Annotated in this window: 47 protein-coding genes, 1 tRNA gene and 2 pseudogenes (1 of these 50 running past the window's edge); 24 read left to right on the plus strand and 26 right to left on the minus strand. The window is 67.2% G+C overall.

All coding sequences use genetic code 11. The features are described 5' to 3' along the window. On the plus strand, nucleotides 1-440 hold the 3' portion of the coding sequence (gene ygfZ, locus MAA8898_RS13115) for a CAF17-like 4Fe-4S cluster assembly/insertion protein YgfZ (protein WP_094021464.1). 298 nt of this gene lie to the left of the window's left edge; 440 of the gene's 738 nt are visible here — the last part of the coding sequence; its start codon lies off the left edge, out of view; its stop codon occupies nucleotides 438-440. A gap of 39 nt (nucleotides 441-479) precedes the next feature. On the opposite strand, the gene MAA8898_RS13120 is transcribed toward ygfZ, so the two are convergent. Both MAA8898_RS13120 and efp read right to left on the minus strand, forming a co-directional pair. Then, nucleotides 480-956 (minus strand): GNAT family N-acetyltransferase, encoded by a 477-nt coding sequence (locus MAA8898_RS13120; RefSeq protein ID WP_094021465.1) that lies wholly within the window; start codon nucleotides 954-956, stop codon nucleotides 480-482. 93 nt (nucleotides 957-1,049) lie between these two features. Then, nucleotides 1,050-1,613: an elongation factor P gene (gene efp, locus MAA8898_RS13125; RefSeq protein ID WP_094021466.1), complete on the minus strand. Its 564-nt coding sequence runs from the start codon at nucleotides 1,611-1,613 to the stop codon at nucleotides 1,050-1,052. A gap of 216 nt (nucleotides 1,614-1,829) precedes the next feature. Here efp and MAA8898_RS13130 point away from each other — a divergent pair, with 216 nt between their 5' ends. Beyond that, nucleotides 1,830-2,150 (plus strand): DUF6280 family protein, encoded by a 321-nt coding sequence (locus MAA8898_RS13130; RefSeq protein WP_094021467.1) that lies wholly within the window; start codon nucleotides 1,830-1,832, stop codon nucleotides 2,148-2,150. 161 nt (nucleotides 2,151-2,311) lie between these two features. Here MAA8898_RS13130 and MAA8898_RS13135 read toward each other — a convergent pair whose 3' ends face one another. The 6 genes from MAA8898_RS13135 to MAA8898_RS13160 form a co-directional block, all read right to left on the minus strand. After that, nucleotides 2,312-3,496 (minus strand): hypothetical protein, encoded by a 1,185-nt coding sequence (locus MAA8898_RS13135; RefSeq protein ID WP_176445152.1) that lies wholly within the window; start codon nucleotides 3,494-3,496, stop codon nucleotides 2,312-2,314. Nucleotides 3,497-3,695: 199 nt separating this feature from the next. After that, nucleotides 3,696-5,078: a TolC family outer membrane protein gene (locus MAA8898_RS13140; protein WP_094021529.1), complete on the minus strand. Its 1,383-nt coding sequence runs from the start codon at nucleotides 5,076-5,078 to the stop codon at nucleotides 3,696-3,698. Between the two features lie 101 nt (nucleotides 5,079-5,179). After that, nucleotides 5,180-5,833, minus strand: a complete 654-nt coding sequence (locus MAA8898_RS13145) for a protein-L-isoaspartate O-methyltransferase family protein (RefSeq protein WP_094021469.1) — start codon at nucleotides 5,831-5,833, stop codon at nucleotides 5,180-5,182. Nucleotides 5,834-5,990: 157 nt separating this feature from the next. Beyond that, nucleotides 5,991-7,043 carry an AI-2E family transporter gene (locus tag MAA8898_RS13150; RefSeq protein WP_176445153.1) on the minus strand — a complete coding sequence of 351 codons (1,053 nt, stop codon included), beginning with the start codon at nucleotides 7,041-7,043 and terminating at the stop codon, nucleotides 5,991-5,993. A 4-nt stretch (nucleotides 7,044-7,047) separates the two neighbouring features. Continuing rightward, nucleotides 7,048-7,377, minus strand: coding sequence for a phage holin family protein (locus MAA8898_RS13155; protein WP_094021471.1), 330 nt, complete (start codon nucleotides 7,375-7,377; stop codon nucleotides 7,048-7,050). A 3-nt stretch (nucleotides 7,378-7,380) separates the two neighbouring features. Beyond that, complete coding sequence (locus tag MAA8898_RS13160) at nucleotides 7,381-7,725, minus strand: ElaB/YgaM/YqjD family protein (protein ID WP_094021472.1); 345 nt, start codon at nucleotides 7,723-7,725, stop codon at nucleotides 7,381-7,383. Nucleotides 7,726-7,948: 223 nt separating this feature from the next. Between MAA8898_RS13160 and MAA8898_RS13165 the strand changes: the two genes are divergently transcribed. From MAA8898_RS13165 to MAA8898_RS13190, 6 genes are all read left to right on the plus strand, one after another. Further along, on the plus strand, nucleotides 7,949-9,205 hold the full coding sequence (locus tag MAA8898_RS13165) for a PQQ-dependent sugar dehydrogenase (protein ID WP_094021473.1): 1,257 nt from the start codon (nucleotides 7,949-7,951) through the stop codon (nucleotides 9,203-9,205). Further along, nucleotides 9,205-9,780, plus strand: a complete 576-nt coding sequence (locus tag MAA8898_RS13170; protein ID WP_094021474.1) for a c-type cytochrome — start codon at nucleotides 9,205-9,207, stop codon at nucleotides 9,778-9,780. Before MAA8898_RS13165 ends, MAA8898_RS13170 begins: the two co-directional genes overlap by 1 nt. Nucleotides 9,781-9,911: 131 nt before the next feature. After that, nucleotides 9,912-11,009: a TRAP transporter substrate-binding protein DctP gene (gene dctP / locus MAA8898_RS13175; RefSeq protein ID WP_094021475.1), complete on the plus strand. Its 1,098-nt coding sequence runs from the start codon at nucleotides 9,912-9,914 to the stop codon at nucleotides 11,007-11,009. 101 nt (nucleotides 11,010-11,110) lie between these two features. After that, the gene (locus MAA8898_RS13180) at nucleotides 11,111-12,430 is read left to right on the plus strand and encodes a TRAP transporter small permease subunit (RefSeq protein ID WP_094021476.1); all 1,320 of its coding nucleotides are present in this window, start codon (nucleotides 11,111-11,113) and stop codon (nucleotides 12,428-12,430) included. Nucleotide 12,431: 1 nt separating this feature from the next. After that, complete coding sequence (locus MAA8898_RS13185) at nucleotides 12,432-13,787, plus strand: TRAP transporter large permease (protein ID WP_094021477.1); 1,356 nt, start codon at nucleotides 12,432-12,434, stop codon at nucleotides 13,785-13,787. A gap of 104 nt (nucleotides 13,788-13,891) precedes the next feature. Then, a tRNA-Cys gene (locus MAA8898_RS13190) sits at nucleotides 13,892-13,965 on the plus strand. A 13-nt stretch (nucleotides 13,966-13,978) separates the two neighbouring features. Here the strand turns inward: MAA8898_RS13190 and MAA8898_RS27405 are convergent. From MAA8898_RS27405 to MAA8898_RS13220, 5 genes are all read right to left on the minus strand, one after another. Continuing rightward, the gene (locus tag MAA8898_RS27405; RefSeq protein ID WP_442403414.1) at nucleotides 13,979-14,467 is read right to left on the minus strand and encodes a GlgC family sugar phosphate nucleotidyltransferase; all 489 of its coding nucleotides are present in this window, start codon (nucleotides 14,465-14,467) and stop codon (nucleotides 13,979-13,981) included. A gap of 655 nt (nucleotides 14,468-15,122) precedes the next feature. Then, nucleotides 15,123-15,809 carry an ATP-binding cassette domain-containing protein gene (locus tag MAA8898_RS13205; protein WP_094021479.1) on the minus strand — a complete coding sequence of 229 codons (687 nt, stop codon included), beginning with the start codon at nucleotides 15,807-15,809 and terminating at the stop codon, nucleotides 15,123-15,125. 9 nt (nucleotides 15,810-15,818) lie between these two features. Continuing rightward, the gene (locus MAA8898_RS13210; RefSeq protein ID WP_094021480.1) at nucleotides 15,819-16,991 is read right to left on the minus strand and encodes an FtsX-like permease family protein; all 1,173 of its coding nucleotides are present in this window, start codon (nucleotides 16,989-16,991) and stop codon (nucleotides 15,819-15,821) included. Beyond that, the gene (locus MAA8898_RS13215; RefSeq protein WP_094021481.1) at nucleotides 16,988-18,220 is read right to left on the minus strand and encodes an HlyD family efflux transporter periplasmic adaptor subunit; all 1,233 of its coding nucleotides are present in this window, start codon (nucleotides 18,218-18,220) and stop codon (nucleotides 16,988-16,990) included. Before MAA8898_RS13215 ends, MAA8898_RS13210 begins: the two co-directional genes overlap by 4 nt. Nucleotides 18,221-18,538: 318 nt before the next feature. Beyond that, nucleotides 18,539-20,137 (minus strand): ATP-binding protein, encoded by a 1,599-nt coding sequence (locus tag MAA8898_RS13220; protein ID WP_094021482.1) that lies wholly within the window; start codon nucleotides 20,135-20,137, stop codon nucleotides 18,539-18,541. Nucleotides 20,138-20,476: 339 nt separating this feature from the next. On the opposite strand from MAA8898_RS13220, the gene MAA8898_RS13225 reads away from it, so the two are divergent. Next, nucleotides 20,477-20,875, plus strand: coding sequence for a response regulator (locus MAA8898_RS13225; protein ID WP_176445154.1), 399 nt, complete (start codon nucleotides 20,477-20,479; stop codon nucleotides 20,873-20,875). Between the two features lie 132 nt (nucleotides 20,876-21,007). Beyond that, nucleotides 21,008-22,396: a bifunctional enoyl-CoA hydratase/phosphate acetyltransferase gene (locus tag MAA8898_RS13230; RefSeq protein WP_094021484.1), complete on the plus strand. Its 1,389-nt coding sequence runs from the start codon at nucleotides 21,008-21,010 to the stop codon at nucleotides 22,394-22,396. A gap of 18 nt (nucleotides 22,397-22,414) precedes the next feature. Here the strand turns inward: MAA8898_RS13230 and MAA8898_RS13235 are convergent, their stop codons facing one another. Next, entirely contained in the window at nucleotides 22,415-23,788 is a 1,374-nt protein-coding gene (locus MAA8898_RS13235; protein ID WP_094021485.1) for an aspartate aminotransferase family protein, read from the minus strand. A 550-nt stretch (nucleotides 23,789-24,338) separates the two neighbouring features. Between MAA8898_RS13235 and MAA8898_RS13240 the strand changes: the two genes are divergently transcribed. Then, the gene (locus MAA8898_RS13240; protein ID WP_094021486.1) at nucleotides 24,339-24,878 is read left to right on the plus strand and encodes a VPLPA-CTERM sorting domain-containing protein; all 540 of its coding nucleotides are present in this window, start codon (nucleotides 24,339-24,341) and stop codon (nucleotides 24,876-24,878) included. A gap of 222 nt (nucleotides 24,879-25,100) precedes the next feature. On the opposite strand, the gene MAA8898_RS13245 is transcribed toward MAA8898_RS13240, so the two are convergent. Together MAA8898_RS13245 and eutB are read right to left on the minus strand one after the other, a co-directional pair. Next, nucleotides 25,101-26,087 carry a cyclodeaminase gene (locus MAA8898_RS13245; RefSeq protein WP_094021487.1) on the minus strand — a complete coding sequence of 329 codons (987 nt, stop codon included), beginning with the start codon at nucleotides 26,085-26,087 and terminating at the stop codon, nucleotides 25,101-25,103. Continuing rightward, nucleotides 26,077-27,081 carry a hydroxyectoine utilization dehydratase EutB gene (eutB, locus tag MAA8898_RS13250; RefSeq protein WP_094021488.1) on the minus strand — a complete coding sequence of 335 codons (1,005 nt, stop codon included), beginning with the start codon at nucleotides 27,079-27,081 and terminating at the stop codon, nucleotides 26,077-26,079. Before eutB ends, MAA8898_RS13245 begins: the two co-directional genes overlap by 11 nt. Before the next feature lie 165 nt (nucleotides 27,082-27,246). Between eutB and MAA8898_RS13255 the strand changes: the two genes are divergently transcribed. The 3 genes from MAA8898_RS13255 to MAA8898_RS13265 all read left to right on the plus strand — a co-directional run bounded on the left by MAA8898_RS13255 (nucleotide 27,247) and on the right by MAA8898_RS13265 (nucleotide 30,009). Then, nucleotides 27,247-28,431 (plus strand): M24 family metallopeptidase, encoded by a 1,185-nt coding sequence (locus MAA8898_RS13255; RefSeq protein WP_094021489.1) that lies wholly within the window; start codon nucleotides 27,247-27,249, stop codon nucleotides 28,429-28,431. Between the two features lies 1 nt (nucleotide 28,432). Then, nucleotides 28,433-29,587, plus strand: coding sequence for an acetylornithine deacetylase (gene argE, locus MAA8898_RS13260; protein WP_176445155.1), 1,155 nt, complete (start codon nucleotides 28,433-28,435; stop codon nucleotides 29,585-29,587). 221 nt (nucleotides 29,588-29,808) lie between these two features. Next, entirely contained in the window at nucleotides 29,809-30,009 is a 201-nt protein-coding gene (locus tag MAA8898_RS13265; RefSeq protein ID WP_141194851.1) for a hypothetical protein, read from the plus strand. Here the strand turns inward: MAA8898_RS13265 and MAA8898_RS13270 are convergent. Then, nucleotides 30,006-31,511 carry a winged helix-turn-helix domain-containing protein gene (locus MAA8898_RS13270; RefSeq protein WP_176445156.1) on the minus strand — a complete coding sequence of 502 codons (1,506 nt, stop codon included), beginning with the start codon at nucleotides 31,509-31,511 and terminating at the stop codon, nucleotides 30,006-30,008. The genes MAA8898_RS13265 and MAA8898_RS13270 overlap by 4 nt on opposite strands. A gap of 174 nt (nucleotides 31,512-31,685) precedes the next feature. On the opposite strand from MAA8898_RS13270, the gene MAA8898_RS13275 reads away from it, so the two are divergent. Beyond that, nucleotides 31,686-32,717 carry an L-idonate 5-dehydrogenase gene (locus MAA8898_RS13275; protein WP_094021492.1) on the plus strand — a complete coding sequence of 344 codons (1,032 nt, stop codon included), beginning with the start codon at nucleotides 31,686-31,688 and terminating at the stop codon, nucleotides 32,715-32,717. Between the two features lie 81 nt (nucleotides 32,718-32,798). Here the strand turns inward: MAA8898_RS13275 and MAA8898_RS13280 are convergent, their stop codons facing one another. Genes MAA8898_RS13280 through MAA8898_RS13295 form a run of 4 tightly spaced genes read right to left on the minus strand, consistent with a single transcriptional unit; the run spans nucleotide 32,799 to nucleotide 36,718 of the window. Continuing rightward, nucleotides 32,799-33,536: an SDR family oxidoreductase gene (locus tag MAA8898_RS13280; protein WP_094021493.1), complete on the minus strand. Its 738-nt coding sequence runs from the start codon at nucleotides 33,534-33,536 to the stop codon at nucleotides 32,799-32,801. Beyond that, on the minus strand, nucleotides 33,533-34,855 hold the full coding sequence (locus MAA8898_RS13285; protein ID WP_094021494.1) for an FAD-binding oxidoreductase: 1,323 nt from the start codon (nucleotides 34,853-34,855) through the stop codon (nucleotides 33,533-33,535). Before MAA8898_RS13285 ends, MAA8898_RS13280 begins: the two co-directional genes overlap by 4 nt. Continuing rightward, nucleotides 34,852-35,274 carry a GtrA family protein gene (locus MAA8898_RS13290; RefSeq protein ID WP_094021495.1) on the minus strand — a complete coding sequence of 141 codons (423 nt, stop codon included), beginning with the start codon at nucleotides 35,272-35,274 and terminating at the stop codon, nucleotides 34,852-34,854. Before MAA8898_RS13290 ends, MAA8898_RS13285 begins: the two co-directional genes overlap by 4 nt. 1 nt (nucleotide 35,275) lies before the next feature. Further along, nucleotides 35,276-36,718, minus strand: a complete 1,443-nt coding sequence (locus tag MAA8898_RS13295) for a UbiA family prenyltransferase (RefSeq protein WP_094021496.1) — start codon at nucleotides 36,716-36,718, stop codon at nucleotides 35,276-35,278. 307 nt (nucleotides 36,719-37,025) lie between these two features. Here MAA8898_RS13295 and MAA8898_RS13300 point away from each other — a divergent pair, with 307 nt between their 5' ends. The 3 genes from MAA8898_RS13300 to MAA8898_RS13310 are packed head-to-tail and all read left to right on the plus strand — an operon-like array spanning nucleotide 37,026 to nucleotide 40,890. Next, complete coding sequence (locus MAA8898_RS13300) at nucleotides 37,026-38,339, plus strand: Rieske 2Fe-2S domain-containing protein (RefSeq protein ID WP_094021497.1); 1,314 nt, start codon at nucleotides 37,026-37,028, stop codon at nucleotides 38,337-38,339. Continuing rightward, nucleotides 38,321-39,766: a glutamine synthetase family protein gene (locus MAA8898_RS13305; protein WP_245853407.1), complete on the plus strand. Its 1,446-nt coding sequence runs from the start codon at nucleotides 38,321-38,323 to the stop codon at nucleotides 39,764-39,766. The genes MAA8898_RS13300 and MAA8898_RS13305 overlap by 19 nt, the downstream gene beginning before the upstream one ends. A gap of 26 nt (nucleotides 39,767-39,792) precedes the next feature. Beyond that, complete coding sequence (locus tag MAA8898_RS13310; RefSeq protein WP_094021498.1) at nucleotides 39,793-40,890, plus strand: isocitrate/isopropylmalate dehydrogenase family protein; 1,098 nt, start codon at nucleotides 39,793-39,795, stop codon at nucleotides 40,888-40,890. A gap of 6 nt (nucleotides 40,891-40,896) precedes the next feature. On the opposite strand, the gene MAA8898_RS13315 is transcribed toward MAA8898_RS13310, so the two are convergent. Further along, nucleotides 40,897-41,589, minus strand: a complete 693-nt coding sequence (locus tag MAA8898_RS13315; protein ID WP_094021499.1) for a response regulator — start codon at nucleotides 41,587-41,589, stop codon at nucleotides 40,897-40,899. 192 nt (nucleotides 41,590-41,781) lie between these two features. Between MAA8898_RS13315 and MAA8898_RS13320 the strand changes: the two genes are divergently transcribed. After that, a complete protein-coding gene (locus MAA8898_RS13320) occupies nucleotides 41,782-42,477 on the plus strand; it encodes a sensor histidine kinase (protein ID WP_094021500.1) in 696 nt (231 codons plus the stop codon). A gap of 21 nt (nucleotides 42,478-42,498) precedes the next feature. Here the strand turns inward: MAA8898_RS13320 and MAA8898_RS13325 are convergent, their stop codons facing one another. The 3 genes and pseudogenes from MAA8898_RS13325 to MAA8898_RS13335 form a co-directional block, all read right to left on the minus strand. After that, nucleotides 42,499-42,897: a response regulator gene (locus MAA8898_RS13325; protein ID WP_245853408.1), complete on the minus strand. Its 399-nt coding sequence runs from the start codon at nucleotides 42,895-42,897 to the stop codon at nucleotides 42,499-42,501. Further along, nucleotides 42,894-45,317 (minus strand): ATP-binding protein, encoded by a 2,424-nt coding sequence (locus MAA8898_RS13330; protein WP_176445157.1) that lies wholly within the window; start codon nucleotides 45,315-45,317, stop codon nucleotides 42,894-42,896. Before MAA8898_RS13330 ends, MAA8898_RS13325 begins: the two co-directional genes overlap by 4 nt. A 290-nt stretch (nucleotides 45,318-45,607) precedes the next feature. After that, nucleotides 45,608-45,736, minus strand: a pseudogene (locus tag MAA8898_RS13335) (integrase core domain-containing protein); the annotation flags it as partial. A gap of 529 nt (nucleotides 45,737-46,265) precedes the next feature. Between MAA8898_RS13335 and MAA8898_RS13340 the strand changes: the two are divergent. The 5 genes from MAA8898_RS13340 (at nucleotide 46,266) to MAA8898_RS13360 (ending at nucleotide 50,553) form a co-directional block, all read left to right on the plus strand. Further along, on the plus strand, nucleotides 46,266-46,469 hold the full coding sequence (locus tag MAA8898_RS13340; protein WP_094021502.1) for a hypothetical protein: 204 nt from the start codon (nucleotides 46,266-46,268) through the stop codon (nucleotides 46,467-46,469). 250 nt (nucleotides 46,470-46,719) lie between these two features. Further along, nucleotides 46,720-47,586 carry an FAD binding domain-containing protein gene (locus tag MAA8898_RS13345; RefSeq protein ID WP_094021503.1) on the plus strand — a complete coding sequence of 289 codons (867 nt, stop codon included), beginning with the start codon at nucleotides 46,720-46,722 and terminating at the stop codon, nucleotides 47,584-47,586. Then, entirely contained in the window at nucleotides 47,583-48,065 is a 483-nt protein-coding gene (locus MAA8898_RS13350) for a (2Fe-2S)-binding protein (RefSeq protein WP_094021504.1), read from the plus strand. The genes MAA8898_RS13345 and MAA8898_RS13350 overlap by 4 nt, the downstream gene beginning before the upstream one ends. Further along, a complete protein-coding gene (locus MAA8898_RS13355; RefSeq protein ID WP_094021505.1) occupies nucleotides 48,065-50,305 on the plus strand; it encodes a xanthine dehydrogenase family protein molybdopterin-binding subunit in 2,241 nt (746 codons plus the stop codon). The genes MAA8898_RS13350 and MAA8898_RS13355 overlap by 1 nt, the downstream gene beginning before the upstream one ends. Beyond that, entirely contained in the window at nucleotides 50,302-50,553 is a 252-nt protein-coding gene (locus MAA8898_RS13360) for a MoaD/ThiS family protein (RefSeq protein WP_094021506.1), read from the plus strand. Before MAA8898_RS13355 ends, MAA8898_RS13360 begins: the two co-directional genes overlap by 4 nt. A 76-nt stretch (nucleotides 50,554-50,629) precedes the next feature. On the opposite strand, the pseudogene MAA8898_RS26750 reads toward MAA8898_RS13360, so the two are convergent. Next, nucleotides 50,630-50,776, minus strand: a pseudogene (locus MAA8898_RS26750) (IS630-like element ISSpo6 family transposase); the annotation flags it as partial.

Below are 50,776 nucleotides of genomic sequence, written 5' to 3' on the forward strand. Positions count from 1 at the left end.
CGATGCCCGAGGGCGCATTTGCCGATCCGCGTCATCCTTCGCTGGGCTGGCGCGGCTACGCCGGCCAGCCGGGCCAGGATGCGGACTGGGACGCGCTGCGTGTGGCGGCCTGCGTGCCTGAGGCGGGGGTCGAACTGACGCCCGACACTTTCATCCTCGAAGCCGGGTTCGAACGGCTGCACGGCGTCGATTTCCGCAAGGGCTGTTATGTCGGCCAGGAAGTGACCGCGCGGATGAAGCACAAGACCGAGCTGCGCAAGGGCCTGGCCGTGGTCGAGGTCGATGGCACGGCCCCCGTCGGCACCGAGATCATGGCCGGGGACAAGCCCGCCGGGACGCTCTACACCCAGTCGGGTGGTCGCGGCATCGCCTACCTGCGCTTTGACCGCGCCGGGGACGAGATGACGGCCGGGGACGCGCGGGTGCGCTGGGCCGGCTGAGCGGACCGGGCGCGCTGTTTCGGCACACCCGGTCCGGGGTCATGCAAGCACATCCAGCGGCTTTTCGAACACCTGCAAGGACAGCTGCGCCCCTGCCCCGCGCATCAGGGCGGCACTCGCCCCGTTGAAGGCGTGGACGCGGCTGATCCAGCCGGTGCAGCCTTCGGCGCGGATGTCCTGCTCGAACCGGGCCATCAGCCTTGCGCCCAACCCGCGCCGCCGCCAGATCGGCTGGACGTAGATGTGATCCAGCAGCGCCTTGCGGGCGGCGAGTTCCAGCGCCGTCGCGGGACGATCCACAGGCCGCCACATCAGGTAGCCCCGCGGCACGCCCTCGGTGCGATAGATCAGCAGCTGCGCGCCGTCGGCCATGGCTCCGGCGAGGATGTCACCCAGGTCTGACCGCCTGCCCGCGGTGTGAAACCGCTCGGGCAGATGGGTCGCGTGCAGCGCGTTGAGCGCATAGAGCATGTCGGCCAGAGCGGGCAGGTCGGTGTCGCGGGCGGTGTCGATCATGAAAAAGCCTCCTGGCGGGTGGGCCGGAGGCTTTGGTTTCATGGTGTCTGTCACCCCCGGCAGGTTCGGGGGATGTGCGCGCGGGCCCCGAGGTCAGGCGCGCTCGGAATACTCGAGGGTTTCGGTGTTGACGATGATCATCTCGTCCTGCCCCACGAAGGGCGGCACCGTGATGCGCACGCCGTTGTCCAGCACGGCAGGCTTGAAGCTGTTGGCGGCGGTCTGGCCGCGCACCACCGGCTCGGTCGAGACGATCTTGCAGGTCACCTTGGCCGGGAGGCGGGCGCTCAGCGCTTCGGCGTCGTGGAATTCCACCGCGATGGTCATGCCGTCCTGCAGGAAGGGGCGGCGTTCGCCGAGGATCTCGGCGTCCAGCTGGACCTGTTCGTAGGTCTCGGCGTCCATGAAGATCAGCTGGCCAGCGTCTTCGTAGAGGAACTGCATGTCCTTGGTCTCGAGCCGCACGGCCTCGACCTTGTCGGCCGAGCGGAAACGCTCGTTCAGTTTGGAGCCGCTGCGCAGGTTCTTCATCTCGACCTGGGCAAAGGCGCCGCCCTTGCCGGGTTTCACATGGTCGACCTTGACCGCCACCCAGAGGTGGCCGTCATGCTCCAGCACATTGCCGGGGCGGATTTCGTTGCCGTTGATCTTGGGCATGAGTCAGAACCATGGCGAAAGGTTGATGATTGTTCGACCGCCCCTATATCTGGCGCACAGGTGCGTGGCAAGACAACGTATCTCGTGCTGCACCCGCAGAAAGCCATGCGTTTTTTGCATAACTGCTATGCAGCAATGGGGTATCCGAATCGAAGCGAATGCGCCATAACCCCCGGTACGCCGAAAAACACAAGAGCAATAATCAAAGGTCGAGACATGAAGGATTTCGTTGACAGCACCGCTTTCAACGCCGAACAGGGCAACCGCGCGCGCAAGCTTTTTGCGGCGGTGGTGCTGGCTGCCCTCGACGATGCGATCGCAGACGACAAGAAGTATGGCAACGGCCCCGAGCAGATCGCCCGTTGGGCGCGGTCGCGCGACGGTCGCGAAGTGCTGTCCTGCGCCGGGATTGACCCGAACGAACGTGTGGTGGCCGGACTTATGGACTTTGTTTCCAAGGGTGTGCGGACCTCTGTTGCGCTGTCGCGCGAAGAGAGCGAGCGCCGCAACGCGGCCCAGCAAGCCGAAGCCGCCTGACACCAGACCGACCGACTTCATCCAGCGCGCCCCTTCGCGGGGCGCGTTTTTTCGTCTGACCCGGCGTTGTTTGCGTCTTGTCACCTGCGCTGTCAGAAACGGCAAGGCGCCGCCCCCGACGGATCAGGCGCCTGCGCATGCCCGTGCCGGCAGTGTGGTTGTCAGTCGAAGTCCTGGCTCATCAGCACGCGATGAATCTCGCGGCGGACCAGCTTGCGGACGTTGCGCGTGATGCGCTCACCCAGCACACCCTGCAATTCTTCGCGGATGATCTCTGCGACCATGGCATGCAGCGCTTCTTCGCTCAGTTCGGTCGCGCCGGATGCTGCTGCCGGCGGCAGGTCGTCCCGGTCCAACACGGCAGGCCTGGGGTCTGCCGCGGCGGGTGCATGGTCTTCCCACTCCAGCGTGGAGTGTCCCGTACGGCCCATGTGACGCACGAAGGCGGGTTTCTCTGATGGGGTGTCGGGTTCGGCCAGATCGTCGGCTGCTGCGTCGTCCGGGCCTTCGCTCACCGTATCGGCCACTTCGGGCGGGAACGTGGTGCGGGCCGCCTCGGCCACGGCTGAGACGTCGATCTCGGGAAGCTCTGCCGCTGGCAGGTGTTCGAGTTCCGCATCGTCGTCCGGTGCGTCTTTGGGTTCGGGCTGCAACGTCGACAAATCGGCGGCACGGCTGTCCCCTGCGTCCTCGGCCTCTGGCACGTCCTCCGCCTGCTCGTCCTCTTGCGCATCGGGCACGGGGGTCCAGCGGTGCGACTGGCGATGCAACATCTGTTCCAGCGTGGCGATCTTGCGCTCAAGCGCGGAGTCGTGGTCCGGTTCGGACGGCTCGACCATCGTTTCGGGTTCGCCTTCTTCGGCCCAGCCGTCAAAAACCGACTCAAGCCGCGGCGCATCCACTACGTGATCAAGATCGTCGTCCTCGGAGGCCTCGGCGGCCTCGGTCAGCTCGGCGCACAGCGCTTCGAGCTGTTCAGCCGCGGCCTCGTCCTGCTGTTCCGGCTCCAAGTCTTCGGGACCGGACAGGTCATCCCCCTCGGGCTGGTCATCGTCCAGCGAGAGATCGGCATCCTGGTCCGGATCGGACAGGATTTCCTCTGGCTCCGCCCGAGCCGCATCATGCAGCAGAAACGCCGCAGGTAGCGCAACTGCCGCATCCTCCTGCGCGAACGCCTGTTCCTCCTGAACGACCGCCGGTTCCAACTGCGCGACCGGAGGTTCCTCCTGCCCGGGCAAGAGCGTTGGCGCCGTCAGTATCATCGGGGGTTCCGCCGGGTCCGCGGCTTGGGGTGGCTCGGGCTCCGGAACGCGCAGCGCCGGGGACAACACCAGCCGCTCGGCCAAGGGCGCAAGTGCGGGCGCAGGTGCGGGTGCGGACACGGGGCGACGCGGGCGGGCATCTTCGGACACCAGCCGGCGGATCGAGGACAGCACGTCCTCTATTTGTACATTGGTCACGCGATCTGACATTGTTCCTGCCACTCTTGCCTCGGGCCAGAGTGTACCCGCAAAGCCGCGCCCCGCACAACAGATGCAGAAAAAACTACTCTTTTCCGAGGGCCTTCAGGACACGGTCCAGTTCGGCCCCCTGCTTGCTGCGCTTCATCGGCGCGCCCTTGACCAGGTTGTAATAGGCAGAGGGATCAAATTGCGGCACATCAAGGTGCAGCGCCTCGGCGGTCAGCAGGCCCAGCGACGCCAGCACCTGGTAGGCGGCGATGGATTCGTTGACCTGCGCGCTGACGAGGCTGGCGCGCGCGTCGAGCAGTTCCTGTTCCGCGTCCAGCACGTCCAGCGTGGTGCGGGCACCCAGCTTGGCCTCTTCGCGCACCCCCTGGAAGGCGACGGTCGCGGCGCGCACCTGCTCTTCGAAGGAGGTGCGGTTGGCCTGCGCGACGCGCAGGGCGGCATAGGCCTCGCCCACGTTCAACTCGATCCCCGCAAGCGCGGTGTGCAGCCGGCCCCGGGCGGCGTCACGGCTGGCGATGGACTGACGCACCGCCGAGTCGAGCGCCCCGCCGGAATAGATCGGCCCGCTGGCGCCCAGCGTGATGGCCCCCCCGCGCGAATACTCGCGGTTGTCGAGACTGCGGTCCACGCCGTAGGAGCCTTGCAGCGTCACGGTCGGCTTTTTCGCGCCCTCGGCGATCTGGATGGCAATCTCGGTCGCCGTCACCGCATGCTGCGCGGCGATCAGTTCGGGGTGGCGGCGCAGCGCCTGCGCCTTTGCCTCGGCCACGCTGGAGGGGATCTTGGGCAGCGCGCGCGGGTTGATCAGGTTGCGCGGCTTTTCCCCGACGGCGGCCAGGTATTCCTCGCCCGCGACCAGCAGGTCGCCCTGGGCTGCGGCCAGCGCGGCACGGGCCTGCGCCAGGCGCGCCTCGGCCAGGGCCACGTCGGTGCGCGTCACCTCGCCCACCTCGAACCGGTCGCGCGCCGCGCGCACCTCCTGGTTGATGACCCGGACGTTGTTTTCACGCAGCGACACGGTCTGCGTGTAGCGGCGGATGTTCATGAAGGCGGCGACGGCGCGGAACAGCACCTGCTGTTCGATCGCCACCAGCTCGGCGCGGGTGGCCAGCACCTGCTCCTTGGCCGCCTCGATGGCCAGCTTGTTGCGGCCGCCGCGGTACAGCACGATCTCGGCGATCAGGTCGATGCTGGCGGTCTGGGAGTAGAAGCCGCTTTCGCTGAAGGTGCGCACACCGGTCAGGACGTTGGTCTGGAACTGGCCCGCCACGCCATACTGCCGGCGGACATCCGCCGTCCATCGCAGCACCGGGCGCAGCTGGGCGATGGCCTGCGCCACGTCCTCGTCCGCGGCGCGCAACGTGGCGCGGTTCTGCTCGATCAAGCCGCTGTTCATGTAGGCGGCGGTCAGCGCCTCGGCCAGCGTCTCGGCCCAGGTCGGGACGGCCATCGACATCACGAGAGCGACCGACGCGGCCCCCAAAGCGCATTTCTCACGAATCCTGCCGAGCACGAGTTTCCCCCGTTCCTTTCTCGACTGCCGCCGCGGCCCGAATTTCAGAGCGCGAATTCAGCCTCTTTTTCAAAGCCAGAGATCACCGGCGCCGTTCCGTTGAACGCGGACCGCCAGGTGATCCTGCCATCCAGTTTATGACCTATGCGCACCGTGCCAAGAGCCTTCTCCATGAAGATCACGGCGATGCGACCGCCTTCCTTCAGTTGCGCCTCCAGCGTCTCGGGCAGAACCTCGACCCCGCCCTCGATGATGATGGCATCGTAGGGGCCATGCTCGGCCGCGCCCGCGGTCAGCGGGCCGGTGTGCTGCATGACGTTGTCGGCGTGGTGTTCGGACAGCAGCGCCTGCGCTTCGGCGACCATTGCCTCGTCTTCCTCGACCGAGACCACCGCTTCGGCGATGCGGGCGATCACGGCCGACGAATAGCCCAGGCCCGCGCCGACATCGAGCACGAGGTCGTTGTTGGTCAGGTTCAGGGCGTCCAGCATCTTGGCGAACAGGCGTGGGTCCAGCAGGACACGCCCGCCCCCCAATTCGACATCGCCGCTGACATAAGCCGCCTCGATGCGGTCACGCGGCACGAAGGCCTCGCGCGGGATGGTCAACATGGCGTCGATGATCGGGAATTCGGTCACGTCCGACGGGCGGACCTGGGTATCGACCATCATGCGGCGGCGGGTGGCAAAGTCTGTCATGTACTAAACTCTTCCGTTCAGAACCTTGCACAGGGTTGTGCCACAACCTCTCCCCATCGGCAATGTCTGCCGCGTCTTTTCCGGCGGGCCGATTGGTCGCAACCGCGGGACGTTGCCTCGCTGCACCAGCCGCCCGGCTGCCGTGCCGGAGGATGTCTCAGGCCGCGGGGGCGCGGGCGGCCAATTCGGCGTCACCGGTGGCGAGGCGTTGATCGTTCAGCGAAACCACGAACAGCAGCACGGGAATGGCGACGACGCCCCCCACCGGCCCCCACAGCCACAGCCAGAACACGATGGAGAGAAAGACGAACAGCGGGTTCAGCCGCATCTGGCGGCCGACCAGCGAAGGGGTGACGAACTGCGCCTCCATCCCGTTCAGAAAGAGAAAGATCGCCGCAGGCACCACCACCATGACGCCGTCAAAGTTGATCAGCCCTGCCAGCAGCAGAGACACGGCGACCAGCGCGGGCCCGATGTAGAGTGCAAAGTTCAGCAGCGCCGCCGCAAAGCCCCAGACGATGGCAAGCGGCAGGCCCAGTGCCGACAGCGCCAGCGTCAGCGCGACGCCGAGCCCGAGATTGATCAGCGTGATCGTGCCGAAATAGCGCGCAACCTGCCGTTCGGCGCCGTCGATCCGGGCCCGGAGCGGCGCGCCGCCCACCGCGGCGCAGAGCGAGGCATAGAGGGTCTGGCGACTGGTCAGCGCGAAATACAGCGTGCCGAGGAAGACCAGCACCTGGCCGAGGATGACCGGTGCAAACAGCGCGGCGTCGAACGCGGTGGGCATGGCCACGCCGCGCTCGCCATCCTCGCCCGCGGTGCCTCCGGCCGCCCCAAGCAGTTCCTCGTTGATTTCCTTGAGTCCTTGCAGCGCCGAGCGCAGTTCCCACAGCAGCGACCTGAGTTCCCAGCGGATTGTCGGCACCTCGTCCCAGACCCGCCAGACCAGCGGTTCCGCCATGAGCAGCAGCGCCCCGCCGCCCAGCAGGAAGGTCAGCAGGATCAACATGGCGGCGGCGCTGCCGGGCAAACCGGCGCGGCACAACCGGTCCTGCACCGGCCCCAGCACCACCGCAACCACGAAGGCCAGCAGCAGCGGCGCGGCGATGGGCCGCGCGACCCAGAGCGCGGTGAGAGTCGCCAGCACCGCGAGGACGGTCGCCGAGACGCGCAATGATCGGGCAAGTTTGACGGTTTCGGGAATCGCCATGATGTCAGTCCGCGCGCTTGCGCGCGCTGCGCGCCGCGTCGAGCCCGACGAGAAAGGCCTCGGCCAGGACGAGGTGACTGATCGCCTGGCGTGACGGCGCGGGTGGAGGCGCATCATGCCGCTTGCGCACAAGCAGCAGCACCACTCCGCCCAACAGCAGGTAGATGCCGCCCAGGGTCTGGGCGGCAAAGAGCGGGCCCTGCCACGACGCCAGCGCGAGCCAGGCGGCCTGGGTCAGGAAACCCAGCCCGATCGCCACGAGCACCCCGCCCATCAGCCCGGCGACGCCCCGGCGCAGCGCCGCCCGGGCCCGCGTTTCGATCATGGCAAGCATGCCTTACCTCCGCGACAGAAGCAGGCCGGCCAGAAAGCCGACACCCGAGGCGATCAGCAGCGCCGTTCCAGGCTGTTCGCGCACCTCCGCCTGGGCGCGGGCGGTCAGCGCTTCGAGCCGCTCCTGAGCCTGGTTGCCGGCCGCTTCGGTCTGGTCGCGCAGATGGGTCACCTTTTCGCGCACTTTCTGCGCCGCGGCGTCCTTCCGCTTGGCCCCCATGTCCGCGATGAGTTCGGTCAGGGCCGAGATATCCTTGCGGATCGTCTCGATCTGCTTGCCCAGCGCCTCGGTTTCGCTCTGGATGCTGGTCTCGGTGGCTGGGGTCTTGGTCCCGGTCTGGCTGGCCATGGTTTCCTCCTTGGCAGTGTGTCTGTCTCCCTCACCCAACTCCGCCGACGCGATCCGGTTCCCCGGACCGGCCGTATCATTGCTGGCGCGGCGTCCGGCGGGGACAATCAAGGGTTGCAATCAATACAGACAATCGGCTGTGTTGCATTGCGTCGCAGCGCCCTTAACGTCGCGTCAGGCGGGTGAGGGGAGAGACCCGCCACAACCCTGGGGAGGAACATTCATGAAACGTATTCTGACCAGTGCCGCGGCGCTTGCGATCTCGGCCGGAATGGCCGCGGCGCAGGGCGCAGACGTGCCGGACAACCTTGAAAAGCTGGGACAGTTCAAGACCACAGGCACAACCGAATTCACCTTCATCGAACAGGGCGGCGCCTATGCCGAGGGCATCAAGCGCACGCTGGAGAAGATCAAGCTACCGGACGGTTTCAAGATCGAGCTTTACGCCGTGGTGCCGGACGCCCGCCACATGGCGGTGGGCCCGCAGGGCATCGTGACCTTTGTCGGCACCCGCAAGGACAAGGTCTGGTCGGTCACCGACCGCAACAAGGACCGCATCGCCGACGAGGTAAAGGATTTCGCGCCGTCGCTGCAATTCGCGATCCCGAACGGCCCCTGCTTCTCGAAGGACGGCTTCCTCTATATCGCCGAGCAGAACCGCGTGCTGCTGTTCCCGGCGGCCGAGTTCTTTTACGAAAGCCCGGACGTGGCGGCCTTCAACCTGGTGGCGCAGGGCGACCTGATCCCGGTGGACGAAGAGAGCTACAACCACACCGCGCGGGTCTGCAAGATCGGGCCGGACAACAAGATCTACATCTCGCTGGGCCAGCCGTTCAACGTGGCGCCGCAGGAAAAGCTGGACCTCTACAGCGAATGGGGCATCGGCGGCATCATCCGCATGAACCTGGATGGCACCGGGCGCGAAGTCTACACCTACGGCGTGCGCAACTCGGTCGGGCACGATTTTCACCCCGTCACCGGCGAGCTGTGGTGGACCGACAACCAGGTCGACGGCATGGGGGATGACATCCCGCCGGGCGAGCTGAACCACCAGACGGCGATGGGCCAGCACTTTGGCCACCCGTGGTACGGTGGCGGCGACGTGCGCACCAACGAATACGCCGGCCAGGACGTGCCGGTCGAGGTGGTGATGCCCGCGGTCGAAACCATCGCCCACGCGGCGGACCTGGGCATGACCTTCTACACCGGCAACATGTTCCCGGAGAAATACAAGAACGCCATCTTCTCGGCCCAGCACGGGTCGTGGAACCGGACCGAGCCGGTCGGCGCGCGCGTCATGGTGACCTACATCGCCGAGGACGGCACCGCCACGATGGAGCCCTTTGCCGAGGGCTGGATCGACGAGAACGGCGAATACCTGGGCCGTCCGGTCGACGTGGCGCAGCTGCGGGATGGGTCGATCCTGGTGTCGGACGACCTCGCCGGCGCGGTCTACCGCATTAGCTACGAAGGCATGTGATGCGGCTTGCCCTTGTCATCGCTCTCGGCGGGCTCACGCTCGCCGGGGGCACCCTTGCGCAGGAGGCGGGTGATCCCGAAGCCGGGCGCAAGGTCGCCAACATGTGCCGCACCTGCCACGGGCTGGACGGCTATGCCAAGATCCCGATCGCGCCGCACATCGGCGGCGAGCAGGCCGGCTACATCGTGCACCAGCTGACCGCATTCCGGTCCGGCGAACGCCAGCACGAGATGATGAGCGTGGTGGCCGGCGGCCTGAGCGACACGCAGATCGCCGACGTCGCGGCCTGGTATGCCTCGCACACGGCGGTGGCCACGCTGAACGCCGACCCGGCGGGCGCGCCGGAGGGCTGTGTCGACTGCCACGGCGCCGACGGCATCGCGGTGTTCCCGGACGCGCCCAACCTCGCGGGTGAAACCAACATCTACATCGTCACCCAGCTGAAGGCGTTCCGCACCGGCAAGCGCACCCATGAGATCATGAGCGACATCGCCTCCGGGCTGACCGATGACGAGATGCGCGCCGCGGGCGACTGGTACGCCGCCGTCATGCTGGATATCCGAAAGGACAATTGATACAAACGCGAATTCCGGAATATGTTTCCGCCGATGCTTTACCAAGTATCGCACTGTGCTAGTTTCGGTCATGCTCAGGAAATGAGCGAAGGATCCCGCGGAGCGAACCGCGGGCAAACTGGGAGGACTACATGTCAAAGATCATCACGCGCCGGCGCGCGATGGGCCGCATTGCGGGCTTCGGCGCCGCCGGCCTCGCCGCACCGCACATCGCGACCGCCGCCTCGCACGGCACCACCTGGAAGATCCAGACCAGCTGGCCCGGCGGCGCCGGCCTGCAAATCTTCAAGGACTGGTGCGCCACCATCGCCGAGAAGACCGGCGGCGAACTGGCGTTCCAGCCCTTCGGCGCAAACGACGTCGTCGGTGACTTCCAGCTCTACGACGCGGTCAAGAACGGCGTCCTGGACGCGGTGAACCCCTTCACCATCTACGCGCAGGGCATCATCCCGGCGGCGACATTCCTGACGTCCTACCCGCTGGGCCTGCGCAACCCGCATGAATTCGACGTGTTCTACTATGGCCTTGGCGGGCTCGAGATCGCGCGCGAACTCTATGCGGCGCAGGGCATGCACTTTGTCGGCCCCGTGCACCACGGCCCGAACATCATCCACTCCAAGGTTCCGATCCGCTCGATCGACGACTTCCGCGGCCGCAAGATGCGCCTGCCGGGCGGCATGGTCGCCGAAGTCTTTACCGAGATCGGCGCCGAAACCACCGTTCTGCCCGGCTCGGAGATTTTCCCGGCGCTGGAAAAGGGCACCATCGACGTGGCCGACTACGTGGGCCCGGCGGTCAACTACTCGCTCGGCTTCAGCCAGGTGACCAAGTACATCTCGATGGGCCCTCCCGGCTTCATGTCGGTATACCAGCCGGTCGACATCATGGACATCACCGTGGGCAAGCCCGCCTGGGATGCGCTGTCGCCGCAGATGCAGCAGTTCGTCGAGATGGAGACGCATGTCTATTCGGACATGCACCACGCCGCGATCCAGAAAGCCGACCAGGAAGCCTGGGCCAAGTTCGAGGCCGACGGCACCGAGGTCACCCGCCTCACCCAGGACGACGTGGAGATCCTGACCGAGGTCGCCGTGCCGATCTGGTTCAAATACGCCAACCGCGACAAGAACGCGGCCCGGGTGTTCAAGATCCAGCTAGATTACATGATGTCCGGCTCGCTCGGCTACGTCGATCCGTCGCTGATCGAAGGCCTGGAACTCGATCTCTGATCCGGCACGCGCCTTGTGCGTGACACGAGGGCCCGCGCGGACGTGCGGGCCCTTCCTGATGCCGTGAGGCACACCAACTAGCAGAACAGGAAGACGGGGGCATGCCGAGTCTGGACTTCACCCTGCCGCACTGGGCCTACTGGGTCGGGCTGATCGCGTTTCCGCTGATCGCCATGACCCTGGCCAAGCGGCCCCGCCCCAAGGTCAATCGCTATTCGAACGGCCTTGGCTATTTCATTCTGGTCACCGGGGGGATGCTGGGCCTGCACCGGTTCTACGTCAAGAACCTGCTGGGCCTGGCCTTCATCCCGGTGTTCCTGGTCATCCTCTACGCCAATGCGCAGGGCCAGGACGCCCGCAGCGTGGTATCGGACGCCGCCAACGTGGTGCGCACCGCCGAACGGACGCTGGAACGCGAACGCGAGCGGGTGCAGACCGCCGAGGCGGACCTCCCTGCCCTGCGCGAGGCGCTGGCCGCGGCCGAGGACGAGTCCTTTGCCAAGCGGCGGGCCGAGCGCGACGTGGAGCGCGCCGAAGAGCGGCTGGCCAACGGCCGGGCGCTGATCGAAAAGGCCGAGACGGAACTGTCGACCGCGCTGCCCGCCGCCGAGGCCGCCCGCACCGAACTGGCGCGATGGAGCACGATCGCGCGCTACGCCTTCTACCTGCTGCTGGCCGCCATGGCGGTGGACGCCGTCCTGATGCCGGGCATGATCCGCAAGGCCAACGACAATCTGCCCGACCACGTCGAGGAGACCGAGGCCGAGCGCGCGCTGCGCGAACTGGAAGAGGCCGAGCGCAAGGAAGACGCCGACTATGTCTCCAGGGGCTGGACCGGCTGGCTGGACCGGATTTCGCTCTACTCGGGGGAATTCGTCGCCTACTGGGCGGTGATCGCGGTCTTTGTCTACTATTTCGAGGTGGTCAGCCGCTATGTCTTTGGCTCGCCCACCAACTGGGCGCACGAGGCGATGTACCTGATGTTCGGGATGCAGTACCTGATCGCCGGGGCCTACGCGATGCTGACCGAAAGCCACGTGCGGGTCGACATCTTCTATGCGCCGCTGACCCGCCGCAAGAAAGGCTGGACGGATCTATTCACCTCGATCTTCTTCTTCATCTTCGCCTTCACCCTGCTGTTCACCTCCTACAAGTTCGCGCTGGACGCCAACGCCGTCGCCACCGGCAACAGCCTGGTGTCGGAGTGGGCACGCGGCAACATCGGCTTCTTCGAGATGCTGGGCAGCTGGAACATGGGGCAATGGACCGATCCGAACACCCGCTGGGGCGAAATCAGCTTCAACGAATGGGAGGTCCCGCTGTGGCCGATGAAATGGGTCATGGTGATCGGCGGTCTGACCCTGGTCTTGCAGGGAATATCTAAACTCGCGCAGGACATCCGCGCGATCCGGGAGGGTTGAGATGGGTCTCGAAATCGGTATCGAGTGGCTCACACTCATCATGTTCGGCTCGCTGCTGGCGCTGCTCATGGCAGGTCTGCCACTGGCCTTCGTCACCGGCGGCCTGGCCTGCGTGTTCCTCTTCGTGCTCGGCGACGAGCGCGCGCTGAACATCGTGCCCGGGCGGATCTTTCCGCTGATGACCAACTACCAGCTCTCGGCGATCCCGCTGTTCATCTTCATGGCGGCGATGCTGGAAAGGGCCGGCATCATCAACGAGATGTTCGACGTCATCTACAAGGTGCTGGGCGGGTTGCGCGGCGGCCTTGCGGCGGCGACGATCCTGGCCTCCACGGTCCTCGCGGCCATGGTGGGCGTGATCGGCGCGGCGGTGGTGACGATGGGCATCATCGCCCTGCCCGCCATGCTGAAACGCGGCTATGACCCCAAGATCGCCATGGGTTCGATCATGGCCGGCGGCACGCTGGGCATCCTGATCCCGCCGTCGATCCTGGCCATCATCTACGCCGTTGTGGCGGAACAGTCGGTGGGCGAGCTGTTCATCGGCGCGGTCATCCCCGGCCTGATGCTGTCGGGCATGTACATCCTCTACGTGGTCATGCGGTCGGTCATCAACCCGCAGCTCGGCCCGCCGATCCCGATGGAAGAGCGGATCGACACCGCCGCCAAGATCCGCCTGATGGGCAACATGTCGGCGCCGATCGCGCTGATCGTGATCGTGCTGGGCGTGATCTTCACCGGAGTCGCGACCCCGGTCGAGGCCGCGGGCATCGGCACATTCGGCGCCTTCATCGTGGCCGCCATCCACCGCAAGCTGGACTGGCAAACGGTGCGCGAGGCCTCGCTGACGACGCTAAAGGCCAGCGCCATGGTGATCTGGATCATGTTCGGCGCGACGATCTTTGTCGGGCTCTACGTGCTGGAGGGCGGTCAGCAGTTCGTTCAGGACGCCCTGGCCGCCACCGGCTTTGGCCCCTGGGGCATCCTGATCCTGATGCAGGTGGTGCTGGTAATCCTGGGCATGTTCCTCGACTGGGTCGGTATCCTGCTGCTCTGCGTGCCGATCTTTGTGCCGATCATCAAGGCGCTGGGGGCGCAGGCCTTCGGGCTCGACAGCCCGGACGACCTGGTGCTGTGGTTCGGGGTGCTCTACCTCGTGAACATGCAGATGAGCTTTCTGTCGCCGCCCTTTGGTTACGCGCTGTTCTACCTGCGCGGCGTCGCCCCCGCCGAGATCCCGATGACGGACATCTTCAAGTCCGCCCTGCCCTTCCTTGCGCTGCAAGTGGTGGGGCTGCTGCTGTGCATGTTCTTCCCGGAGATCATCACCTGGCTGCCAAGACTGGTCTACGGTTGACCCATCGAAGGGCCGGGGCGAAAGCTCCGGCCCTTTGCCATTCAGGGCAGCGGTTTTGGCTTGCACCGGCCTTTGCCGGCGATTAATACAGCAAAACCACGGTCGGCGAGTTGGCGGAGTGGTGACGCAGCGGATTGCAAATCCGTGCACATGAGTTCGATTCTCATACTCGCCTCCACATCCCTTCACAGTCAGGCCGCAGTTGTTCGTCGATGGATGCCACGCATCCGATCATCCGTCGTGAACCTCCGCTTTTCGTCTGGCATCAGTGTCTCTCCCTGAGCCCTGAGACCGACCAAAGGTGAGGGCGCGACAGGCGATCGCCGACATCCGCCCTCCGACTGAAACCGGTCGAGGCCGTCAGGACCAGGTGCGTGATGTCGGCGTTGGTGCGCGTCTGTCCAGCGGTCCACCATCGCCGGCATGATCCGGGTCACTCCGCCGCTTGTCACGCGAAACCACCTGGCGTCCTGCTCATGGTCTTCGCCGACAACCAGCCCTTCCGGGATGCGCACCCCGCTGTTGATGATCGCGCGGGTGATCCTTGTAGAGCACTGGGCAGAAACATGGGGCATCACCAGCGACTCCCCCGGCGCGCAGCAGGAATGCGTGCGCACGAAGGACGACACCAGCGAGTTGCGGATATACGCACCCAAAATGGTGCGCCTGTTTGGTCCCACGGTTTGATGGCGTGATCCTTTCGCAGGAATGGAAGGAAGCCCTATGGGACAAGCCCGTCATGGCAGCGCCCCGCATTGTTGCCCGGCAGGCGATTTGCATGGCAAATCCGCCGAAGGCGCGCGCACGCCGTCAGAGCGGCAATACAGCGATCTCAGGCTTCGCTCCTTGTCACGCAGCACAACGTCACCCCCAATCCTGCCCACCATCGCATCACCTCCAGGAACCGCTCCAGAGTATGAGACGGATTACAGGTCCGGGTGATTAGGTGTTCCATCCCGGATGATCACATGGACCCTCGCCGGTCTGCCCTGTTCATGGCAGGGTCGGTCCAGCGCGAGGTTCGGGAACTGTCGCGCCTTCCGCGGAAACGTCCCGCGCCGGGTGCGCGGCCCTGCGCGTAACGGGCAAGGCATCCGCCCCGGTATGCCGAGCTACACGACGGGGTGGTCAGTCGCGCCTGACAGTGGCAATTGCTGGCCCCCCCGGCCAACGCGGACGTATCGCGGCGCAGGGCACAAACGCGCCGGAGGCTCTTGCAGGCCAGCCGCAAGACGACCGCCTTGACCGCGAAGCAGGCGGCCGCTGGATGCACCTGCTCATCGCGCGCAAAGGCGCAAATTCGAAAACCGCCGGGAAGGCGCGACAACCAGCGCCTCAGGCGATGGACACGATCCGCCCATCCTCCAGCGTCAGGATCCGGTCCGCGCGGTCGAGGATCCGGTTGTCATGCGTCACCAGCAGGGTCGATGTGCCTCGCGCGGACCCCAGCCGCTTGAGCAGGTCGACGACATCGGCGGCGCTGTCCTTGTCCAGCGCCGCCGTCGGTTCGTCCGCAAGGACCAGCGACGGGTTACCAACCAGCGCGCGTGCCACCGCCACCCGCTGTTTCTGCCCGCCCGACAGGTTGGCCGGCAGGTAGTCCACCCGGTCGGACAGGCCGACAAGGTCCAGCGCGCGGATTGCGGCGCGCGTCGCCAGGTCGTCCGGCACGCCGGGGCGGACCTGTACCCCCATCAGGACGTTTTGCCTGGCCGTCAGGCTTTCATGCAGGTTGTGCGACTGAAAGATGAAGCCCAGCCGCTGGCGCAGCGTTGTCAGCTCTGCATCCGTCGCGCCGTGCAACTCGCGCCCCATCAGCGTGACGGACCCGTCCTGCACGCGCCGCAGGCAGCCGAACAGGGTCAGCAAGGTGGTCTTGCCGGACCCGGACGGCCCCATCAGCACCGTCAGGCTGGCGCGCGGCAGGGTCAGGTTGATGTCGAAAAGGGCCTGCTTGCGCGCCTCTCCGGTGCCGAACCAGTGGTTCAGGCCGCGCGCCGCGACGATCGGATCACTGTCCACGGCGCCCTCTCAGAACAGGTCGGCGGGGTCGGCCGCCGCCAGCCGCCGGGTGGCGATGACCCCCGACAGGACCGAGAACACGATTGTTCCCAGGAACACCATGACCGCCATGCCCGGCGTCATGGCCAATGGCAGGGTCGTGGCCTTGCCCATCAGCGTCAGGATCGCGGTGCCCACCGCGACCCCCGGCAGGAACCCCAGGACGCCCAGCACCAGCGCCTCTTCGACGACGACGCCGAGGAAAAAGCCGGGGCCATAGCCCATGGCCTTGAAGGTGGCGTATTCGCGCAGGTGGTCGGCCACGTCCGCCGACAGCACCTGGTAGACGATCACCAGCCCGACCAGCACACCGATCAGCACGCCAAAGCCGAAGATGATCCCGGTGGGCCGCTTGGTCTGCTGGTAGCGCAGGTCTTCCTGCCCGGCGTCGGCGTAGCTTCGGATGCGCAGCGTCGGGTCCGAGATCAGGCCGCGCAGGCGCTGCGCGACCACCGCCACATCGGCACCGGGGCGCAGGCGCAGCAGGATGTGATCGGGCGCGCCCGAACTGCGCGCGGCGAACATCGACAGGAAGGTCTGGTCGGACACGAGCATGTAGCCGTCGCCGCCAAAGCCCCCGCCGCCGGAAAAGGTGTCCAGCGCGGTCAGCGTCCGGCCCTGTGTCTCGAACGACAGCGGCGTGTGGGGACGGATCGCGGCGGCCTCATCGCGCGACAGGCCGCGGGCCAGTCGGTCGATGATGGCCACGTCCTGGACCTGCAACAGCACGGCATCGGTGGCAATGTCGGGGGACAGAAAGTTGGGTTGGCCGGGATCGACGCCGAAGGTCGTGAAACTGATGTCCTTGCCGCCCCGGTCCCAGGGCGCGTTGCCGACGAACAGGCCCATGCCGGACACCACGTCCGGATCGGCAAAGGCCTGCAACATCCACTGCCGCGCGACATTGCCGCCTTCGGCCAGGGCGTTGGCATCGGAGGCCGAGATCATGATGTCAGCCCGGAAAAAGGTGTATGGCTGCAGGGTCGCGGTGGCCATCGAGTTCATGATGCCCAGTTGGACAAAGACCAGCACATTGGCAAAGGCGACCCCGGCCAGCGCCGCGAAGAAGCGGCCGCGCTTGTGCGTCAGTTGCAGCCAGCCAATCGGAAGACGGCCGAATATCCGTTGGAGGATGCGGCTCATTGCGCGACCCGGGCCACGGCGCCGGTGTCGACCCGGGCCACCGCCTCGAGCCCGACAAACCGCGCGGCAAGCCGTGACGAATCGGCATCCAGCGACACCAGAACCCGGATCACCCGGGCGTCGGAATTGGCCGCCGCATCGTCCGAGATCAGGCCCTGCCGCCCGACGGTCAGGCCGATGCTGGCCACGGTTCCGCGCAGGGTCCGTCCCAGTGCTGGCGCCGCCAGTTCGACCGGCTGGCCAATCGCCACGGCGCTGATGCGATCCTGCCAGATCTCGACCTCGGCCATCATCACGTCGATGTCGCCCATCTCCATGATGCCTTCGCCCGGCGGGCGCTGCCCCGGCGTGGCGTGGATGTCCAGGATCGTCCCGTCGATCGGGGCGCGGACCTCGGCCCGGGCCAGGTCCATCCGCGCGCGGGACAGCTCGGCCTCGGCGGCGGCGACGTTGCGGGTGGCGACGACGATGTCGGGCTGGTCGTCCAGCGCATCGGATGCGAACCGCGCCAGCGTCGCCTCGGCCCGCTGCACCGCCAGCGCGGCTTCTTCGGCCGCCGTGCGCGCCGCATCCCGCGTGGCGTCGGTGGCGACGCCGCGCTCTGCCAGCCCTTCGGTCCGGGCCAGGGTGAGTTCCGCCTCGCGCCCGGCCGCGCGGGCCTGGTCCAGGGTGGCCTGCGCCTCGGCCCGGCTGGCGGCGATCGCACTGCGGGTCTGGGCCAGCGTGGCCGCGCGCACCGCCAGGTTGGCCTCGGCGGTCAGCACCGCGCCTTCCAGCGCCTGGCGGTTGTCCAGCAGCGCCAGCGGGGTGCCGCGCGTCACGCGATCCCCGATCGTGACGAGGATCTCGGCCACCCGGGCATCGCCCGCGCCGTAGGGCGCGGCCACGATGGCGATGTCGCCGCGCGGCATCAGCCGCGCCAGCCCCACCACGTCTGTCGGCAACAGCGTCTCGGCCATCTCTTCGGGCAGTTCGATCTCGGGCGGCAGGGCGATCGGGCTTCGGGCGCCGCCGCCGGGCTGCAACCCGGTCAGGGCGTAGAACTTTTGCAGCGCAGGCGGCTGGTAGTACATGCCGATCACCCCGCCGGAAAACAGGAAGACCGGGATCAGAAGGACCAGCAGGAACCGCGCGCGGAACCCGCCGCGCCGCCGCGTCGCCGCAGGCCCGCCCGTCTCCGCTGTCCGACCCAGGTCAAGCGGCAGATCGGGGGTGTCTTTGGCGGTCATCGTCGGCGTCCTTCAGAGGGCTGACGCCAGGCACAGGCATCAGTCGCGGTCTTTCCGTACAACGCTGCATCGCGAACGTCCCGGCGTCTGATCGTCGCTGCCCGCACGGCACGTCCGCTCGTACCCGCGCAGCGTGGCTTTCCTGCGCTCTCCTGCCGCCAATATCCCGACCGCGGCCAGGATGACCAATCCCGGCGCCACCGGCGAGGCGGTGACGAGCGACGCGAACCCGGCGGCAAAGCCGGCCCTCCTGCACCATGACGCGCAGGGACTTGGTGGCGGCCGGCCAACCGGCCTGCCGCCGTCGGCGTGTCAGGCTCACCGGGCGCGGTTGTCGAAGACCTGGAAATACAGCTTGAAGACCGTCCCGCTGCCAAGCCTCGAGTCGACGCGCACGCCACCGCCGGACTGCTTCATGAAGCCCTGTACCATGGACAACCCCAGCCCGGTGCCCGACCCCACCGGCTTGGTCGTGAAGAACGGGTCAAAGACCTTGGACATCAGTTCCTTGGGAATCCCCTGCCCGGTATCCCGGACCTCCAACACGACATATCGTCCGGCCGCGACCTCGTCGCCAAAGCCTCCGGTGATCGCCGCGTTGACCAGGACGTTCATGGTCTTGATCGCCAGCGTGCCACCGCGTGGCATGGCGTCCTTTGCGTTCAGGATGAGGTTCAGCAGCGCGTTCTGGGTCAGGCTCCGGTCCGCTTCCACCGGCCAGAGGCCCGGCGACAGGTCCAGTTCGAACACGATGTCCTCGGGGATGACCCGCGACGCCCAGGCCTGGGTTTCCCGGACCAGCGCATTGACGTCCAGCATCACCGGTTCCAGCCGCGACTGGCGCGAGAAGCTGAGCATCTGGTTGGTCAGTTCCGCCCCTTGCCGCGAGGCCTTGAGCGCGGCCTCGGAATAGTGCTGGACGCGCGCGGGATCGTGCGTTTCCCGGATCAATTCAAGGTTCCCCTGGATGACCGACAGAAGATTGTTGAAATCATGTGCGACCCCGCCGGTCAGGTTGCCGATCGCCTCCATCTTTTGCGCCTGGTTGAGCTTGAGCTGAAGGTCGATGGTTTCCCGCAAGGCCGCCTGGCGGTCCAGCAGCAGCCGGACAAGCACGCCGGAGAAGACGGTCAGGACCAGGCCCAGGACAGCGATGATCTCATCGACGAGGTCGTCCGCGTCGCGCACCCGTGCCCCTGTCGGCGACACCTGCACCTGCCAGACGCGGCCTCCGATCTCTATTTCATGACTCGTCGCATAGTCTTCGATGATGCCGCCGCGGCCGATGGAGAATAGCTCCTGATCCTTGTCCAGCACCCGGATGCTGTAGGTGTGCGACGGGATGTCGCCAAGCGCGCTGACCATCAGCGGTTCGACCCGGAAGACGATGTTCAGGAACCCCGTGCGCCGGCCTTCCCACGACAGGGGAAAATACCCGACAAACCCCTTGCCGCCCTGGGCCAGCTCGATCGGAGGCGTCACCCAGAGCGTTGCGGCCGCATCGGCCTGCGCCAGGGCTTCCGCCGGCATGGGCAGTTCCTTGACGTTCAGGCCCAGCGCGGCGGAATTGCCCCGCTCGGGCGTCACGACCCGGATGACACCAGTGCTGTCCACCCAGTTCAGTGCCTGCAGATCGTCGAAAAGTTCAAGGAACAGATGCGTTTCGTCGCGAAATTCCTCGGGTGACAAGGTCTCGTGGCGGCTGAAATGGTAGCCCAGCAGCTGGACGGTTTGCAGGCGCGCCATCAGGTGCGTTTCGAGTCGCGCCGCAAAGATCGCGCTGACGACCTGCGTTTCCTCCCGCAGTTCGGTGGCCTGTGTCTGCCGTTCGGAGAAATAGAGAAAAGACGACACCAGAAAGGCAAGTCCCGCCACGGCGAGGGGAACAACGACTCGTCTTCTGAGGGCAATCTTCATGTCCAGGCCCTTTCGGGCAGTTGGTTCGGGTTGGCCGGCGGATGATGTCCCATAGCGGACGGCAGTCAACACGTTGGGCCCTGTTCGGTCGGACCATGGCTTGGCGAAATGGCGACAAGCGGCGCTGTTCCGCCCGGGCTCGATGTCATCACACGACGCAATCGTCGTGTGCCATTGCCACGCGCGTTTCGCAAGCCCAGCGGAAATCCACCTAACGCAGGGTCATATCCGTCTGGATCGCCAAAACGTCACGTCGTGACTCCAATTCGGTAGCATTAGTTCGTACAGTGGAAGGCAAAGACTGTCCCAATGAGCAATGCAGACCACAAGGCGCGAAACATGAAATTGCTGGTCATCGCCGACGACAACCTGCCACTTGTCGAAGTTCTGGAACAGGTCGCCCTGGATGCCGGCTGGTCCGTCGTGACCTGCAGCGATGGCAAGGAGCTTGTCGACGTTCTGAACGAACTCACCGAGAGCGCCTTTGTCCTGGTGGATATCAACATGCCGGAGCTGGACGGCGTGGAAGTCGCGCAATGCCTTGGGCAGTTCGCCCAGTTGCCGGAGATCCGGCTGCGCTTCATGACCGGCGGTGCGGACAGCCTGGCCGTTGCCGCCAGGATGATCGCCAAGGCGCGCGACCGGGAGCCGGGGCAGACCCTGTACAAGCCGATCAGCATCGAAAGGTTCCGTCAGGTGCTGGCCGAGGAAGAGCGGCATCTGGAAAGCATGGCCTGAGCCTCGCAAGACCCAAGTCACCGACGCTGACACGCCCCGGCGGCGTGTTGCGACGGCGTTCACCCGCCGAACGAGAGCGTCCGGCGCCCGACCCTTTCCGCTCGAACCAGAACGAGCCAGGATTTCCCGCGCATGAAGATTTCGAACAAGACATTCGATGAATTGAGACCGGGCGACACCGCCTCCTTGCGGCGCCTGTGCACCCAGGACGACCTGCTGGCCTTCGCCAACGTCTCGGGCAACCACAACCCGATGCATGTCTACAATGCCGACGGCGACGGCGATGGCCATCCCGAAGCAGTGGTGCCCGGAATATTCATCGGCGCGCTGGTCTCGGCCGTGCTGGGCAACCTGCTGCCAGGCGCGGGCACGCTGTACCGCGCTCAGAGCCTGGTGTTCCACAACCTGGCCCATGCCGGGGACGAGCTGGAAAGCCGCGTCACCGTGACCGGCAAGACCGAGGCCGAGGGCATCGTCACCCTCGCCACCGAGGTGACCCGCCCCTCGGACGGCGCGCTGATCCAGTCCGGCGTGGCCGAAGTAAAGGCCCCGCGCCGCAAGGTCAGCTACAACAGCCACGACCTGCCCGGCCTCATCGTGCAGCGACACCGCCACTTCGAAAAGCTGCTGGACCGGGCCGAATCCCTGCCGCCTCTGGTCACCGCCGTGGTCGCGCCGGAAGAGCCCAATTCGCTGGGCGGCGCGCTGCTGGCGCGCGACCGGACGCTGATCACGCCGATCCTGATCGGCGACCCGGAAAAGATCGCCCTCACCGCCGCCGGGCTGGACCGCGACCTGACCGGCATCGAGATCATCGCCGAGCCGGACCACGAGGCCGCCGCCCGCCGCGCCGTGGCGCTGGTGACCGAGGGCCGCGCCGGGGCGTTGATGAAGGGACACCTGCACACGGATCAGCTGCTGCGCGCGGCGCTGGACAAGACATCCGGCCTGCGCACCGGACGCCGGTTCACCCATGTCTTCGTGATGGACGTGCCGGGGCTGAACCACCCCCTGCTGGTCACCGACGCGGCAATCAACATCGCCCCGGATCTCAAAACCAAGGTCGACATCGTGCAGAACGCCATCGACCTGGCGATCAGCATCGGCATCGTTGAGCCCAAGGTCGGCGTTCTTTCGGCGGTGGAAACGGTGAACCCGGACATTCCGTCCTCGGTCGATGCGGCGCTCCTGTCCAAGATGGCCGAGCATCACCAGATCACCGGCGGGCTGGTCGACGGGCCTTTGGCGATGGACAACGCGGTGGACCTGGCCGCAGCGCGGAACAAGCGCCTGATCTCACCGGTCGCCGGCCGGGCCGAGGTGCTGGTGGTGCCCAACATCGACGCCGGCAACATGCTGGCCAAGCAGCTGACCTACCTCAGCCACGCCGAGGCGGCCGGGCTGGTGCTGGGCGCGCGGGTGCCGATCATCCTCAACAGCCGGGCCGACGACGACATGGCGCGGCTGGCCTCTTGCGCGGTGGCGGCGCTGCACCATGCACGGATCACCGGGGCGCGCTGAGGCGCCCCGGCGCTGCATTCAGGCGCCAAGCACCTCGGTGACGGCCTCGGCGGTCATGGCGGCGATCTCCTCGGCCTCGGGTTTGGTCAGGCAGAACGGCGGCGCAAATCCCAGGATGTCGCCCTGCGGCATGGCCCGCGCGATGACCCCGCGCGACAGCAGCGCCGCCGACACGCGTGGCCCGACCTTTTCGGAGGCGTCGAAGAATCGCCGGCCCCCGCGGTCGGCGACGAATTCGACCGCCGCCAGCATGCCTTCGCCCCGGATCTCGCCCACCTTCGGATGGTCGCCCAGCGCGGCCTTCAGCGCCTGCTGGAGATAGGCGCCCACCTCGGCGGCATTGCCGATGAGGTTCAGTTCGTCCAGCAGCCGCAGGTTGGCCACCCCGGCGGCCGCCCCGATGGGATGCGCCGAATAGGTCCAGCCGTGGCCAATCGGGCCGTTCTCGTCGGTGCCCTGCTCCAGAACCTTCCACATCCGGTCACCCACGATGGAGCCCGACAGCGGCGCATAGGCCGAGGTCAGCCCCTTGGCGATGGTGATCAGGTCCGGCGTCATTCCGTAGTGATCCGACCCGAACATGCTGCCCAGCCGGCCAAAGCCGGTCACCACCTCGTCGGCGATCAGCAGGATGTCATGCTTGCGCAGCACCTGCTGGATCGCGTCCCAGTAGCCCGGCGGCGGCGGCACGATGCCGCCCGTGCCCAGCACCGGCTCGCCGATGAAGGCGGCGATGGTGTCGGCGCCCTCGCGCGCGATCAGCGCCTCAAGCTCGGCCGCACAATGCGCGGTGAACTGCTCGGGCGTCTGGGCCAGATCGGCGCGGCGGTAGTAGTACGGCGCCTTGGTGTGGACCACCTGGCTCAGCGGCAGGTCGAACTTCTTGTGAAACAGCTCCAGCCCGGTGAGCGAGCCTGTCACCAGCCCAGAACCGTGGTAGCCGAGCCAGCGCGAGATGATCTTCTTCTTTTCCGGGCGGCCGAGGATGTTGTTGTAGTACCAGACCAGCTTGACGTTGGTCTCGTTCGCGTCGGACCCGGACAGGCCGAAGTAGACCTTGGACATGCCCTTGGGCGCGCGGTCCAGGATCATCTTGGCCAGCGTGATGCTGGCCTCGGTGCCGTGGCCGACATAGGCGTGGTAATAGGCCAGCTCGCGCGCCTGCGCGGCGATGGCCTCGGCGATCTCCTGCCGGCCGTAGCCGACGTTGACGCAGTAGAGCCCGGCGAAGGCGTCCAGCAGGCGGCGGCCGTCGCGGTCCTCGATGTGGCAGCCCTTGCCGGTGGTGATCACGCGCGTCGGCGTCTCGCCCCGGGCGTGCTGCGCCAGGTGGGTGGAGGGGTGAAAGAAGGTCTGGCGGTCCCATTCCGCCAACTGGTCGTTGGTCAGCATATCCTGGCTCCTGTGTCGCGGCGGCGCGCCGCTGGTCTGGTCTGGAGGGAGCCCCGGGTCGCACGCGGACCGGGCGCCGGGGGCTCCTCGGACCCCGGCAGCAGCGCGCAATGCCTTTATTGCAGGGGATGAGTCCCCCTAGCCGATTTCGCGGGGCTTTTCCAGCGGGGAGAACAGGAACAGGGCGTGTCGGTTCTCTGGGTCTGTGCCCGGACCGCGTTGGCCCGGACAAAGCCCAGGACGGCGTCTGCGACGCTCCGACCAGGGACCAACGAACAGCCATTACCCTCAGGTCCCAGCCCCCTTGGACAGCGCTCAGGCGGGTCATTGGATGTGTCTGGATCATTCCAATTTCGATGCCGCAGGCGGCCAACGCATTGTTGTTTCACTACAATTCAGCACCCACGACAATGCCGGACCTCATGCAGGTTGTTTTGTCACCGTGATCGCATTAACCTGATAACACGATTTTTACGCTCGCGGTGTCGAGTGGCCACAGAATTCAGGCACCGATTTTGGGAGATTGAGCTTTATTCGGAAGGGAACGACAATGATCGCGTTAGCCAGACTCACCGCACTTTCAATAGCGGTTGCCGCAGGCATCCTGTCGGCGCCGGCGCATGCCGCCTCAATCAATTGGGGGGCCGAAGGCGGCTCGAACGAGTTTGCCAGCGACGCGGTCCTTTTCTCCGGGTTTCAAGCGGACACGCTGGTGAGCATCACCAGCCAAGGGTACTATTTCACCAATAATGGGGCCCTCAACCCGGTCACTTTCAAACTCGAGGTTCTCCTCGACGGCATCTGGACTGCCATCTTCACGGACGTGACCACCGGGACCAGCTACATGAATGTGATCCCTTCGCAATCCTTCGCCTACGGAACGGTAACGGGGTTGCGCGCAACCGGTACAGGTCAGGTGCCGGGCGACCCCACAATGCGGAATTGGGCACTGGGGTCAGCGTTCACGCCGACGATCTTCCATTTCGACGCCTTGCAGCCGCCGTCTGCCGTGCCGGTCCCGGCTGGCTTGCCGCTCTTGCTGGCCGGTCTCGGAGCCCTCGGATTTGCAAGTCGCCGTCGACGCACTTGAACCAATCCCCCATGACAACTCCCTGAGTTTTCGAGGGGGGAGTTGGTGTTATTGTCCGTTGGGCACGGGCCAACCAGGCCCGGACTGGAAAACTGCCGCGGTTTGAACAGATGGGGCCAGGGGTCCTTAGCTGCTCGAACAAATGCCAAAAAGCAGTCGGGCTAACCCGCACAGAACAACAGCGCGCCTCTCGAACTTCCCCTGAGCCGCATCTCTACACCCTCACGTCCGGATCACTGTCCCCTGGCCCGCCAGCACCGCCAGCGCATGCGCCGCGATGGCGGTGTCCTGCGCGCCGGTGCCCGTCAGGTCGGCGATCGTGATGTCGCGCGGATCGCGCCGCCCCGGATGCGCCCCGGTCACCACCTGGCCCAGTTCCACCGGCGGCGCGCCGGTCCAGTCCCCGCTGGCCAGCGCCGAGCGCAGCTCGCCCCGCAGCGCGACCTGCGCCGCGCTGTCGGCAACGTAAAGGTCGGCGCGGCGCAGGCAGGCGGGGGCCAGTTCCACCTTGTCCGGCGCGTCCGACCCCATGGCCGTGATGTGCAATTCCGGGTGCAGCCAGTCCGCCTCGATCAGCGGGGCAAAGGACGGCGTCGTCGTCACCACCAGCTGCGAGCGCCGCACCACTTCGCGGACCGAGGTGCAGACCTCCACCTCGATCTCCAGGTCCCGTGCGAGGTCGGCGGCGCAGAGCGCGGCCTTGTGTGGATTGCGCCCCCAGACCAGCACCCGCCCGAACGGCCGCACCAGCCGCGCCGCCCGAATCTGCAACCGCGCCTGAAGGCCCGTGCCGATCACCCCGGCCGTCGTGACCTCGGCCGGGGCCAGGTGCCGCACGGCCACCGCCCCGGCCGCTGCCGTGCGCAGGTCCGTCAGATAGCCGTTGTCCAGGAAGACCGCCCGCACCGCGCCGTCGCTGGCCGACAGCGCCGTGACCATGCCGCCCAGGCTGGGCAGACCCTTGGCTGCATTGTCGAAAAACCCTGTGCTGACCTTCAGCGCAAAGATGTCGAAACCGGCGATATAGGCGGTCTTGGCGTCGACCTCGGCGTTCAGCTGCGGCAGTTCCATCGACATGATCGGCGGCATGATCACCCGCCCCTCGGCCAGCGCGGCAAAGGCGGCCTCGACCACCTCGACGGCGCCCATGTCCAGTGGCAGCGCCGCGCGCAACTCGGTTTCGGTCAGGACGGTGATCTCACGGCGCATAGGCGCTCCCCTTGATGGTCAGGTCTCCCAGCGTCACGTCCTGCCCGGAGATGATCGCCGCGTGTTGACCCATGTCGATGTTGCGGCCGGTCAGGATCGTCGCGGTCGGGCCGCGCGGCGTGACCTTGCCCGCCTCCAGCGCCGCGACGCTCACCGCGCAGCCGCCTTCGCAGACGATGCGATCCTCGTAGTAGATGCTCTGCATGGCGTGATAGATCTCGTCCTCGGTGACCAGCACCACCTCGTCAAGGTAATCGCGGCACAGGGCAAAGCTGTGGCGGTTGTCCAGCCCGATTCCGCCGCCCAAGCTGTCGGCAAGGCTGGGCACCTCGGTCACCTCGACCGGGTGGCCGGCCTGCAACGAGGCAAACATCGCCGCCCCCCGGTCCATGCTGATGCCGATCACCCGGACCCTCGGGTTGATCGTCTTGACGGCCAAGCCGACGCCCCCGGCCAGCCCGCCGCCCGACAGGGGCACCAGGATCGTGTCGAGGTCCGGCCGCGCCGCCATCAACTCGACCCCGATGGTCCCCTGCCCGGCGATCACCGCCGGATCGTCGAAGGGCGGCACCTCGGTCAGCCCCTCGTCGCGGACCAGCCGCGCGACCTCCAGCTGCGCCTCGTCCTGGCTTTTGCCGATGATGCGCACCTCGGCGCCCAGCGCGCAGACGCCGGCCACCTTGGCCTCGGGGGTCAGGTGCGACATGCAGATCACCGCGCGCAGGCCCCGCGCCCGCGCCGCGTAGGCCACGCCGCGCCCGTGGTTGCCGGTGGAACAGCAAGTCACGCCCGCCACGCCCCCGGTCAGGCCGAACACCGCGTTGACCGCGCCGCGCAGCTTGAACGCGCCGATCGGCTGGGCGATCTCCAGCTTCAGCAGCAACTCGTGGCCAAGGCGCGCCGACAGCGCCGAGGGCACCAGCGGCGTGCCGTCCGCGATGCCTGCGATGCGCTTTTGCGCGGCAAACACGCGGTCCAGAGTGAACTCGGTCATGGCACGCTCTGCCCTCGTCGTTTTCGGCCCTGCCCCTGCCGGTCCCTGCCCAGCACAATGCCCCCGCAGCGCCTAGGACTTCAACACTCCCCCGGCGGTTTTTGCTTGCGATTTTCCCTTTGCCGCACGCAATGTCCGGGCAACTCCACGTAAAGGCGCACCGGCATGCCCGCACCCAACCTCCCGTTTTCCCTGCCCGAATACGCGCGTCGGCAGGCGCTGGTCGAAGCGCGCATGGCAGCGCTGGGTCTCGACGCGCTGTTTGTCGAGGATCCGTCGAACATGGCCTGGCTGACCGGCTACGACGGCTGGTCGTTCTACGTCCACCAGGGCGTGCTGGTGATCCCCGGTGAGGCGCCGATCTGGTGGGGCCGCCGCATGGACGGCTTTGGCGCGCTGCGCACCGTCTGGATGGAACCGGACCGAATCCTTGGCTACGCCGACGATTTCGTGCAGGCCACCGACCGCCACCCGATGCAGGACCTGGCCTCGCACATCCGCGCGCGCGGGCTGGCCAAGGCCCGCATCGGCGTCGAGATGGAAAACTACTACTACTCGGCCAAGGCGCATATGACGCTGGTCGCCGAACTGCCCGAGGCGACGCTGGTCGATGCCACCGCGCTGGTCAACTGGCAGCGCACGGTGAAATCCGATGAGGAGATCACCTTCATCCGCCGCGCCGCGCGCATCTCGGAAAAGATGGTCGACGGCATCCTGGAACGGGTCGAGCCGGGCCTGCCCAAGAACGACCTGGTGGCCGAGATCTACGCCGACGCGATCCGCGGCGCCGATGGCCACTGGGGCGACTATGCCGCCATCGTTCCGCTGCTGCCTTCGGGCCCCGACGCCTCGGCCGCGCATCTGACCTGGGACGGCCGCCCCTTCGCCAAGGGCGAGGCGACCTTCTTCGAACTCGCCGGCTGCTACCGCCGCTACCACGCGCCGTTCTGCCGGACGGTGTTCCTGGGCAAGCCGCCGCAGGCGCTGCTGGACGCGGAAAAGGCGCTGGTCGAGGGGCTGGAGATGGGACTGGAGGCCGCGCGTCCCGGCAACACCGCCGGCGACATCGCCCGCGCGCTCTATGCCGCGCTGGCCAAGGGCGGGATCGAACGCTCGGGCCGCTGCGGCTATCCCATCGGCCTCAGCTATCCGCCCGACTGGGGCGAACGCACGGTGTCGATCCGCACCTCGGACGAAACCGTGCTGCAACCCGGCATGACCTTCCATTTCATGCCCGGCCTGTGGATGACAGACTGGGGGCTCGAGATCACCGAATCCATCCTGATCCGCGAGGATGGGCCGGCGGAATGCCTCTGCAACCGCCCGCGCAAACTGTTCGTGAAGGACTGACATGGACATGCTGCACCGCACCGAGGGGCTGCTGGCCGATCTCATCGGCTTTCCCACCGTCTCGGCGGACAGCAACCTGGACCTGATCGGCTGGGCGGCCAATTTGCTCAAGGGGTTGGGCGCGCGCTGCGACATCACGCTGGACGAGACCGGGGGCAAGGCCAACCTCTTTGCCAGCTTCGGCCCCGAGGGCGACGGCGGGCTGGTCCTGTCGGGCCATTCCGACGTGGTCCCCGTGGCCGACCAGGAGTGGTCCAGCGATCCCTTCGTGATGGACGACCGCGAGGGGCGGCTTTACGGACGCGGCGCCTGCGACATGAAAGGGTTCATCGCCTGCGTGCTGGCGCTGGCGCCGCAGATGGCCGAGTGGCGCCTGAGCCGCCCGCTGCACATCGCCCTGACCTACGACGAAGAGACCGGCTGTTTCGGCGCCCGCGCGCTGGTCGAGGACCTGCGCGCGCGCGACCTGCGCCCGGCCATGGCGATCCTTGGCGAACCGACGATGATGCGCGTCATCAACGGCCACAAGGGCTGTTACGAGTACACCACCCATATTACCGGCTGCGCGGGCCATGGCTCGACCCCGGACATGGGGGTGAACGCCGCCGTCTGCGCCAGCCGCTACGCGACAAGGCTGATGGAGCTGGAGGCCGAACTGCGCGGCCGCGCGCCTGATGGCAGCCCCTTCACCCCGCCCTGGACCACGTTGAACATCGGCCGCATCCAGTCGGGCCATGCGCACAACGTGATCCCCGACCACGCCGAGATCGACTGGGAAATGCGCCCCGTTCAGCGCGCCGACGCCGATCACCTGCTGGCCGAGATCGACCGTTTCGCCGAAACGCTGATGCGGCCGATGCGCGCCATCCACCCCGAGGCCACGATCCGCCGCGAGGTCATCGCCGAAACGCAGGGCCTGCACCCGGTCAAGGACAGCCGGATCGCCGAGGTGGTCTCGGCCCTGACCGGGGCCAACGGGCTGGACGTGGTCAGCTTTGGCACCGAGGCGGGGCTGTTCCAGTCGCTGGGGATGGACTGCGTGGTTTGCGGGCCAGGCTCGATCGAGCAGGCGCACAAGCCCGACGAATACGTCAGCCGCGACCAGCTGGCCGCCTGCCTGACCATGCTGCGGGGCCTGGAACGCCACCTGGCCTGAGCGCCTTCGCCCGGACCGGGCGCCGAAAAGGCCTTTTCAAAGGCCTTTCAACGCGCTTGCAAGCGCGTTCAAGCGGCTTGCAAGCCGCTTTTCCCCGCCCCTTCCCGGCGTTTTCCCGAATTTCGGAGCGGCTTAACAAGCCTTAATGTCTGCTTCAGGACCGGACCGCCCGTGGCGTGACAGGATCGACCCATCAGATCATTCACATGAAAGCGACCCCGATGACTTTCCTCCAGACCCGTACCGAAACCGCCGCCCCTCTCGCCACACCCCTGCACGCCCTGCCCGCGCTCCTGCGCGCCGCGGCCGCCCGCCTGCTCCAGCGCCGCCCGCCCAAGTCGCCCGAAGACCTGCTGGCTGCACAAACCCGCCGCGCCGAGGCCCGCGCCGCCGTGGACCGGCTGATGCAACACTCGCACTAGGGCGGAAAGCCGTTGCCCTCCAGCGCTGCGATGATCGCGTTGGCGTAGGTCTTGTTGTTCTGCGGCCGGGTCCGGCGAAAGATCGACACGGTCATGTCCGGCACCTTGCGGCGGAAGGCCTCTGCCATGCGCGCCGAGTCTTCCTTGCGGCCCAGCGCCCAGTAGGCCCCCATCAGGCCTAAGTGGATCGTGGCGAACTCGGGGAACTCGGTCAGCGCCTGTTCGAACTGCGCCGCAGCGCCTTCGATATCTCCCAACTGGAACAGCGCGTTGGCGATCCCCGAGGTTATGACCCCGATCTGCGGATGCAGCGGACTGATCCGCCGGGCGCGGCGCAGCTCGGCAATCGCCGCCTCGTTTTCGCTCTGGTAGTTGTAGATCCAGCCCAGCAGCATCGCCACGGTTGCCGAGTTGGGGTTCAGCACCTTCGCCCGTTGCAGCGCGGTCAGGCCGCGCCGCGTCTCGCGGCCGACATAGGCGATGTGGTGCCCGGCATAGGCCAGCGCGAGCGGATCGTCCGGGTTTGCATCCAGCACCTCGCGCGCCAGCGGCAGCGCCGCCGCCGCCTGTTCAAAGGTCCACCAGCGTGTCGCCACGGCCCCGGTGTGCGCGTAGCAGACCAGCGCCTTGGCCATCAGGTACTCGGGGTCCAGCGCGAGGGCCTGCTTCAGCAGGTCCAGCCCCTCCATCACGCTGTGCAGCGTGTTCTGCCGGTAGACCAGCGGGGCGGCGCGCAGGCACAGGTCATATGCGGCCAGGCTCTCGGTCGGCTTGGCACGCGCCCGCGCCGCCTCGGCCCAGATCAACTTTGGCTCCAGCGCGGCGGCGACCCGCTCGGCCACCTTGTCCTGCAGGTCAAAGATCTCGCTGGCCAGCCCGTCGAACCGGTCACGCCAGAGGGTATGCCCGCTCTCGGCCTCCACCAGCTGGGTAAAGATGCGCATCTGGTCGCCGGCCTGCTGGATGCTGCCCTCAAGGACATACCGCACGCCCAGTTCCCGCCCGACCTCGGCCAGGTCGACGGAGCGGCCCTTGTAGGTGAAACTCGAAGTGCTGGAGACCACGAAGAACGACGCCACCCGCGACAGCGCGGTGATGACCTCGTTGACGATGCCGTCCACGAGGTAATCCCGCTCGGCCGATCCGGTCAGGTTGGCGAAGGGCAGCACCGCCAGCGAGGGGATGTCCGGCACCGGCAGCGCGGGCTGGGCCACCTCCTCCGGCGCGTCGGTCGCCTCGGCGACATAGCGATAGCCGATCCCCGGCACAGTCTTGATCAGCGACGGGCCCAGCGCCTTGCGCAACCCGGCAATCTGCACGGTGAGGTTGCTTTCCTCCACCATCAGCCCGGCCCAGACCTTGTCCAGCAGTTCCGCCTTGGACACCACGCGGTCGGTGTTGTCGACCAGATGGGCCAACACGTCGAAGGCCCGCGCGCCCAGCGCGATCTCCTGCCCGTCGCGCGACACCGTCCGGCGGTCGTGGGAAATTTCCAATGTCACTGTCGCCCTCTGCCGGTCCCGCCGGTGCGAGTATGAGCCAGGCCCGGTGCGGGCCACAAGACGGCATTGCCCTTGCGGCGCGCAAACCCGCAGGCAGGGCGCGCAGCAAGGACAGCTGCCGCCCCTCGACAATCCCCGTGCCCGCCCGCATCATGCCCGGCGGGAGGACCACACATGAAATCCATCGTGGCGCACGGCGCGCATGACCTCAGAATCGAGGAGCGCGAGATGCCCTCCCCCGGCGCGGGCGAGGTGCTGGTGCGCATCGAGACCGGCGGTGTCTGCGGCTCGGACCTGCATTATTACCACAACGGCGGCTTCGGCACCGTGCGGCTGCGCGAACCGATGATCCTGGGCCACGAGGTCTCGGGCCGGATCGCGGCGCTGGGCGCGGGCGTCACCGGCCTGAGCGAAGGCCAGCGCGTCGCGGTCTCGCCTTCGCGCCCCTGCCGGGCCTGCCGGTTCTGCCACGCGGGCGCGCCGAACCAGTGCCTGAACATGCGCTTTTACGGATCGGCCATGCCCTTTCCGCATATCCAGGGCGCGTTCCGCGAATTCCTGGTGGCCGATCCCGCGCAATGCGCCCCCGCCGACGACCTGAGTGCCGGCGAGGCCGCCATGGCCGAACCGCTGGCGGTGGTGCTGCACGCCGCCGCGCGGGCGGGCAACCTGCTGGGCAAGCGGGTGCTGGTGACCGGCTGCGGCCCGATCGGCATCCTGGCGGTGCTGGTCGCCCGCACGGCGGGCGCAGCCGAGATCGTGGCGACGGACCTGACCGCCTTTACCCTGGACATGGCGGCGCGGGTCGGCGCGGATCACACGGTCAACGTCGCCGAGACGCCGGACGGCCTGACGCCCTGGACGACGGACAAGGGCCGGTTCGACGTGCTGTTCGAATGCTCGGGCGCCGCGCCCGCGCTGGCGGCGGCGGTGCCCGCGATGCGGCCCGGCGGGGTGGTCCTGCAACTGGGCCTGGGTGGCGACATGACCCTGCCGGTGCAGGCGATGACCGCCAAGGAACTGGAGTTGCGCGGCTCCTTCCGCTTTCACGAGGAGTTCTTTACCGCGGTCGAGATGATGCGGCGCGGGCGGATCGACGTGAAACCGCTGATCACCCAGACCGTGCCGCTGGACGAGGCCGAGGACGCCTTTCGCCTCGCGTCCGACCGGACCCGCGCGATCAAGGCGCAGATCCGGTTTTCCTGAGCCGCTTCCACAGCTTGTACGGGTGGGCTGAGGTCCCGGGTAAAGCCCGGGACGCTGGCCGCCCGGCGGGTCTGTCGCGCCTTACAGCTTCATCTTCTTGAACACCGGCTCGGGGATGTTGCGGATGATCGCCATGATCAGCCACCAGACGCGGCGCACGTAGATCACGTTGCGCCTCTTCTGCACCGCGCGCAGCACCGCCGCCCCCACCTCCTGCGGCTCGGCGGTCAGCGGTCCGGGCAGGTCCAACCCTTCGGTCATGGCGGTGTTGACAAAGCCGGGCAGCACCGTGACCACGTGCACCCCCTGTTTCGCCAACCGGTTGCGCAGGCCGGACAGGAAGGCGGTGAACCCGGCCTTGGCCGAGCCGTAGACGTAGTTCGTGGCCCTGCCCCGCTCACCGGCGACCGAGCTGATGCCGACCAGCACGCCCGATCCACGCGCCTCGAACCGGTTTGCCAGCAGCGCAAGGATGCTGGCAGGACCTTCAAAGTTCGACCGCATGACCTGCGCGGCGCGCGTCAAGTCTTGCGCGTTCTCGTCCTGGTCGCCCATCAGGCCCACGGCGCAGACGGCGATGCCGGGCAGTTCGGGCAGAGTGTCGACGAAGCTCTCGTGCGCCGAAAGGTCCAGCGCATCGAAGTCATGCAGGGTCACCTCCACCCCGTGGCGCAGGGCGATGTCGGATCGCACCGTGTCCAGGCGCGCCGGATCGCGTGCGGCCAGCTGGATCGGGTGGCCTTCGGCGGCAAAGGCATGGGCGATGGCCTGCCCCATGTCCGAGCCGGCACCAAGGATGAGAACGGCGGGTTTGCTCACAGCGACAGCCTTTCGGATTGGGCAGAGGCGAAATGCCCGGACAGGTTGCGGTCCTTGCGCATCTCGGTGAAGGCGCGGACACGGGGATCGGCGGCGCGCAGGGTGTCGGCGCTCATGCGGCTGTCCTTGGCCAGGTAGAACCGCCCGTCATGGTTCAGCGTGATGCGGTCCAGCCGGTCGAGCAGCGCCAGCGTGCCGGACTTCATCGGGAAGTCGAGCGCCAGTGTGTACCCTTCCATCGGAAAGGACATCGCGCTGTCCTGCGGGCCAAAGCGTTTCAGCACGGCCAGGAACGACGCGTTGCCCGAGTCCGAGATCGCCTCGAGCAGCGCGGTCAGCCCGTCGCGCGAGGTCTCCAGTGGCAGCACGCACTGGAACTGCGCAAAGCCGCGCCGCCCGTAGATGCGGTTCCACTTCAGCACCGCGTCGAGCGGGTAGAAATAGGTGTCCCAGTCGACCAGCTGCGTGCCGGTCTTGCGCGCACCCAGGGTGTAATAGAGCTTGTTGAAGGCCCGGACGGTCAGGCTGTTGAGCGCGAAGCCGGGGAAATCCAGCGGCACGGCCAGCTTGGGCTTGTGGCCTGCGTCCAGGGGATGCCTGGCGCGCTTTGCGTCCAGTTCTGCCACCGTGGCGTGTTCGCCCAGCATCACCAGCGACCGCCCCAGGTGCGCGCCGCGCCCCAGGCAGTCGATCCAGGCGACCGAGTAGGTCACCTGCTGGTTCTCCTCGAACAGCCGCATGGCGGTGTCGAGGTCGGGCGCGGGGTGGGTGGTCTGCTGGATCCAGGCGCTCTCGACCGGGCGCAGGCGGATGGCGCAGCGCAGGATGATGCCCGTCAGCCCCATCCCACCCAGCGTGTAGCGGAACAGGTCGGCGTTGTCCTCGCGTGAACAGCGCAGGACCGCGCCGTCCGGCCCCATCACGTCGATCCAGTCAACGCAGGTGCCAAAACTGCCGTCCTTGTGGTGGTTCTTGCCGTGCACGTCGGCGGCAATGGCGCCACCCAGCGTGATCAGCCGCGTGCCCGGCGTGATCATCGGGAACCATCCGCGCGGCAAAAAGGCGTCGATGACATCCCCCAGCAGGACCCCGGCCTCGGCCACCAGCTGGCCGGTTGTCTCGTCGAAGGCCAGCATGTGGTTGAAATGGCGCATGTGCAGGGTGGCGCGCGGGCTGACCGCGCTGTCGCCGTAGGACCGCCCGTTGCCGCGGGCGATCAGCGCGCCCTGACCGAGGGCGGCGCGCAGGTCGTCCTCGGTGCGCGGCGCGCGCAGGTCGGTTTCGATGACGGGAAAACGGCCCCAGCCCGACAGTTTCATGCTGCTCTCTCCAGCCGCGCGTCGGTAAAGACGAACCGGCGATCCAGGTTGTACTTGACCACGTAGCCGATCCCCAGCCCGATCACCGCGCCCAGCTCGCGCATGGCGTCAGTGTGCCAAATCAGCCAGAAGCCCGTCTCGAACCCCCAGAAGATCGCCGTCGTGACAAGCCCCATGGCGGTGTAGAGCGTGAACTTGCGCCCGTGCGCACGCGCCCCGGTTTCGGTGTCGTAAAAGATCCAGCGCTTGTCGAGCAGGTATTTCACCACCAGCCCGACCAGCGTGCCCGCCGCCACCGCCAGGGCGAACTGCCCGCCGCCGTCCCCCGCCAGCAGGACCAGACGCTGCGCGCCAAGGTTGGCCAGCGTGGCAATCACGGCGAAGGCGCCGTAGCGCAGGATCAGCGTCTTGCGGGTCACGTCAGAGCGCCCCGACGACCGCAAAACCCAGGCACAGCAGCAGGCAGACCTGGCTGAGCCGGTCCCGCGCCGCGTAGACGACGGGATCGTCGTGCATCCACCCGCGATGGGTGATCATCACCGTGCGGGTGATCCAGAACAGCAGCACCGCGCCGATGCCCCACAGCATCGTCGGCGTGTGATACAGATCGACCACCGCAGGCGAGTTCACATAGAGCACAAGCACGAGGACCGACACGTAGCCCGCGCTGATGGCGATCATGGTGACGATCGGCAGGTCGGCCACGTTGTAGCCGCGCCCGCGCGCCTTGAGCGTGCCCCGGTCGGCCGCATCGACCAGTTCCGCCTGCCGCTTGACCGCGGCCAGCGCGAGAAAGAAGAAGATCGAGAACGCCAGCAGCCAGACCGACAGCGGTATGCCGGTGGCCACGCCGCCCGCGACGATGCGCATGGTATAGAGGCCCGCCAGCGTGCAGATGTCGATCACCAGCTGCCGTTTCAGGTACAGCGAATAGGCCGTGGTCAGGGCAAAATACCCCATCAGCACCCAGAAGAAGGCCCCGCCCACCAGCAGCCCCAGCACCGCGCCGAGAACGAAAAACCCTGCGGTCATCACCATGCCGTGCCGCAGCGGCACCGCGCCCGAGGCGAACGGCCGCTTGCGCTTGCGTGGGTGGGCGCGGTCGGCGGCCAGGTCGATCATGTCGTTCAGGACGTAGACGCTGGAGGCGGTCAGGCTGAAGGCGACAAACGCCAGCGCCGCCAGCATCAGGGTCCCCATGTCGAACTGGTGCCCGGCCAGCAGCGGCAGGAAGATCAGGATGTTCTTCAGCCACTGGTGCGGCCGCAGCGCCCGGACATAGGCCGACAGCAACACGGGCGCCGTGTCCAGGTGTTCGGCCTCGACCGCCAGCGCATCGACACGGGCACGCAGCGCGGCGGGCGCGTTGACCGTCACCGCCCGCGCCGCAACCTGCCAGACGGCCAGATCGGCCGTGGAGTCGCCCATGTAGACAAAACCGCCCGCGCCAAAGCGCCGGGTCAGGAACTCGGCCTTGATCGGTCCCTTGAGGTTCAGCGTGCCGTCCGAGCCGTGGACCTCGTCGAACAGGTCGAGATGCGTGGCGATCCGTTCGGCGATGCTCTGGTCGCTGGCCGTCACCAGCGCGGTGCGGCCACCGCGCGCGCGCCAGTCGCGCACGTAGTCGACGACGCGGGGGTCGTAGGGCAGCGTCGCCGGTTCCAGCCCCGCCACCGCGGCCAGCCGGCGCTTCAGCGCGGCGCGGCCCTCTCCCAGGCCACGCGCCGCGACCAGCAGCACGCGCCAGTCGCGTCCCAACGCCGACCAGAAGGATTCATCCAGCATGTCGCTGCGCAGCAGCGTGCCGTCCAGATCGACGACCAGGACCTTGCCGTCCTCGATCCCCTGCGTGACCCGCGTCATGGGGTCAGCCCCCTCTTTCGGCTCGCGCGCCACACCAACCCTGTTCATGAAAGCGTCTGACCCGCATGCAATATCTCTTGTGGGCGGCAGGATAGGCGCGGCATGTGACCGCGTCGAGGCACGAATGCGGCACAGGCGATTTGTGGTTCAACTGCAACAGCGCGGGCGTCGTACCGGACGGTCGCCCCCCGCACCCGGGGGTCGCGGCCCCACGGCACGCAACGGGGCCGCGATCCCCTTGACCTTTTCGCCACGGACGGCGGACAGTGTGCCCGACCCAAGCAACGACACGCCGCCGGAGGACCCGATGATCAGCCAGGAGCTCAACGACCAGATCACGCGCGTGGGACGGGGCCAGCCTGCGGGCGAGGTGCTGCGCCGCTACTGGCAACCCGCCGCGCTGAGCGACGAACTGGCCGGGCCGCGCCCGGTCGTGCCCGTTACCCTGCTGGGCGAAAAGCTGGTGCTGTTCCGCGACAACGAAGGGCAGCTGGGCCTGATCGGCCGCCACTGCCCGCACCGCGGCGCGGACCTGTGCTATGGTCGGCGCGAGGACAACGGCCTGCGCTGCCCCTTCCACGGCTGGCACTTCGACCGCACCGGCCAATGCGTCGAACAACCCGGTGAGCCCGAAGGCAGCCGGATGCACGAACAGATCCGCACCACCTCCTACCCGGTGGTCGAGCGCAATGGCATCGTCTTTGCCTACCTCGGCCCCGGCGACCCGCCGCCCTTTCCCGCCTTCGACTGCTTTCGCGCCCCGGATACCCATGTCTTTGCCTTCAAGGGGCTGTGGGAGTGCAACTGGCTCCAGGCGCTGGAGGTCGGCATCGACCCGGCGCATGCCTCCTTCCTGCACCGCTTTCTGCAGGACGAGGACCCGAAAGACAGCTACGGCAAGCAGTTCCGCGACAGCGCCGCCGACACCAACGTCCCGATGACCAAGCTGCTGCGCGAGTACCCGCGCCCGGAAATCCGCGTCGAGGACACCGCTTGGGGGCTGAAGCTGACGGCGCTGAGGCACATGGACAACGGCCTGACCCACGTGCGCGTCACCAACCATATCTTTCCGCAGGCGATCTGCATCCCGATGAGCCGCGAGATGACCATCACGCAATGGCACGTCCCCGTCGATGACGAGACCTGTTATTGGTATTCGATGTTCACCAGCTTCGACAAACCGGTGAACAAGGAGGTGATGCGCGCGCAGCGGCTGAAAGAACACCGCCTGCCGGATTACGCGCCGCTCAAGAACGCGCGCAACGCCTATGGCTATGACCCCGCCGAACAGGCGTCCGAGACCTATACGGGCATGGGCCTCGACATCAACGTGCATGACCAGTGGGCGGTCGAAAGCATGGGCCGCATCCAGGACCGCACGCAGGAACACCTGGGCAAGACCGATGTCGGCATCATCCGCTATCGCCGGATGCTGCGCGCGGCGATTGACGCGCTGGGCAAAGGCGAGGAGGCCGCGCTTCCGATGCAGGGTGACGGCACCGAGGCGCTGCGCGGTCCGCTGTCAAACGACGCCATCGCCGACAGTGCCGACTGGGACGCCGCCAGCCTTCGCGCCGATGCCGCGCGCCGCGCCGCCTGCCCTTGGGACGCCAGCCTGTGACCCTGGCGCGGATCGCCGCCGGGCGGCTCTGCCGCGAGGGGCTGTTGCAGGCCGACCCTGCGGCCGAAGTGCTGGCCCGCGCCGAGGCCGAGGGCATCGAGACGATCCGCCTGGTCTTTGCCGATGCGCACGGCATCCTGCGCGGCAAGACGGTGACGGCGCGGGCGCTGGAGGGCGCCCTGACGGCCGGGGTGCGATTGCCGTCCACCCTGCTGCTGAAGGACGTGGCGCACCGCACGGTGTTCCCGGTCTGGTCGGCGGCCGGGGATGCGCCGATGCATGGCGCGGGCGACGTGCTGCTGGTGCCGCGCCCGGACACCTGGGTCCGCCTGCCCCACGCACCGCATTCGGCGCTGATGCTGTGCCGGGTGTTGCGCACCTCGGGCGAGACGATCCCCTTTGCCTCGGACACGATCCTGTCGGGGGCCGTCGATCGGCTGGCCGCCGAGGGCCTGCGCGCGGTCATGGGGCTGGAGGTGGAATTCCAGGTCTTCGCGGTGACCGACCCCGCGCTGGACCACGCCGACACTGCACTGCCGCCCCGCCCGCCTGCGACCCGTGCGCTGAACCAGGGCTACCAGTACCTGACCGAAACCCGCTACGACGCCGCCGAACCCCTGCTCGACACCCTGCGCCGCAGTGCCGAGGCGATGGGCCTGCCCGTGCTCAGCGTCGAGATCGAGATGGGTCCAGGCCAGTTCGAGTTCACCTTTGCCGCCGCCGACCCGATGACCACCGCCGACCGCGCGGTGCTGTTCCGCACCCTGGTCAAGGAGGTCTGCGCGCGCGAAGGCTACCTTGCCTCCTTCATGGCCAAGCCGCGCCTGCCCGACGCGGTGGCCAACGGCTGGCACATCCACCAGAGCGTGACCGACCTGGAAGGACGCAACCTGTTCACGCCGTCGTCTGGGCACCTGACGCCGACCGCCTCGGCCTGGATTGCAGGGCTGCTGGACAACGCGCGCGCCTCCTGCATCGCCACAACGCCCACGGTGAACGGCTACAAGCGTTACGGCGCCTACCAGCTGGCGCCCAACCGGATCGGCTGGGGCGAGGACAACCGCGGCGCCATGCTGCGCGCGCTGATCGCGCCGCACGATCCCGCCAGCCGGGTCGAGAACCGGGTCGCCGACAGCACGGCGAACCCCTATCTTGCGCTCGCCTTCCAGATCCATTCCGGGCTGAGCGGGATCCTCGCGGGGGCCACGGCCCCGGCTCCTCTGGCCAACCCCTACGACGACGCGGCCGACCACCTGCCCGGCAACCTGGGCGAGGCGATCGAGGCCTTCGAGGGAGCGCAGATGTACCGCGCCGCGCTGGGCGACGAGACGGTGCAGTACCTCGCCCGCCTCAAGCGCGCGGAATGGACCACGTACCTCTCCGCCATCTCGGAGTGGGAACAGACCGAATACTTCACCGCCTTCTGAACAGGGGCGCCACGGGAGACACCATCATGACAGACGCCGCACGCATCGCGGTCATCAAGGGCGACGGTATCGGCGTCGACGTGACCGAGGCGGCGCTGGCCGTCGTCGCGGCGGCCTGCGCGCGGGTCGGCCTGCCCGCGCCCGTCGAACAGCCCATCGCCGCCGGGGCGGGGTATTTCAAGGAAACCGGGCAGGACATCGAACCGGGCGGCGAGGCACGCGCGGGTGAGGCCGACGCGATCCTTCTCGGCGCCATCGGTCTGCCCTCAGTCCGCCACGCCGACGGCACCGAGATCAGCCCGCACCTGCGCTTGCGCGACCGTTACGGGCTCTATGCCGGGGTGCGGCCCGTGCGGGCCTACCCCAACGCGCCGCAGCGGCTGGCGGACCCGCGCGCCGCCGGGATCGACCTGGTGATCCTGCGCGAGTCGACCGAGGGGCTGTTCTACTCCGCCGCCGTGCACAACCGCAGCCAGGTCATCGGCGATACCGAAGTGCGCGACACCCTGCGCATCACCCGCGCCACGACCGAACGGCTGATGCACTTCGGCTTTCGCCTGGCCGAGCGGCGCAAGGCGCGCGGACGGCCCGGCCTGCTGACCTGCGTGGACAAGGCCAATGTCTTTGCCTCCATGGCCTTTTTCCGCCGCATCTACGACGAGGTCGGCGCGCACTACCCCGGCGTCGCCAAGGGCTACAATTACGTCGATGCGCAGGCGCTGGACCTGGTCCGCCGGCCCTGGGAGTTCGACGTGCTGGTGATGGAGAACATGTTCGGCGACATCCTGTCGGATCTGGCCGGGGGGCTGGTCGGCGGCATGGGCATGGCCGCCTGCGCCGAGATCGGTGACGAGGTCGGGCTGTTCCAGCCGGCGCATGGCTCGGCCCCCGACATCATGGGCCAGGACAAGGCCAATCCGCTGGCGGCGATCCTGTCCGGCGGGCTGATGCTGGACTACCTCGCGCAGCGGACAGGGACGGCCGCCTATGAAACCGCCGCAGCCGTCATCGATGACGCGGTGGACGCGGGGTTTGCGCGGAACCTTCTGCGCCCGATGGAATTCGGCGGCGACATGGGCACGCGCGCGGTCACGCGGGCAGTGCTGGACCTGGTCGGAGGCTGAGTCCGGTCAGCGGAACTTCAGCGGTTCGTCGTTGTCGAACAGGTAGGAGGTGTTCCAGCTTTCCACCTCGGCAAAGCCGCGCGCCGCCAGCATGTCGACGATGCGCTTGTCGATGGTGTCGACGAAGCGGCCGAACTCCATCTCCTCGCGGATCACGCGGGAAATGTCCTGCGCGATCTGCACGCGCTGCTGGGCGAGCAATTCGCCGATCCAGTGGCGGGACGCCTCGGCGAACATCTTGGCCGAGGCGATCATCAGCTCACGCAGCTTGTCCACGCTCAGAGCATCCTTGTCGAGACAGTCGAGCGAGCCCTTCTTCATCGAGGCGACAGCCACGTCGGTGCGCATCTCGGACGAGATCATCACGACGGCGGCGCCGAAGTTCATCTTGTGGTTCTGCACGATGCGCTGAGCGTGCAGCCCGTTGCCGCGGGGCAGCAGGTAGTCGATGAACACCACGTCATAGGCGCGTTCGTCGAGCGCCGCCTCGAATTCCGGGATGTCGGTGGCCGTCCAGCAGCGCACCGGCAACCCGGTCTGGGTGCAACTGCGCTTGATCCGGTTCTGATCGAAACGGCTGTCATCGAGGATCAGCACATCGAACCCGTTGCTGCGCTGGAAGGCGGTCGATGCCTCATGGTAGCGGGATTCGACCTCCGGCACGGCGCTGTCGATTGCGTCAGGCGATGTGTCTTGCATGATGGCCACTCTTTCCCGGTTTCGTTCCCGCAATCAGGATAGAGAGGGCAAGAATAACGAGAAGTTGACGCCCCCGTCCCAAAGCGCTGCAATTTCAGGCAAATTGGCTTGGCACGGGCTTTGTCCGGAACCGTCGGAAATGGTATCGAGGACACAGCAGAGCACCGAGCCGAAGACCGGAGTTTTTCCGCGATGACCGACCACGCAGCGTCCGAGGGGGACTTCGACTCCTATCTTTATGCGATCACACACGACCTCAAGAGCTTTTCCCGCGCGATGCGCGTGATCCCGGACTGGATCGTCGAGGATATGGCCGAAGCACAGGCCAGCCTGCCGGGCGATGTCGCCGATCACCTGATGATGCTGCAACACTACGCGCGCGGCATGGACCGGATGCTGGACGGGTTGACCGATCTGTCCCGGGTCGGCCGCCTTGCAAACACTCCGGGGCCGGTCGACCTGCGCGAGGCGCTGGCGCAGGCCTGGGCCGAAACACCCGACAGGCAGGGGTTCCAGGCCGATTTCGACGCGGTGGACCTTTGCGTGCAGGTGCCGGCCAATGACCTGCGCCGCCTGCTGATGGCGGTGCTGTCCAATGCTGTCCGCCACCATGACGGCACCGGCGGGCGCGTGACCGCCTCGGCCTGTCATCAGGACGGCCGGGTCGTCCTGCGCATCAGTGACGATGGACCCGGCATTCCGCCAGAGTACCATGACAAGGTGTTCGAACCGCTGCACACCCTGCGGCCCAAGGACGAAACCGGGTATTCCGGGCTGGGACTGACGGTGGCGCGAAAGGTCGCGACGACGCTGGGCGGCGGCATCTCGGTGGCGGAAACCGGCACCCCGCGGGGCTGCACGATCCTCTGTGACTTGCCCGCCAGCTGACCGCCGGCAGGAGGCCGGGCGCTAAAGCGCCCCCTCTCGCAGCATGGTGTCGATCTCTTGCAGGTGAACCATCTCCAGCGGTTTCTGGATGTAGTCGCGCACGACGGCATAGGAGTCGGCGCGTTTGCGGTCCTTGTCCGACATCGAGGTGGTCAGCATGATCACCGCCGCCCGCACGAAGCCGGGGCCGAACCGCGACGTCGCGGCATCGAGAAACTCGAACCCGTTCATCCGGGGCATGTTGATGTCCAGCAGGATGATGTCGATCACCGGGCGATCGGGCTGCGCGAGAAAGTCGAGCGCATCCGGCGCCATCAGGAACCCGTGCAGCGCGCCCACCAGGCCCGACCGCGTGGCAAGCCGGGCGTACAGCTTCTGGTCGATTGCGTTGTCGTCCACGATCATGAGGGTATCGATCAATGGCTGTCCTTTCTGAGATAAACGGTGAAGGTGCTGCCCGTCCCGGGGCAGGAGTCGACGGTGATGCGACCGCCATGGTTGATCGCGATGCGCTGGCAGATGGTCAGTCCGAGGCCGGTGCCGCTGCAGGCGCCGACCGGGTTCAGCCGCTGGAAGACCTGGAAGATCCGTTCGTGAAAGGCCGGATCGATGCCGATGCCGTTGTCGGAGACCGAAAAGCCGACAAACCCCCTGGGGGCCTCGACCGCCCCTAGCGACACATCGGGGCGGCGATCACCGGCGCGGAACTTGATCGCGTTGTCCAGCAAGTTGGCCAGCAGGGTCCGGATTTGTCCGGGCGATCCCCGGATACAAGGCAGCGGACCGACCGACAGTGTCGCGTTGCCCTGTTGCACGGTCTGCGACAGGTCGCTGATGACGGTCCGGACCTCGATGCCCAGGTCGACCACCTCGTCAGACATGTCCTCTGCCAGGGCATTGGTATAGGACTGGATGTCGTCGATCAGGCCGGACATGCCTTTCAGCGTGACACGCAGGTCTGCCAGCAGTTCGGCCTGTTCCGGGTCAAGCGCGCCTTGCAGGTCCTCGCGCAGGGCGTCCGCGATCATCAGCGCCGTGCTGGTGGGGGCCTTGAGGTCATGCGAGGTGGCATAGGCAAAGCTGCGCAGATCCTCCGTCGCGGCCCTGGCCCGGTGAATCTGGCCGTGCAGGTGATCGTTCAGCATCTCGATCTGGTGCAGCCGGGCACGTTCCTCCGTGACGTCCCGGCGCAACAGCAGGGTATCCCCGTCCTTGAGCAGCTTGGTCGTCCGCAGGAAGGTCGTCCCGTTGTCCAGCCGGATCTCGCGCGTGCATCCGTCGATCCTGATGTCGTCCATCTGGCCGGCGATCCAGTCCTCGGGCGTGAGGCCGTTGAGCGCGACCGGCCGGGTCGCGACGAGATCCCGCAAGGCCGTCTCATACAGTTCGCCGACGCGCAGCAGACCCCCGGTGTGCGCCTTGGTGGTTGCCGTCTCGGCGTTGACGTACCTGATCCGGCCGTCGTCCCCCAGCAGGACCAACCCGAGCGGGATCTTGTCGATCAGGTCCTCTGCGATGTCGCGCCGGGCGTGATGCAGTCGGCGCATGTGGTGCCGCCAGAGCAGGACCCCGGACAGCAAGACCAGGCCCGCGCCAAGGGCGCCAAGCACATGGGACAGGCCCGAGGTCATCCAGCCGGACGAAGGGGCGAGCCACGTGGCCCGCAGGCCGTGATACCGCGGAGATGCCAGGGACCCCGGCGCGACGGCGTTCAGCCGGGCGATCGTCTCCACCAGGTCAAGCCGGGCCGCCACTGCGCGTTCGCGGTGGAAGACCGGGGCGCCGATCTCGTCGATACGGTCATCGCCCCCCGGGACGGCCGCCCAGTGCCGGAGGCTGTGACGTTCGTGCAGCACGGCCGCCACCTGCCCGGACAGCAGCGCACCGAGCTTGTCTTCGGTGGTGTCGTGGATCACCAGGGCCGCGTCGTCATAGGGCTGCGGCGGGTCGATGGGCAGGTCGCTCGACACCACGCCAAGCCGCACGGCGCGCCAGTCCTTCGGCAGGTCCGCGCTCTCGCTGTGAAACAACGCATATGGCGTCGTCAGCAAGGGCAAGCCGACCTCCACGGGCCGCACCCGGCCAGTGTTATAGTTTTCCAGCGGCAGCAGGTCATAGGAACCGGCTTGGAGGCTTGCGAGCCACTCCTCGGACGTGATCGCGACGAACTCCGGAGGCACTCCGGACCTCTCCGCAAGGTCACGAAGCACCTCGGCGACAAAGCCGGAGACCTCTCCGTCAGCGTGCACGATCGTGTAGGGCGGCCCGGCCACCACGATCTGACCGTCGACCGCCCCCGCCCACAAAACCGATCCGGCGAAGTCGATTGGCGCGACGAGCCCGTCCACACCGTTGGACAGCAGCGCGTCCAGGGCATCTTCGAGGCTGGAGAAGGCGATCACGTCATTCATCAGCAGAGGCCCGACGATCTCGGATCCGGGCGCGCCGCGCACGGCAGCCAGTCGCAAGCCCCGGAGCTTGCCATCCCATGCGGCGGGGCTGGCGGTGCCCAGCCTCGTCAGGTGAACCGCCACCCGGCCGACCGATCGGGAATAGTGCCAGGTGGCGCGCAGCGACGGAAGGTCGGCGATGCCCGGCAGCATTTCCGAACGACCCTCGGCCTGCGCCGCCAGAAGCTCCGGCACCGTGTCATACAGGACGAAGCGTAATCGAAACTGCACTTCAGCTGCGATCATCTGCGCAAGGTCCAGCATGTAGCCGGTCTTCTTGCCGTCGGTCGATTCCTGCATCGGCCCCGGCATCGGGGTCCATCCCACGACCAGCGCGGGCCGCTCTGCCAGCGCGCCCGTCGGCACGTGGCACAGGACCAGGGCTGCCACCAATTGCCTGACGGCCACTAGGGGTCCTGCCCAGAATGTCCGCCGCTTGGCCATTCGCTTGAGAACGCCTCCGACCCGTTCGCTTGCCCCCTAACAGACCTAGGCCACGCGGGTTTCGCGCGGGTTAACGGCGCCCCGCACCAAATCGGCTGACGGCGATGAAGGGGATGGCACCGTATGCGCGGGCCAAGGTGACCCTAGATCAGCCGGGATTGAGACCCGACCGGGCAGGAAAGAGGTGGTCCCTCGTCCCCGAATAGTTTTGCGGCGCTGCCAAGCTTGCCAGTTGATCATGCAGCCGCCTGAAGGTCAGGGCTCTGATGGGCCTCGACCGGTGTTCTGCCCCCAAGCGCCGAGTGCGGGCGCTCGGAATTGTAGAATTCAATCCACCTGCCGATGCCTGCTCGGGCCCGCAGCCCCGGTATCCGTTCAGGTTCGAAGTCAGAGCGGGGGCGATCATATTCGGCAACGGTCCCTGACGACCAAGAGAGGTACGATCCATCCCCGGCCACCATGCCGACTTGCGCGAAGCGCGTGGTGGCTCCCATCATGCAACGAGTGCCGGGAAATCCAAAAGACGAGAGGGGGCGCACCACACATGGTTCGGGCGCTCGGTCACCACGATCCACCTCACCGCCGGAGACGCCGGGCGCGGTGCGGAGTACTGGAGCGGGCGCGAAGACGGCGAGAAGGCCGCCCTGATGAACCGGCACACGCGGGAGCACATCCACATCCGGGACCACACCACTGACTACGCCGACATCGAGCATTCCGACTGCGTCACAACCGCCGCCTTCGCCACGAAGGCCATGGCCGGGCACAACGCCGACCTGACGGTAAACAGCTACGTCGGCTATGCCTCGCTGGGGCTCAACGAGGATCTGACGCCCGAGGACGAGGCGGTGGTCCGGTCCATTTTTCGAGCGGTATTCGCAGCGCGATCCGCGGGTGTTCGGCAGCGATGGCACGCTGTTCGGCGCCTACGAGGACCGGATGCAGCGGGAACATGTCGCCGACGAATACACCCACGCGGCCGACCCGGACGGTGCCGCCCTCTGCCAGTCCCTGATGCAGCCCGAGCTTCTCGGCACGACCGATCCGGCAACCGGGAAGCCGGAACCGGAGATCAACGACCCCGTGCTGGCGGCCTGACAGGTCGCCCTGCCGCAGGTGCGAGGCAGGGCCCCTCACCCCTTTTGCGGGCGCTGGTCACGCGCCTTGACCAGGCGGAACATGCACCGCGCAGCGCGCTGAGGGGTTTTCCGCTTGAATTGCGGTGCCGAACCTCCCTATCTCTTGGCATGGCGCGGCGCGTGTCGTCGTCGATGCGATGGCTGACCCTGACGGGGCGGCCCCGGCATCCGAAGTTCCGCCGCCGCAGGTTCCATCAACGGGAGGCGTCATGCGATATCACACACCAACTTCCTTTCCGGACGCGGCACGGCTCGCGGCCTCCACGGCGGGCGTGACGCGCTTTCTGGCCGGGGGCACGGATGTTCTTGTCCAGATGCGTGCGGGCATGGTCCTGCCGGATGACCTGATCGACCTCAAGAAGATCCCCGGCGTGCAGGACATCGCGCGCACCGACGACGGCGGCTGGCGGATCGGCATCGCGGTCCCGGGCGCGGCCCTTGGCGCGCACGAGCAATTGAAGGCGGACTGGCCCGGCGTCGTCGAAGGCATGGAACTGGTCGGATCGACCCAGATCCAGGGCCGCGCCACGCTGATCGGCAACCTGTGCAACGGCTCTCCGGCGGCGGATTCCGTCCCCGGCCTGATCGCCGCCGACGCCTCGGTCGAGGTGACCGGGCCGGACGGCAGCCGCACGCTCAAGGTGGCGGAGATCCCTGCCGGTCCAGGCAAGACCCATCTGAAGAAGGGCGAGGTGATCTCGGCCCTGCTGCTGCCGCCGCGCGGCGCGCATGGCGGCGACGCCTACCTGCGCTTCATCCCGCGCACCGAGATGGACATCGCCGTGGTCGGCTGCGCCATCAACCTGCGGCTGGAAGGCGACACCATCACCGAGGCGCATGTGGCGCTGGGCGCGGTCGCGCCCAAGGTCATCAGCGTGCCGGCCGCCGCCGAGGCGATCCTCGGCACCACGCTGGACGATGCAGCGCTCGAGGCGCTGGCCACCGCGGCGCGCGCCGCCTGCACCCCCATCACGGACAAGCGCGGCACCGTCGAGTTCCGCACCGACGTGGCCGGCGTGCTGGCGAAACGCGCCGCCAGGATCGCCTACACCCGCGCAAAAGGAGCTTCGGCATGAAAAAGACCTATGTCTCGACAACCGTGAACGGCGAGGCGGTCGAATTCCTGGCCGATCCGCGCGAAACCCTGCTGGATTGCCTGCGCGACCACCTCGACCTGACCGGCTCCAAGGAGGGCTGCGGCACCGGCGACTGCGGCGCCTGTTCGGTCACGCTGGACGGAACGCTGGTCTGCTCCTGCCTCGTGCTGGGCGTCGAGGCCGAGGGCAAGCAGGTCGGCACCATCGAGGGGATGGCCCCCGGCAACGACCTGCACCCGCTGCAACGCAAGTTCATCGAACACGCCGCGCTGCAATGCGGCTACTGCACCCCCGGGTTCCTGGTCGCCGCCAAGGCGCTGCTGGACCACAACCCGGACCCGACCGAAACCGAAGTCCGGTACTGGCTGGCGGGCAACCTCTGCCGCTGCACCGGCTATGACAAGATCGTGCGCGCCGTGCTGGACGCGGCTGCGGAACTGCGTGGGGAGGCTGCGTGATGGCTAAGGACGAATTCAAGGAATTCCGGCTGATCGGCACCCGCCCGGACCGTCCCGACGGTCTGGACAAGGTGACGGGCCGCGCCCGCTATGGCGCCGACATCTCCGGCCCCGGCATGTTGTGGGGCGCGGTCGTGCGCTCGCCCCATGCCCATGCACTGATCGTCAGGATCGACACGTCCAAGGCCGAGGCGCTGGATGGCGTCAAGGCGGTGGTCACGCGGGCCGATTTCCCCACCGGGCTGACCGGCGAGGAATGGAACCTGCAGGAAAACACCATGGCGGGCGAGCGGGCGCTCTATGACGGCCACGCCGTTGCCGCCGTGGCCGCCACCTCCAAGCTGCTGGCCGAAGAGGCCGCGCGCCTGGTCGAGGTCGAATACGAGGTGCTGCCGCATGTCACCGACGTCGACGAGGCGATCAAGCCCGACGCGCCGGTGATCCGCGAGGGCGCCGCCGACGCCACCGTGCCGCCGGGGATGCCGCCGAACGTGGTGAAATACATGGAGTTCGGCCATGGCGATGTGGAGGCCGGCTTTGCCGAAGCCGACCTTGTCATGGAGAACACCTACAAGACCGAAGCCACCCACCAGGGCTATATCGAGCCGCACGCCTGCATGGGCCAGCTGGGCAGCGATGGCAAGGGTGAGATGTGGGTCTGCACCCAAGGTCAGTGGTACATCCGCAAGATGTGCGCCGACGTGCTGGGGCTGGACACCGCGCAACTGCGGGTGACGCCGTCGGAGATCGGTGGCGGCTTTGGCGGCAAGACGACGATCTTCATGGAGCCGCTGAGCCTCGCGCTGTCGCGCAAGGCGGGCGGTCGTCCGGTCAAGATCGTGATGACCCGCTCCGAAGTGCTGCGCGCCACCGGGCCGACCGCCTCGGCCTCGATGGACGTCAAGATCGGCATGAAGAAGGACGGCACGCTCACCGCCGGCCGGGCCGAGTTCCGCATGCAGGGCGGCGCCTTTCCGGGCGCGCCGGTGGACATGGCGCTGTATTGCGCCTTTGCCGCCTACAACCTGCCCAACGTGCAGCACATCGGCTATGACGTGCTGGCCAACCGTCCGAAATGCGCCGCCTACCGCGCGCCGGGGTCGCCCATGGGCGCCTTTGCGGTGGAAAGCCTGCTGGACGAGATGTGCCGCAAGCTGGAGTTCGACCCGATCGAGGTGCGGCTCAGGAACGCGGTCAAGGAAGGCGATACCGCGAGCTACGGCCCCAAGTACGGCTCCATCGGGCTGATCGAGGTGCTGGAGGCGACAAAGGAACACCCCAACCTGAACGCGCCGCTGGGTCCGAACCAGGGCCGCGGCGTGGCCACCGGCTACTGGTTCAACCATGGCGGCGAAACCTCCGTCTCCATGGCGATCTCCGAGGATGGCACCGCGCAGGTGTCCGTCGGCACGCCTGACATCGGCGGCAGCCGCGCCTCCATCGGGCTGATGGTGGCCGAAACGCTGGGCATTCCCTACGAGGATGTGCGCGTCAACGTGGTCGAGACCGGTGCCTTGGGCGTGAACGAGCCGACCCATGGCAGCCGCGCGACCTTTGCCAGCGGCAAGGCGGCGGTGATCGCCGCGGGCCACGCGATCAAGGAGATGTGCCGCCGCGCCGCCAACGAATGGGACATCGACCCGGAGGCCGTTGAATGGGTGAACGGCGCGGCACAGCCGGCCGGTCCGAACGCCGGGAAGTTCCCGCCGATGACCATCGCCGAGATCGCCGGCAAGATGGGCAGCACCGGGGGGCCGATCTCGGGCCATCATGAATCGCTGCCCGAAGGTGTCGGCGCCAGCTTTGGCACCCATGTCGTCGATGTGGAGGTCGATCCCGAGACCGGGGCCGTCAAGATCCTGCGCTACCTCGTGGTGCAGGACGCCGGCCGCGCGATCCACCCCTCTTACGTCGAAGGGCAGTACCAGGGCGGCGCGGTGCAGGGCATCGGCTGGGCGCTGAACGAGGAATACGTCTACGGCAAGGACGGGCGGTTGCAGAACCCGGTCTTCCTGGACTACCGCGTGCCGGTCGCCTCGGACCTGCCGATGATCGACACGGTGATCGTGGAGGTGCCGAACCCCGGCCACCCCTACGGCGTGCGCGGCGTGGGCGAAACCGGGATCACCCCGCCCCTGCCCGCCATCGCCAACGCGATTCAGGCGGCGACGGGTGTCCGCCTGCGGCACCTGCCGATGAGCCCGCCCAAGGTCCTGGCGGCGATCAAGGCGCAGGGATGAGCGACCCGGTCAAGGTCCACCTCTGGTCCAGCCTCACCCGCTTTACCGATGGGGAGCGGGTGATCGAGGTCGAGGCGGATACGGCGGGCGGCGTCCTGAAGGCCCTCAAGGACGCCTACCCCGGCCTCGCCCCGGTGCTGGATGCCGGGGTCTCGGTGGTGATCGAGGACGAGATGGCCCCCAGCCTGCACACCCAGGTCGGCGCCGGGGCGCAGGTCTACCTGATGCAGCGTCTCAAGGGCGGCTGAGGCCCGGCCGGGCCCTTGAGCGCATTTCGGGACCTGTGGGCAAGGGACGGCGGAGTGTTTTTAAAGCGTCACGCCTTTAACCTGAAACATATCCAGCAGCCTTGAAGTAGTTCCAACATTCTTGCTCCGAGTAGAGGTCGCAGACATGACCGATTGCTTTGAACATTTCGGTGAATGTCCTCGCGCCGATCCGTCTGAGTTGGGCCTTGAGCTTAGAGAAGGC

The organism is Antarctobacter aquimaris (assembly GCF_900184945.1).
GTDB lineage: Bacteria > Pseudomonadota > Alphaproteobacteria > Rhodobacterales > Rhodobacteraceae > Maliponia > Maliponia aquimaris.

What these genes read in the sequence shown, in the direction of transcription:
- MAA8898_RS13120 (WP_094021465.1), bottom strand. Translation starts at nt 956, where the DNA reads ATGATCGACACCGCCCGCGACACCGACCTGCCCGCTCTGGCCGACATG.
- efp (WP_094021466.1), bottom strand. Translation starts at nt 1,613, where the DNA reads ATGCCCAAGATCAACGGCAACGAAATCCGCCCCGGCAATGTGCTGGAG.
- MAA8898_RS13130 (WP_094021467.1), top strand. Translation starts at nt 1,830, where the DNA reads ATGAAGGATTTCGTTGACAGCACCGCTTTCAACGCCGAACAGGGCAAC.
- MAA8898_RS13140 (WP_094021529.1), bottom strand. Translation starts at nt 5,078, where the DNA reads ATGTCGATGGCCGTCCCGACCTGGGCCGAGACGCTGGCCGAGGCGCTG.
- MAA8898_RS13145 (WP_094021469.1), bottom strand. Translation starts at nt 5,833, where the DNA reads ATGACAGACTTTGCCACCCGCCGCCGCATGATGGTCGATACCCAGGTC.
- MAA8898_RS13150 (WP_176445153.1), bottom strand. Translation starts at nt 7,043, where the DNA reads ATGGCGATTCCCGAAACCGTCAAACTTGCCCGATCATTGCGCGTCTCG.
- MAA8898_RS13155 (WP_094021471.1), bottom strand. Translation starts at nt 7,377, where the DNA reads ATGCTTGCCATGATCGAAACGCGGGCCCGGGCGGCGCTGCGCCGGGGC.
- MAA8898_RS13160 (WP_094021472.1), bottom strand. Translation starts at nt 7,725, where the DNA reads ATGGCCAGCCAGACCGGGACCAAGACCCCAGCCACCGAGACCAGCATC.
- MAA8898_RS13165 (WP_094021473.1), top strand. Translation starts at nt 7,949, where the DNA reads ATGAAACGTATTCTGACCAGTGCCGCGGCGCTTGCGATCTCGGCCGGA.
- MAA8898_RS13170 (WP_094021474.1), top strand. Translation starts at nt 9,205, where the DNA reads ATGCGGCTTGCCCTTGTCATCGCTCTCGGCGGGCTCACGCTCGCCGGG.
- dctP (WP_094021475.1), top strand. Translation starts at nt 9,912, where the DNA reads ATGTCAAAGATCATCACGCGCCGGCGCGCGATGGGCCGCATTGCGGGC.
- MAA8898_RS13180 (WP_094021476.1), top strand. Translation starts at nt 11,111, where the DNA reads ATGCCGAGTCTGGACTTCACCCTGCCGCACTGGGCCTACTGGGTCGGG.
- MAA8898_RS13185 (WP_094021477.1), top strand. Translation starts at nt 12,432, where the DNA reads ATGGGTCTCGAAATCGGTATCGAGTGGCTCACACTCATCATGTTCGGC.
- MAA8898_RS13210 (WP_094021480.1), bottom strand. Translation starts at nt 16,991, where the DNA reads ATGAGCCGCATCCTCCAACGGATATTCGGCCGTCTTCCGATTGGCTGG.
- MAA8898_RS13215 (WP_094021481.1), bottom strand. Translation starts at nt 18,220, where the DNA reads ATGACCGCCAAAGACACCCCCGATCTGCCGCTTGACCTGGGTCGGACA.
- MAA8898_RS13220 (WP_094021482.1), bottom strand. Translation starts at nt 20,137, where the DNA reads ATGAAGATTGCCCTCAGAAGACGAGTCGTTGTTCCCCTCGCCGTGGCG.
- MAA8898_RS13225 (WP_176445154.1), top strand. Translation starts at nt 20,477, where the DNA reads ATGAAATTGCTGGTCATCGCCGACGACAACCTGCCACTTGTCGAAGTT.
- MAA8898_RS13230 (WP_094021484.1), top strand. Translation starts at nt 21,008, where the DNA reads ATGAAGATTTCGAACAAGACATTCGATGAATTGAGACCGGGCGACACC.
- MAA8898_RS13235 (WP_094021485.1), bottom strand. Translation starts at nt 23,788, where the DNA reads ATGCTGACCAACGACCAGTTGGCGGAATGGGACCGCCAGACCTTCTTT.
- MAA8898_RS13240 (WP_094021486.1), top strand. Translation starts at nt 24,339, where the DNA reads ATGATCGCGTTAGCCAGACTCACCGCACTTTCAATAGCGGTTGCCGCA.
- MAA8898_RS13245 (WP_094021487.1), bottom strand. Translation starts at nt 26,087, where the DNA reads ATGCGCCGTGAGATCACCGTCCTGACCGAAACCGAGTTGCGCGCGGCG.
- eutB (WP_094021488.1), bottom strand. Translation starts at nt 27,081, where the DNA reads ATGACCGAGTTCACTCTGGACCGCGTGTTTGCCGCGCAAAAGCGCATC.
- MAA8898_RS13255 (WP_094021489.1), top strand. Translation starts at nt 27,247, where the DNA reads ATGCCCGCACCCAACCTCCCGTTTTCCCTGCCCGAATACGCGCGTCGG.
- argE (WP_176445155.1), top strand. Translation starts at nt 28,433, where the DNA reads ATGGACATGCTGCACCGCACCGAGGGGCTGCTGGCCGATCTCATCGGC.
- MAA8898_RS13265 (WP_141194851.1), top strand. Translation starts at nt 29,809, where the DNA reads ATGACTTTCCTCCAGACCCGTACCGAAACCGCCGCCCCTCTCGCCACA.
- MAA8898_RS13275 (WP_094021492.1), top strand. Translation starts at nt 31,686, where the DNA reads ATGAAATCCATCGTGGCGCACGGCGCGCATGACCTCAGAATCGAGGAG.
- MAA8898_RS13285 (WP_094021494.1), bottom strand. Translation starts at nt 34,855, where the DNA reads ATGAAACTGTCGGGCTGGGGCCGTTTTCCCGTCATCGAAACCGACCTG.
- MAA8898_RS13295 (WP_094021496.1), bottom strand. Translation starts at nt 36,718, where the DNA reads ATGACGCGGGTCACGCAGGGGATCGAGGACGGCAAGGTCCTGGTCGTC.
- MAA8898_RS13300 (WP_094021497.1), top strand. Translation starts at nt 37,026, where the DNA reads ATGATCAGCCAGGAGCTCAACGACCAGATCACGCGCGTGGGACGGGGC.
- MAA8898_RS13310 (WP_094021498.1), top strand. Translation starts at nt 39,793, where the DNA reads ATGACAGACGCCGCACGCATCGCGGTCATCAAGGGCGACGGTATCGGC.
- MAA8898_RS13315 (WP_094021499.1), bottom strand. Translation starts at nt 41,589, where the DNA reads ATGCAAGACACATCGCCTGACGCAATCGACAGCGCCGTGCCGGAGGTC.
- MAA8898_RS13320 (WP_094021500.1), top strand. Translation starts at nt 41,782, where the DNA reads ATGACCGACCACGCAGCGTCCGAGGGGGACTTCGACTCCTATCTTTAT.
- MAA8898_RS13345 (WP_094021503.1), top strand. Translation starts at nt 46,720, where the DNA reads ATGCGATATCACACACCAACTTCCTTTCCGGACGCGGCACGGCTCGCG.
- MAA8898_RS13350 (WP_094021504.1), top strand. Translation starts at nt 47,583, where the DNA reads ATGAAAAAGACCTATGTCTCGACAACCGTGAACGGCGAGGCGGTCGAA.
- MAA8898_RS13355 (WP_094021505.1), top strand. Translation starts at nt 48,065, where the DNA reads ATGGCTAAGGACGAATTCAAGGAATTCCGGCTGATCGGCACCCGCCCG.
- MAA8898_RS13360 (WP_094021506.1), top strand. Translation starts at nt 50,302, where the DNA reads ATGAGCGACCCGGTCAAGGTCCACCTCTGGTCCAGCCTCACCCGCTTT.